Here is a 57671-nt window from a genome sequence, read left to right as displayed (position 1 = left end):
GCATCCAGCAGCACCTCGTCCCGGCGAGAGGCGAACAGATCGTCCTGGATCGCGAGCGCCGTCCACGTGACGGCGATGAGGATCGCGAGAGTCGACAGGACGAGCGTGACCGCGATCGTGCGGAAGCGCAACGAGCGTCGCCACAGATGCACGACGTTGTCCGGCCAGGCGCGCACGTTGCGGCGCCAGATCAGCGGCCGGTACGCCGCGTCGTCGCCTCGCACGGACGACATCCCGCTCACTCCACGGTGCCGGCGCGGTATCCGACCCCGCGGACGGTGGTCACGATGCGAGGGTTGTCAGGGTCCTGCTCGACCTTGGCCCGCAGCCGCTGGACGTGGACGTTCACGAGACGGGTGTCGGCCTTGTAGTGATAGCCCCACACCTGCTCGAGCAGCATCTCGCGTGAGAAGACCTGTTGCGGCGCGGAGGCCAGAGCGACCAGCAGCTCGAATTCGAGCGGAGTCAGCGCGATGGCCTCGTCACCGCGGCGCACCTCGTGGGCGGCGATGTCCACGACGAGGTCGCCGATCCGCAGCGTGTCGTGGGCCGCGGGGCTGGCCGGCCGCAAGCGGGTGCGGATGCGCGCGACGAGTTCCTTGGGGTTGAAGGGCTTGACGATGTAGTCATCCGCGCCGGATTCGAGTCCGCGCACGACATCGGCCGTGTCGGTGCGGGCCGTCAGCATGATGATGGGGATACCGGACTCGGAGCGGATCGACGTGCAGATCTCGATCCCGTCGACGCCCGGCAGCATGAGGTCCAGCAGGACCAGATCGGGCTTGAGCGTGCGCCACGCGTCCACGGCGGCAGCCCCGTCGGCGCAGAACACCGTGTCGAACCCTTCGGTGCGCAACACGATGCCGATCATCTCGGCCAGAGCCGTGTCGTCATCGACCACCAGGATGCGTGATGTCATCGCGCGTCTACAGTCCCTTGCGTCCCCACGTGCACGAGGATCCCAGATGCCGGGAGGTGCACTCCAGACGACCCTAGTGGACTCCGCCTGGAAGCACACCGAACATCGGCCGGGCGTGCCCGGCACGAGGCGGGGTCGGCACGCGTCGCGGGGGCACGGCGTTGTGACACGATGGGACTGCCCCGACCCGCTCGGACGAGGAGGACCTGTGACCGCGTACCCCGCGTGGACCCCCGCTCCGCGCCCGGGCATCGTGCCCCTCCACCCGCTGACCTTCGGCACGATTCTCGGCCGATCATTCTCTGCGCTCCGGCACAATCCGCGCGTTCTGCTCGGATTCGCGGTGGTCCTCCAGACACTCGCGTACCTCGCGGTCACGGTGGGTCTGGCCGGCATCGCGTTCGCGAGTTTCTCTCGGCTGGATACCGTTGCCGTCGGCTCCGACGACTGGGATGCGGTCCTGGCCGGGTCGATCACCCTCACGGCACTCGCAGGTCTCGGCCTCACGTTGGCCGCCGGAGCGATCGGGGTGCTCGTACAGGCCGTCGTGATCTCCGATGTTCTCTCGGCCGTGCTCGCCGAGAAGATGACGCTCGCCGGGCTCTGGAAGCGCGTGCGTCCGGTGGCATGGCGCCTCATCGGGTATGCGGTGCTCCTCGCGGGCGCGGTCGGGGCCGGGATCGCGGTCGCGGCCGGCCTCGCCGTCACCCTGGCGCTGATCAATCCCGCGCTGGCCATCGTGATCACTCTCGTCGTGATCCTCGGCGCCGTCCCGCTCACGCTCTGGCTCACGGTCAAGCTCCTGCTGGTGCCCGCCGCGATCATCGTCGAGCATGCGAGCATCGGCCGGGCGATCACACGCTCATGGCGCCTGAGCCGAGGAAGGTTCTGGGTGATCCTCGGTGTCGTCATCCTGGTTTCGCTGGTCTTCGGCGTGGTGGCACAGATCGTCAGCGTGCCGTTCTCGCTGCTCGCCGGCGGCCTGTCGGCGGTTTTGGCTCCCACCGGGAACGCAACGGTGGGCGACATCCTGAGCGTGGTCGTGGTGCTCGGCCTCAGCCAGGTCGTCATCCTGCTGATCCAGTCGGTCGCCGTCATCGTGCAGTCCACCGCGACCGGCCTGATCTACATCGATTGCCGCATGCGGCATGAGGGCCTGGACCTCGACCTGCTCGACTACGTGGACCGTCGTGACGCGGGCAACTCCGACCTCGGGGATCCGTACCGCGCGCACATCGGGCGCCCCGCGCCCGTCCGACACCAGACGCCGTGGACACCGCCGACGACACCGGGAACCGCTCCGCCGCCCCCGCCGGCGGCAACGCCCCCGTCGAACCCCGAGAACGGGACAGCACCCTGGGCCACACCACGGTGAGGCAGCTCCTGCCGCTCATCCCCGATGGCGACCAGGCTCGCGCGTGGCTGGAGAGCGAGCTGTCCGCACCCGCATATGCGGTCACCGAGCCGACATGGTTCGATCGCACTGCGCAGGCGGTGCGTGACACGATCATCGGGCTGTTCTCGGCCACCGCGCCGCCGGAGTGGATTGTCGTGCTGGCAGCGGTCGCGGGCCTGGCCGCCATCGGCGTGATCATCGCGGTGATCGTCTTCTGGCGCGTCCCTCATCGGCGGCGACGTCGGCCCGCGCGCACGGCCGTGCTGTTCGGACGCGTCGATCACCGCCCCGCATCGTCGCTGCGCGCAGCGGCGGAGGCAGCCGCTTCGCGCGGCGACTGGCGCCAGGCCATCACGCTGCGTTTCCGCGCTGCAGCGCGCGGTGTCGATGAACGGGGCCTGCTGGCGCTGCACCCGGGAACGACGACGGGACAGTTCGCCAGCGACACGGCGCCGATGCTGCGCACGCCCGAGGCCGTCGCGCGCGCAGCGGCCGCGTTCGACAGCGTGAGGTACGCGCAGTCGCCCGGAACAGCGGCGGCCTACGCGATCGTCCGCCGCGCCGACGAGGCGCTCCAGGGCGTGGCCGACCCGTCCCCCGCGACCGCTGACGCTGTGGCCGGAGTGCCGTGAGCATCGTCGCACCGATCCGTGCATCGCGTCGCGTCGGCACATGGGGCGGGATCGCACTCGTCCTGCTGCTGGTCGGGGCTCTGGGCGCGGTCGTCGCGGGCGGCGCGAACACGAGCTCCTCGACCGCCCTGGATCCCCGCTCTGCGGCGCCCGAGGGGACGAGGGCGCTCGCGCAGGTCCTGGCCGACCGCGGCGTCGAGGTGCAGATCGTCGACTCCTATGCCGAAGCGATCGGCATCCTGTCGACCACGCCCGCGACGCTGGTGCTCCCCGACGCCCCCGCGCTCTCGGACGACACGCTCGCGCAGATGACGGGGGCTGCCCACGATGTGGTCCTGATCGAGCCTCGCTCGCGATCCTTGCGACTTGTCAGTCCCGACGCCCAGGCGGTCGGCGTCGGCGATGGAGCCACCAGCCTGCCGGAGTGTGCGTTCGTCGTCGCCGAACGCGCCGGCGCCGTGGGCCCGACCACGGCGTTGAGCGCGCCCTCCGCACAGTCCTGCTACCCGGTCGGGGAAGGCTACGGGCTGCTGGTGGCATCGCACGGAGACGGGCGCATCGTCGCCGTCGACGCGACGGAGCTGTTCACGAACGAGACCATCACCGCGAACGGCAACGCCGCGCTTGCCCTGGGGCTGATGGGAGCCGAACCCACACTCGTCTGGTACGTCCCGTCCCTCGCCGATTCCGACCTCGAGCCGCTCGTGCCGTCGCTCGGCGATCTCACACCCCCCTGGGTGACGCCGGTGCTGGCGCTGCTGGCCGCAGCGGCGGTGGCGGCGGCGCTGTGGCGCGGCATCCGCTTCGGCCCGCTCGTGAGCGAACGACTTCCCGTCACGGTGCGCGGGAGCGAGACCGGCGAGGGCCGCGCGCACCTCTATGAGCGCTCGCGCGACCTCGGCCACGTCGCGCACCTGCTGCGCCGCGGCACCCGGGGACGACTCGCGCGGATGATGGGGCTGGGCTCGGCGAGCTCCCCGCAGACGATCGCCGCTGCCGTCGCCGACACCCTGTCACGGGATGCGGCGGCGATCCGTGCCACGCTGGACGGTGAGACCCCGCACACCCGCGGTGAGCTCGACCGCCTGCACGAGGATCTGCTGACCCTGGAAGCCGACACCCACGCAGCTTTGCACCCCGAGAGGATCGAGCCATGACAGCGACGGACCCGGAACAGATGCCCCCCGACGCCGCAGACACGGCGCGGGAGGCGATGAATCGCGTGCGTGGTGAGATCTCCAAAGCCGTGGTCGGGCAGGATGGCGCGATCACCGGACTGCTGATCGCGTTGCTCGCCCAGGGGCACGTCTTGGTCGAGGGTGTCCCCGGCGTCGCCAAGACGCTGCTGGTGCGCGCCTTCTCCCTCGCGCTCGGGCTCGACACCAAGCGGGTGCAGTTCACCCCGGACCTGATGCCCGGTGACGTCTCCGGGTCGCTGATCTACGATGCGCGCTCGGGTGAGTTCGAGTTCCGCGAGGGTCCGGTTTTCACCCAGATCCTGCTGGCCGACGAGATCAACCGCACGCCCCCGAAGACGCAGGCGGCGCTCCTGGAGGCGATGGCCGAGCGCCAGGTGTCGACCGACGGCGTGACCCGGGCTCTGCCCGACCCGTTCCTTGTCGCGGCGACGCAGAACCCGATCGAGCACGAGGGCACGTACACGCTGCCCGAGGCACAGTTGGACAGGTTCCTTCTCAAACTGATCGTCGATGTGCCCGCCCGGGACGCCGAGATCGAGGTGCTGCGCCGTCACGCCGACGGGTTCTCTCCCTCCGATCTGGCCACCGGCGGCGTGCAGACCGTCGTCACCCCGCAGGAACTCAGCGCCGCGCAGGCCGCCGCCGCCGCAGTGCCCGCAACCGATGAGGTGCTCGGCTACATCGTGGACCTCGCGCAGGCCACCCGCCGTAGCCCGTCCGTCCAGCTGGGTGCGAGCCCCCGTGCCGCGACGGCACTGCTGGCCACGGCGCGCGCCTGGGCGTGGCTGGGTGGCGCCTCGGCGGTGACCCCCGACCACGTCCAGACGATGCTGCTGCCGACGTGGCGCCACCGCCTGCGTCTGCGATCGGATGCCGAGTTGGAGGGTGTCTCCGTCGAAGCGCTGCTGCAGAGCATCCTGCAACAGACGCGCGTTCCCCTGTAGCCCACGTGTACGTCACCGGTCGCCTGCCGCTGCTCGTCGCCCTCGGCGCCGTGCCCACTGTGCTGCTGTCCATCGCGGGCATCGAGCCCTGGGCGACGGTGCTCGGCTGGATCGCCCTGTGCACGCTACTGACCGCCGGCGATGTGCTGGTCGCCCCGGGCCCGGATGCTCTGACGATACGTCGCTCCGGTCCGGGAAAGTCCCTCACCGCCCGACGTGTGGACGTGGCACTCACCGTCGTCAACCCCACCCGACGCACCGTGCGGGCGAGGGTTCGCGACCTGTGGCAGCCCACAGCCGGCGCCGACCCCGATCGCGCCGAGGTGTACCTGGCGGCAGGCGAAGCGGCAGAGGTTCCCGTCTCACTTCTCCCCCGCCGCCGCGGCGCGCTGCGAAGCGCCGGCATCGCGGTGCGCACGAGCGGTCCGCTGGGTCTGGCGGGGCGATCTGCCGTACTTGCCGTGCCGGGGACGCTGCGGGTGCTGCCTCCCTTCGACTCGCGTCGTCACCTCCCGGCGCGTCTCAGCCGCCTCCGGGAGCTCGACGGCAACACGAGCGTGCAGGTGCGCGGGCAGGGGACAGAGTTCGACTCGCTCCGCGAGTACGTGCGCGGCGACGACGTCCGCTCGATCGACTGGCGCGCCACCGCGCGGGCGAGCGCCACGATGCTACGCACCTGGCGACCCGAGCGCGACCGCCACATCATCGTCGTCATCGACACAGGTCGCACCGCGGCGGTGCGCATCGGCGACGGCACCCGGCTGGATGCCGCCATCGAGGCGGCCCTCCTCCTCAGCGCACTCGCGTCCGCGGCCGGCGATCACGTTCACGTGCTGATGTTCGATCGCGCCGTCCGCGCCCGGGTGACCGGTCGCGAGGGCTCCGCGCTCATGCCGACCCTCGTGGATGCCATGGTCGGCGTGGAAGCCCAGCTGATCGACACCGATTGGGACGCCGCGTTCGGACAGGCCCGCCGCCTGAGCACGCGGGCGGCGATGGTGGTCGTGCTCACCACGCAGGATTCCCCCGAGACCGCGCGCGGATTTCTCGGCGCCCTTCCCCTGCTGCCATCCAGCGCCCAGATCGTGGTCGCCTCCGCCGGCACCGACCTCGACGTGGGGACCACGGCCGATCCCTTCCGCGCCGCGGCGAACGAACGCACGCACCTGGACGGCGAGCGTATCGCCTCCGCGCTCGCGCGGGCGGGCGTCGACGTGATCTCGGCGACAGCGGACGACCTCGCCCCCCGGCTGGCCGACCGTTACCTCGCGCTGAAGTCCCTCGGGCGCCTCTGAGCACCGTGAACACACACCGATGGCCCGCCCCAGAAGGAGCGGGCCAACGGTGTGTGTCGATGGTGTCCGGACTCAGACCAGGTCGAACCGGTCGAGCTCGGTGACCTTGCCCCAGGCCGCGACGAAGTCGCGCACGAACTTCTCGGTCGCGTCGTCCGAGGCGTAGACCTCGGCGAGGGCACGCAGTTCAGAGTTGGAGCCGAACAGCAGGTCGGCACGGGTGCCGACACCAACGCGTTCGCCCGAGCCGTCCTTCGTACCGATGAATGCGTGCTGGCCGGGGTCCAACGACTTCCACGTGGTGCCGAGATCCAGCAGGTTCACGAAGAAATCGTTCGTGAGAACGCCCGGACGATCCGTGAACACCCCGTACTCGGAGCCGTCGTAGTTGGCACCCAGCACGCGCAGGCCACCTACCAGGACGGTCATCTCCGGGGCGCTCAGTGTCAGCAGGTTGGCCTTGTCGATCAGCAGGTACTCCACGGGCAACTCCGCGAGCGGGCCCGCGTAGTTGCGGAAGCCGTCGGCGATCGGCTCGAGGAAGGCGAACGACTCGACATCCGTCTGCTCTTCGCTGGCATCGGTGCGCCCGGGGTGGAAAGGCACCTCTACAGAGACACCCGCGGCCGCCGCCGCGTTCTCGACGGCCGCGTTGCCGGCCAACACGATGAGGTCGGCCAGCGACACCTGCTTGCCATCGGTGCGGTCCGCGTTGAACGCCGCCTGCACACCCTCGAGTGTCTCGAGGACCTTGGCGAGCTGGGCGGGGTTGTTGACGGCCCAGTCCTTCTGCGGGGCAAGACGGATGCGAGCCCCGTTCACGCCACCGCGCTTGTCGCTGCCGCGGAAGCTCGATGCGGCAGCCCACGTGGTCGAAACCAGCTCGGCCACCGTGAGGCCGGTACCCAGGATCTGCGCCTTCAGCGTCGCCGCATCGGCGGCGTCGATCAGTTCGTGATCGACGGCGGGCACCGGGTCCTGCCAGATCAGCACCTCATCCGGAACCTCCGCACCCAGGTACCGAGCGACCGGACCCATGTCGCGGTGGGTGAGCTTGAACCATGCCCGAGCGAAGGCGTCGGTGAACGCCTCGGGGTCCTCGGCGAAGCGGCGCGAGATCTTCTCGTACTCGGGGTCGAAGCGCAGCGCCAGATCAGTCGTGAGCATGCGGGGCTCGCGACGGCCCTCAGAGTGGGCGAGAGGCACCATGTCGGCGCCCGCACCGTTCTTCGGACGCCACTGCTGGGCACCGGCGGGGCTGTGGAAGAGCTCCCAGTCATACGCAAAGAGGATGTGGAAGAACTCGTTGTCCCAGCGGGTCGGGTGATACGTCCAGGTGACCTCGAGTCCGGAGGTGATCTGGTCGTCACCCTTACCGGTGCCGTAGTTGTTCTTCCAACCCAGGCCCTGCTGCTCCAGCCCCGCAGCCTCGGGGTTCTCCTCAAGGTTCGAGTCGGGAGCGGCGCCATGAGTCTTGCCGAAGGTGTGGCCGCCGGCGATCAGCGCGACGGTCTCCTCATCGTTCATCGCCATGCGCGCGAAGGTCTCGCGAATGTCGTGCGCGGCCAGCAGCGGGTCGGGGTTGGCGTTCGGACCCTCGGGGTTCACGTAGATGAGACCCATCTGCACGGCGGCGAGCGGGCCCTGCAGTTCGCGGTTGCCCTTGTAGCGCTCATCGCCGAGCCAGGTGGTCTCGGGACCCCAGTACACGTCGTCGTCCGGCTCCCACACATCCTTGCGTCCACCGGCATAACCGAAGGTGGGGAATCCCATGTTCTCGAGCGCGACGTTGCCCGCGAGGATCATGAGGTCGGCCCACGAGATCGCCTGGCCGTACTTCTTCTTGACGGGCCACAGCAGGCGACGGGCCTTGTCGAGACCGACGTTGTCAGGCCAGCTGTTCAGCGGCGCGAACCGCTGCTGACCGGCCCCGCCACCGCCGCGACCATCGGTGATGCGGTAGGTGCCGGCCGAGTGCCAGGCCATGCGGATCATCAGCGGGCCGTAGTTTCCGAAATCGGCGGGCCACCAATCCTGCGAGGTCGTCAGCAACTCGTTGATGTCGGCCTTGACTGCGGCGAGGTCCAGGGCCTCGAACGCGGCCTTGTAGTCGAAGTCCTCACCCAGCGGGTTCGCCACGGCCGGGTTCTTCGCGAGGATCTTGAGGTTCAGCTGGTTGGGCCACCACACGCGGTTGGCCGATCCCGCCGTGGGGTGCGGCTGCGCGGTGTGGACGACGGGGCAACCGCCTACCTGCTCGGGCGTGTCGGTGACGGTGACGGACTGGTCGGGGGCGATCTCGCCGCCGACGTTCTCGGTGTCAGTCATGGTGTTCCTTCCTTGTGGATGGTGGAGAGAAGAGTCAGGAGACGGCAGGATTCCGGCAACTCGCGCACATGCCCCAGAAAGTCACTTCGGCTTCGGCAATGGCGAAGCCCCGGCTGTCCGCCGGGTGAAGGCACGGCGCCTCACCGGTCACGCAGTCGACGTCTTCGACGTGACCACATGAGGTACATACGAGGTGGTGGTGGTTGTCGGCCACGCGCGCTTCGAACCGCATCGGCTGGCCGGCGGGCTGGATGCGGCGGACCAGTCCGGCATCCACGAAGTCGCTCAACGCGTTGTAGACCGACTGGAGCGCAGTACCCGGAGCGCGGGCTTCGACGTCGGCGTAAATCGTGTCGGCGCTGGTGTGCGGGTGGGACTGCAGCGCGGTGAGGACAGCGAGCCGCGGGGCCGTCACGCGGAGCCCGGCGGCGCGGATGGACTTCTCCAGATCCGCGTCGATGGGGAGCGTGTCGGTCACAGCTTCAGCTTAGCCTACTTTTGATCGCTTCAAAATAGTTGGGCAGAAGTTCACCCGACCGACAGCTGCGGGGTCCCGGTGTCGGCTTCATCCAGGTCGCCTGTCTCCCCCTCGCGGAAGGCATGACGTCCCAGCACGAGCATGTACACCAGAAAAGCGGCGAGTGCGGCACTGCCGATCCCGATCTTCACCGGCCACGGCCACGGCTGGGCGGTGACGAATCCCTCGATGAGTCCAGCGACGGCCAGGACGAAGACAAGTCCGATGGCGATCGTCGCCACCGCCCGGCCCTCACTCGCCAGGGCCGCGGTGCGCGTACGCGGGCCCGGCGCGACCCACGACCAGAAGAGGTGGAGACCTGCCGCAACGGCCACGAACACACTCGTCAACTCGAGCTGTCCGTGCGGGAGGATGAACAGCGCGAAGGTGTCGGCGTGACCGAAGGAGATCAGCACGGCCGCGGCGGTGCCGGTGGTCACGGCGTTCTGGATGAGCACCATGACGGGCCAGAACCCCGTGATGCCGAAGAGCACCGACTGCGCGGCGATCCACGCGTTGTTCGTCCACACGGTCCCGGCGAACACCGCAGCGGGGTTCTCGCTGTAGTAGTCGGCGAACTGGTTCTCGGCGTAGTACCGAAGATCTGCGTCGGATCCCAGGGCTGCCAGCAGGACGGGGTCGGTTGAGATCCAGGCCGCCACCGTACCGCCGATGAGCAGGAACGCCACGGCCACGACCAGAGTCGTCCAGCGTAGCCGGTAGAGCGCCGCGGGAAGCTGACGCGCGGCGAAAGCGGGGATACGTGCGAGCGGAGCACCTGCCGGTGAGGTCAGTCGCCGCCGGGCACGCGCCAGGAGCAGTGAAAGATGGTCGCCGTGGGCAGTGCGACCGACCGAGGTCTTGATGTCACCGAGATCGGCGGATGCGGCGCGGTAACGAGTGATCAGCTCGTCGACGTCCTCGCCGCTTAGACGCCGCGCGCGGCCGAGCGCGTTCAGGCGCTCCCACTCCGCGCGCCGAGCCGTCGTCAGGGCGTCGAGGTCCATTTGCTTTACTGTACCCATGGCCCCCCGCGCCCTCACGGTCGACATTCACCAGGACGAGGTGCTCACCGGTGAGGCGATCGCGCTCGACGTCCAGCCGCTGAGCTATTTCCAGAGAGCACTGGGCGCCGCGATCGATGCCGTCGCGATCATCGCGCTGCTCCTGTCGGCGAGCGCGGTATCGGCGTGGCTCACCACCGGAAGCATCATCGATCCGGCGGCCTCGCCGATCCTCGCGATCACGGTGACCGTGGTCGTCCTCGTCGCCATTCCCACCACGGTCGAAACCCTCAGCGGTGGCCGCAGTCTCGGAAAGCTCGTCGTCGGTGGCCGTGTCGTCCGCTCAGACGGCGGCGCCTCGCGGTTTCGTCAGGCCTTCATCCGGGCCTTCGTCGGCATCCTGGAGATCTGGATGACCCTCGGCGCCGTCGCCGCCCTCGTCGGCGCGTTCACGCCCCGCTCCCAGCGTCTGGGCGACCTTCTCGCGGGAACCTACTGCGAGCGCACCCGCGCCCGCCCGGTCCGCGACGTCCTGCCGGAATTCCCCGCCGCGCTGGCATCCTGGCGCCAGGTCGCGGATGTCGCGCGCATGCCCGACCGCCTTGCACGCCGGGTGTCGCAGTTCGTCCATCAGGCGGAGCGGCTCGATCCCGGCGCCCGTCGGCGTCTGGCGCACGAGCTCGGAACCGAGGTCTCTGCGTACGTGTCGCCGGTTCCCCCCGTCGACGGAGAGACGCTCCTGCGCGCGGTCGCCGTCCTGCGCCGCGAGCGCGAAGTGCGCGCGCTGCAGATCCAGAACGACCGTCTCGAGGTGCTCACCGCCGGTGACCACGAGGGCGTGCCCCAGCCTCCCGCATCCTGACCACGACAGCGTCGGAGGACGCGCCGCACCTCAGTAGCGGTAGTGGTCCCGCTTGTAGGGGCCTTCGACGGGGACGCCGATGTAGTCCGCCTGTTCCTGCGTCAGTGTGGTCAGCTCGACACCGAGGGCACGCAGGTGCAGTCGCGCGACCTTCTCGTCCAGGGCCTTGGGGAGCGTGTAGACGCCGATCGGATAGTCCTCACCGTTGACCCACAGTTCGATCTGGGCGAGCACCTGGTTGGTGAAGGATGCGCTCATGACGAAGGAGGGGTGCCCGGTCGCGTTGCCGAGGTTCATGAGTCGTCCCTCGCTCATCACGAGGATGCTCCGCCCGTTCGGCAGGCGCCACTCGTGCACCTGCGGTTTGATCTCGACCCGTTCGACCCCTGCCAGCCCCTCAAGACCGGCGATGTCGATCTCGTCGTCGAAGTGGCCGACGTTGCCGACGATCGCGAGGTGCTTGAGCGCGAGCATGTTCTCCACGGTCACGACGCGCGTGTTGCCGGTGCCGGTGATGAGGATGTCGATCTGGTCGGCGACATCCTCCAGCCGCGCCACCTGGTACCCGTCCATCGCAGCCTGCAGTGCGCAGATCGGGTCCACCTCACCGACGATGACACGCGCACCCTGGCCGCGGAGCGCCTCGGACGCGCCCTTGCCGACATCGCCGTAGCCGACGACGAAGGCGACCTTGCCGCCGATGAGCACATCCGTGCCGCGGTTCAATCCGTCCACGAGCGAGTGACGGATGCCGTACTTGTTGTCGAACTTGGACTTGGTGACCGAGTCGTTGACGTTGATGCCCGGGAACAGCAGCTCGCCGTCGCGCGCCAGCTCGTACAGGCGATGGACGCCCGTGGTCGTCTCCTCGGTGACTCCCGCAAGCCCTGCGGACATGCGGGTGAAGCGCTGCGGGTCCCGGGCGAGGGAGCGGCGCAGCGCCTCGAGGATCACGCGGTACTCGGCGGAGTCGCCGGGGGCGGCATCCGGAACCGCGCCCGAGCGCTCGTACTCGACACCCTTGTGGACCAGGAGCGTGGCGTCTCCCCCGTCATCGAGGATGAGATTCGGGCCGTCGAAGCCCTCCGCCGACCAGTCGAAGATCCGGTCGGTGCACTCCCAGTACTCCTCGAGGGTCTCGCCCTTCCACGCGAACACGGGCACACCCTGCGGGTCCGCGACGGTCCCGTTCGGGCCGACGGCGACGGCAGCTGCCGCCTCGTCCTGGGTGGAGAAGATGTTGCAGCTGGCCCAGCGCACCTGGGCACCCAGGGCTACCAGGGTCTCGATGAGGACGGCGGTCTGCACGGTCATGTGCAGGGAACCCGCGATACGAGCCCCCCGCAGCGGCTGGTGGGGGCCGTACTCCTCGCGCAGGGCCATGAGCCCGGGCATCTCGTTCTCGGCGAGACGGATCTGGTGACGGCCGGCGGGCGCGAGCGCGATGTCGGCGACGGCGTACCGGGGTGCGAGGACGGTGTCAGACATGAGGGACATCATCCCACGAGAACTCAGGTTCGGAGCGTCTCGTGCCGCACGACGAGCCACCCGCGCGGGACCGCGAGTCTGTCGGCATGCGCGGCGCACAGGTCGTGCGCGTGTGGAGCACCGGCCAGGCCGAGCGGACCGAGCACCGCCATCTGGTCCCCATAGTCGTAGGTGAGTGTGGCGACGGCTTCGCGCGCGCACGCGACTTTGGAGCACAGACGTTCTTGCATCGCCGTCACGCTACTGCGCGAGCACTGCCGTACCCGCCAGGCGCGCCTAGGATGACGGCATGGCATGGCGACGCGCGCGGACCGCTCCGACCGAATCTTCACGGCCGTCACGCCATGGCCGCCACGGACGTGAAGGGCGCAGCGCCGTGGTGCGGCCGCCGCTGCCCCCGTTGGACACCCGCATCGACCGGTTCGATCTGACGGTGGGCACCGCCGCGGAATTCCTTCGCTCGGCCTGGGAGGAGCTGCGCGAGGTCAGCTTCGAGATCGGCGACATGCCGCCCGCCGCCGACCGTGACGGTATCCCGCGCTGGGCTGTGCTGGCCGACCAGAAGCGGATCATCTTGTACCGGGTGCCGATCGAACGCCTGAGCCGTCTGCATCGCAACGATGACCTTCACCGGCGGATGATGATCGAGGGCGCCGTCTTCCGCGCGGCCGCACAGTACCTCGGCAAAGACCCCTGGGACCTCGGCCCCGAGCGCTTCCGCTACTTCTGACGCCGCCCGGGGCAGCTCAGGGATAGACCACGATCGGCTCAGCTCCGGCATCGGTCGCCCACACCGGGAACGAGCCGAGAGACGAGTCCCCCGCGAAGCCGACAGCCGCCGCGACGCTGTCGCCGGACAGGTGATACACGGTCGAGGCCGACACCGACAGCTGCGCACTGGATCCGGCGGGGATCGTCACCGAGACCGGGCCGGTGAGCTCGGACGTCAGTTCGACCGAGGCATCCGTCTGCCCCGGGTTCATGAGCGTGAGCCGGGGCGAGGGGCCGGCGGGAACCGAGATGACACTCTCCGCTCCCAGAAGTGGAGAGGGCAGGTACCAGGCGAAGTCCGCGCCCGCCCCGAAACCGGTGGTCTGCCAGACCGAGGCCGCGATCACGACGGGCGCGGTCACCTCGATCACGTAGCTGCCGACGGGCAGGTCGGGCACTTCGACGACGGCGGGAATGCCGGCGGCCAACTCCACGGTGATCGGATCGCGCGCCGGAGTCGTCTCCCCGACGGCGTACGCGGTGATCGTCGCCGCACCCGCGGTGGTCGGAGCGAGGATCCGCACCTGCGTGGGCGCCTCTCCCGCACTCGCGGTGAGCCCGTCGACGGTGACGGCGACACCGCCGATCGTCAGCTGCCCGTCCGGCGAGGCCAGCATGCCGGACTGGTCGATACCGCCGGGCTCGAGCGTGCGCGTGATGCTGGACTGCAAGGATGCCGCCACCGGCGCGCCGGTGGCCTGCACGTGCACGACCGGGCTCTCCTCGCCCAGGGCGATACCCGCGAGGGCGATCACGCGCTGCGCGCCGGGCGCGACGATGATGTCGGTGCCGCCGGGGGGCGCCGTGGCACCTCCCGCGCCGTACACGGTCAGATCGACGGTGGCCGCGACCTCACCAGGGTTGGAGATGATCACGAGGTCGGAGGCACCGGTAGCACCAGACCCCGCGACCAGCCAGGAATCCATGAGCGGTGTCTGACAGGCTGAAGACGCGTAGCCGACGAGGTCGGCATCGGAGATGCTGACCGCTCCGGCGGCGGCGAACGCCGAGGCCGACCCGGTTGCTCCGGCGATACTCGTCCACACCGTCGGTGCGCTCGTCGTCGCATCCGAGCGCAGGACGGAATCCGATGGCGCGGAATCGCCCCCGACCGTGACGGCCTGGGGCGCGGCCACCGACAGCCCATCGGCATCGGTCGAGTCGCGCCCGACCGCCAACAGTGCCCCGGTGCACACCGCGACGCGTTCAGGCGTGTCGACCGCCACCTCGGTGTGCGCCGGTGTCGCCGTGATCTGCGGCCACGGGAGGAGCGGGGATACGGCCACCGCGGCGGCGATCAGCAGCGCGAGCGCGCCGCCGATGACGGGGCGAAGTGAGGCGAGGGTCGGATACCGCGCGGGACTCATTCGCTCTCCTCCGCCTCGGGCTCCGGCACCGCCGGCGCCGCCTGCTCACGCGCGGGAAGCGAGAGCACCTCATCGCGCTCCGCTCGCGTGAGACCGACGACTCGCGGCCACCGGCGCGCGCGCGAACGGGTCCGGCGTGTCGGGATCGCAAGGAGCAGTGCGACGGCGAACACAACGAGCTGGATACCCGTTACAGCCGCTCCCCAGAGCGGCGCCGCCGTCTGCGGCCGTGCGGCCACATCCACGGTGATCCGCCAGAGCGCCCCCTTCTCGGTCTCCCCGACCGCATCGAGTTCATCACGCTGGTCGAGGGATGTCGCCGCTTCCAGCCGCAGCCCCGCAGCCTCCAGCGAGTCTCCGGACGCCCCCGGGGACAGCAGGACGAATCCGATCCCCTGCGCGGCCGCGGTGGTCACGGCATCCGGGGTGGACTCACTTACGAAGGATGCCGCGACCTCGGCGAGCTGCTGCGAGGGGACGTCCATGGACGTGCGGGTCTCGAGGATCGTCGACTCGGCGCCGATGGTGTCGCTTTCCCCCCACACAACCCGCACGGCCAGCGATCCATCGGCCTGCGGCGTGAGCACGAGCGTGCCCACCTGGGCTCCCTGAGTCCCCTCGGCGGCGACGTAGGCGGGAAGCGTGGAGACCGGGCCGTTGGTCAGTGCCGAGGTGCCCCGCGCGACGGCGCTGAGAGCGGGGACCGCCAACACGACGAGAGCGGCGAGGGAGACGACAGCGAGCGCGGTGACGGCGGTCGGGGAGGTTCCCGGCGCACGCTGACGCAACGCGCGCGCAAGTTGGTCCAGCGTGAGGGTGGCCGCGCCGACCACACCCCACCACGCGAGGCTCAGACCCCCACCGGGCCAGATCGCGAGCCCCTCCGCCCCCGTGAAACGCACGACGATGTGGGCCGCGGCGATGCCGGTTCCCACCCCCAGAATGATGATGCCGAGGTGTGCCGCACCCACCGGCCATCGCGGTGTCGTCGCGGCGGCGAGCGCGAGCAACGCCAGCGGAACCAGCAGGATCGGGAGCCAGGGAAGGATGAGATCGGGCACCAACCCACTCCACCCGGCGGTCGATCCGGCGGGGAAGCCGAGCAGGATGCCCCAGCGGTCGGCGGCGTCAGTGGCGGGTGTTGCTCGGGGGATGGATGCTCCGGGATCGGCGAGCAGACCCCACCAGTTGCCGGCGAGCCCCTGCACGATCGCGAGGGGGAAGAACAGCGCGGCGGCGGGAACGGCGAGCCACAGCATCCGCAGTACCGCGCCGCCCGAGCGGCGTATGATCGCGCCGATCAGGGAGATCAGAAGCACGATGGCCAGTGCCGGCGCCAGCGCGGGGGCCGCGGCCACGACGCACGCAGCGACGATGGAGGCGACGGCGGCGGGCACCCACGAGCGTTGGGCCGCGGCCCCCGCGAAGACAAGCCACGGCAAGAGGAGATGCACGATCACCGCGGTCGGAATGCCCTCGACGAGGGCGACGAGGAACGTGGGCGCGAGTGCCCAGGCGATGCCCCCGACGATCCGCAGCATCGGGCGCTCGGTGATCCGAGTCGCGGCGAACCAGCCCCCGAGCGCCGCGAGCGGCAGGGCCGCGAGCCAGAGAAGCACGAGCGCGCGCGAGGGTGAGAACGGCCACAGAGAGCCGATGATCGCGATCAGGGCCGAGAACGGATCGGCAGGATCCGTGACGTTCCATCCCGTTGGTCTCAGCCCGTAGGCGGCATCGATCCACAGCTGGCTCACGGTGCTGCGCAGCGGCTCCAGTGCGCCGCCACCGAGGGCCGGCCAGGCGAGGAGAGCCGGGAAAGCGGCCAACGAGACGACGGCCATCGCGAGCACGAGCCAGGCGCCACCGCCGCTGAAGAAGCGCAGCTCGCCGCGCATGATCGCCCGCGGGTCCTCTGTCTCCTGGTTGCGCTCTCGGGCTGTGGCCGCCGACACCCGCAGGGAGTCGAGCCGGGACCAGGGCACCCGCTTTCCCCTCCGCATCCGTCGACGGGCCCGCGCGATCGCGCGGAGTCTGGCCATCGCGACGATCGTGGCGACCCACTCGGGGATGATGCGCTCGGGATCCTTCGTGACCAGCTGCGCCGCGGATCGGACAAGCGCCAGCAGCGGCAGCAGGATCCAGAGCGGGACAAGCAGCAGGGGATTGCTCATCACGAGCAACCGGTGCAAGTGCGCCGTGCGCTGCAGCCGCAAGGCGCGTCGGCGCTCGCCTCCCGACTCGATGAAGGGAAGGCCCGCGACACCGTCGCCGTCGACTCCGACCCTGACGCCCGGGACCAGTGCCACGCGGTCGCCGCGCAGGCGCAGGGCGATCGCGAGATCCAACCCCTCATCCGCGCCGCGCAGCGCGGGGTCGATGCCGCCGAGCGCCCGGAACGCAGCCGTATCGACGAGGACACCGCGGATGTCGAATCCGAGGACGTCGGTGGTCATGTCCAGCTGCCCCTGATCAAGGTCGCCCGCGGCGAGCTCCACCGCACGGTTCGATCGGGTCAGGCTCGCCCCGAGGGACACAATGCGCCGATCGTCATCGATGCGCACCAATTTGGGCGCGACCGCCGTCAGGGACGCGGACAGTTCGAGCTGCCCACCCAGGCGCTCCAGCGCGCTGGGCTCTGGCGTCGTGTCCTGGGCGAGCAGCCACAGTGTGTCGGCATCGGTCTCTCGGGCCACCGCGATCGTCGCGGCCGCGAAGCGCGTGCGGGCGGGCGCGCGCACGGCGCGGGTGGGACGCCCCGATGCGGTGCAGATCGGCAGTTCGCCGCCGGTGATCGCATCCTCGACGGCCGGATCGCTGCCGCAGACGACGATCGTGACCTCATCGGGTCTGCGGGTCTGCGCGGCGAGCGCGGTGACGGTTCGCCGAAGGTGGTACGCCGACGGAGTGTGACCGTCCGGACGCACGACGACGATCGCGTGAACTCTGCCGGGCATGACGCGGTCAGCCTACGTGGCGTGGGAGGGTGCGTCGGCGTGACGCGCGGGGAATCGGACAGTCGCGCGGGAGGCGAGCTCGGATGTCAGCTCGCGCGGCGCTTCAGCTTGCGACGCTCGCGTTCGCTCAGACCGCCCCAGATGCCGAAGCGCTCATCGTTCTCGAGCGCGTAGTCCAGGCATTCGCCGCGGACGTCGCACGAGGTGCAGATGCGCTTGGCGTCGCGGGTGGAGCCACCCTTTTCGGGGAAGAAGGCCTCGGGATCGGTCTGCGAGCACAGCGCGTCGGTCTGCCACGCGAGCGCTTCGTCTTCGACCGCGGGGCGCCGAACGCCCGGCACACCGAGGTTGACCGGGTCGACGTGCCAGTTGTCGGGAACACCCGAGCGGTACTGCGAACCCGTCATCTCGTTCTCCCCACCTAAAGAACTGCCCCCACGCGATTGCGCGTTAGAGGTAATTACACCGGTGTGATTCGCATCGGTCAAGTCGCGAATCGTAAACCCTCAACAACCGCGTGAACCTTCAGGCTCGGAATACGGCGTGTCGCGCCGGGCGTGTCGCGAACTGGACGGACCGCGATTCTCAGTCAGGCGCCGGGGAAGGCGAGGAACACCTCTCCCCCGAGAACCGCGATCTCGCGCTCGTCGGGGGTGATCAGCACCGCTGTCCCCGGGGCAAGGTCAACGGCACCGCCGGATGAGGCGCCGATGATCCGCGGCGCACCGGTGGTGGCGACAGCGATCGCCACCCCGTTCACGGCGTGGGAGACCTCGGCTTCAGCTGCGATCTGGACCAGGGCGAAGTCGGGTACACCCGCGACGAAGTGCCGGATGGCGGCAGCCGCGGGATCCAGAACGGGGGCCGGGCCCGGACGCGAATCGAGAATCTCGAGCAGTTCTGCGACATCGATGTGCTTCGGCGTGAGCCCGCCGCGCAGGACATTGTCGCTGGCGGCCATGATCTCCACGCCGAGCCCGGCCACGTACGCGTGCAGCACACCGGCCGGCACGAACACGCCCTGCCCGCGCTGGAGCTCGACCAGGTTCAGCAGCATCGCCACCACGATGCCCGGGTCGCCCGGGTAGTGCGCGGACAGGTGGTGCACGAGACGCAGCTCGGCGGCGAACTCTTCGGATGCCGCGTCCAGCGCCGCGTCGATGATCGCCGTCACGTCGGTCGAGGCGTCCCCGGAGAGGATCCAGGAGAGTGCCTCTCGCAGCACCGCGTCGTCGGCGTCGGCGTCCAGGATCTCGAGCAGGGGCGCCGAGGCCGGTCCGATCTCTCGCAGCAGGCGGCGAGTGGCGTCGAGCTCTCGGAGACCGGCGAGCGCGGTGAACCGCTCGCTGAGGGCGACGATGATCTCGGGCTTGTGGTTGTCGTCGCGGTAGGTGCGGTGGCCGGCATCACGGGCGATTCCGGCGGCCTCTTCGCGAGCGAAGCCGATCTCAGCCTGAGCCTTGGACGGGTGCGCCTGGATCGACAGTGGGGACCCGGCCGCGAGGATCTTCAGCAGATACGGGAGGGCAGTCGGCGTACCGGCAGGGGCATGCGCGGAGGACAGCCAGTCACCGAGCGGCGTGCCGTCCGGCAGGAGCGCGGGCGAGCCGGGGTGGTCGCCGAACCAGATCTCGGCCTCGGGCTCCCCCGTGGGCGTGCGCCCCTCGAGGTCGGCGATGAGCGTCGTAGAGCCCCAGGCGTAGTCGCGGGGGCTGTTGTGAAGCGGCACCAGCACACCGCCAGCGTACTCGGCGGCATCCTGGGTGAATCGCGCGAGCGCTAGCCTGAGAAGACCATGGCCGTGTACAGCAGACACCCCGCGTCGGCACCACCGGTCGCGCCCGAGCGCGAACGGATGCGACACATCCTGCTGCGGGCGTGGTTCACCTTCGTGCTCGTGTACGCGTTCACCCTCCCTGGCTGGGTGCTCGCGTTCGGGTCCGTCATCACGACGCTGGTCGGCGGTGTCGTCGTCGTGCTCTCGGGGGCACTCGTGGCCTCCATCCGCCCGCCGTTCCAGTGGCGTCGACTGCCGTGGATCGCGGGCGGGTTCATTCTGTGGGCAGGCGTGTCGGTGATGTGGTCGCTGTGGCCACTCACGTCTGTGCTGACCTGGTTCATCCTGGTTGCGACGACCATCGTCGGCATCGCGTTGGCGAGCGTTCTCACCTGGCGGGAGATCGTCCGCGCGATCGGCGCGGCGCTCGCGTGGGTGATCGGCATCTCGATCGTGTTCGAGGTGCTCGTCGCCTGGATCGTCGGCGGTCCGCTCTATGCCGGGTTCGCGACGACCGGCGGCGAGGGCGCCGTGGTGTGGACCACCGGGGAATTGTTCTCGGGTGGTCGCATGGACGGCATCATGGGCGACCCGAACCTCTTCGGCGTCATCGCACTGATGGCCGTCATCGTCTTCTCCCTCGAGTTTGCCGCGGGCGAGGCCCGGCGCGCGATGCTCGGGGTGTGGATCGCCGTCTCGGTACTGTGCCTCGGGCTCGCGGCATCCGTCACCGCCTGGGTCGCCGCGCTGGGCGTGGTGCTGGTTCTGGCGACCGTCCTGCTGATGCGCACCGCACGCAGGCCCGGCGAGCGCACGCGGTACTACGTCGGGTACGCGATCATCGGGGTCGGCGGCGGACTGCTGCTGTGGCTGAACCGTGACGCCGTGTTTCTCGCGCTCGACCGCGCGACCGACCTCATCGACCGGGAGACGGTGTGGGCGGCAGTGCTCGCGCAGGTGACCAATCCCGCTCTGGGCAGCGGCTTCGCCACCCCGTGGACGGTGGGCGACCCGAGCTTCACCGCCGGCATCATGCTCGACGGCGCGCAGGCCACCAGCGCCCACTCGGTATGGGTCGACGTCTTCTTCCAGCTGGGTGTGGTCGGGGTCATCCTGCTGGCCTGCGTGTACCTGGCGTTCGTGTGGCGGTCGTGGTTCTTCGCTGTCGACCGCCCACGCTGGGACCTCCGTGCCGACCGCCCCTACTCCCCCCTCACGCTCCTTCCGACCCTCACGGGCGCCGTGCTCCTGGTGCAGGGCGTCGCCGAGTCCGCCCCGCTCATGGGCTGGGGCTGGATGCTGCTGATCGTGCTGGGGTCGAAGATCAAGCAGTCGCCCCACATCGGCGAGGGCGCCGCCGAGCAGCGCGTCGCGATCGAACTCGGAGAGCCCCTCCCCGCCCGCTGAGGTTCGCAGGACAGTCGCGGCAGACCGTGACCGATTCGAGACATCCGCTGGATAGCGTCGGAGGCGATGACAGCCGGAGCCGCCACCGCCGCCCTGCCCGTCGTCCTTCCGCTGCGCCGACGCACGGCACACACGCTCGCACCAGCATGGGCGGCTGTCGTGATGTTCCTCGCGATCTCGGCGCCCGGGTGGGCCGCGGCCTGGGGTACTCGCCCGACCGCGCTCGCGGGAGCCGGCGCAACGGTGGTCACCGGCATCCTTGTTGGCACCATGGGACGACGCGCCTGGTGGAGCGCCGCACCGTGGATGACCGTCGCGCTCGTGGCGTGGGGGGCGGCATCTGTCTTCTGGTCACGATGGCCTGACACGAGCGTGCTGACGTGGATCCTCTTCGCCGCCACGACAGCCCAGGGAATCGCGCTCGCGTCGCTGTTGTCGTGGCGACGTCTGCTGGATGCCGTGAGCGTGGCCATATCGGCGGTGCTGTGGCTCTCCCTGGCCTTCGAGCTCTGGGTGGCGCTCGCGGTCGGCGGCCCCCTCGGCACGCGCTTCACCCCGGCTGACGCCGAAACCGCCCGCACAGACCTTTGGTCGACGGCTCAGTTGTTCACCAGCGGACGCATCGAGGGTTTCGTCGGCAACGCCAATCTGCTCGCGATGATCGCGCTACTGGCGGTCGTCGTACTCGGCATCCGTCTCGCCGTGGATGCCAGCCACCGACGCACCTACGCCGCCACCCTCATCCTGGCCGCATTTGTGCTGGTGCGCACCGGGTCGGCGACGGCCTTCGTGGCCACCGTCGCGGTCGCAGGTGCTGTTCTGGTCACACTGACCTTCCGCCTCGCGCAGACCCGCACCGCACGTACCCTCCTCTACACGGGGTATGCGGTGGCCGGGATCGGCGTACTCGCCAGCGTATGGGTGATGCGTCGCAGCCTCCTGTCGTTCCTCGGCCGCGAGAGCGACTTCACGGATCGAACGCTGATCTGGCAGACCGTCGGCGAACGCATCACCGCGAGCCCCATTGTGGGAAACGGCTTCGCGACCCCGTGGGCGCCCTGGGATCCTGCGTTCACGGATTGGATCGTGATGCCCGCAGGATTGCAGATCATCCAGGCGCACAGCGCGTGGGTGGACATCACGCTTCAACTAGGGCTCGTCGGCACAGTACTGCTGGTGGGCGTGTACGTCACGTTCTTCGCCCGAGCATGGCGCACCGCCGTCGGTCGCGGCCGCTGGAATCTCGGAACCGACCGATTCACCTCGGTCGTGAGCCTGCTGCCGCTGGCTGTGCTCACGGTACTGATCGTGCAGGGGATCACCGAGTCGAACCCGCTGCTGCTGTGGGGGTGGATGCTGACGGTGATGCTGCACGCGAAGCTGAAGTCCGACGAGTCCATAGCAACCCCCGGCTAGGATGTCGCGGACATGCACGACGTATCCCCCGCCTCGGAGCTCCCGTCGGCAACCGACTTCGATCCCTCTTCTGTCGCGATCGTCGTTGTGACTCACGATCGATCGGTCCTGCTCTCCCGCTTGCTCAAGAGCATCACCTCGATGGACCCCCATCCTGGGCACCTGATCATCGTCGACAATGCCTCCTCGGATGACACGCCAGAGGTCGTCGATTCCTTCCGCCCACGCCTCGGCACGGAGGTCGTGTACCGCCGTCTGGAGTCGAACACCGGCGGCGCAGGGGGGTTCAGTGCGGGAGTGGCCATCGCGTACGAGCTCGGCGCGACGTGGCTCTGGCTGATGGACGATGACGTCGAGATCATCTCTGACGGGCTCGGCAAGATGGGCAAGTGGACACCTCGCTTCAAGTCCATTCAGGGCCGCCGATATGACTTCGACGGCAGCGAGTTCTACTGGCAGTACCGCATCGCGGAGCAGATGGGCATTCCGATCCCCTTCGCCCCGGCCGACTTCGACGAGTCGGGATACCGACCGATGAACTCGGGCTGCTTCGAGGGAATGTTCATCCACCGGGACATCGTGCAGCAGATCGGGTTGCCAGACCCCCGCTTCTTTATCTACTGGGATGACCAGGTCTACGGGTGGTTGGCTTCTCGCGCGACACCGTCGGTCATCGTGAACGAATTCGTCCTGCACCGCACGCGCGAGATCAAACAGTGGGACATGGGTGTTCGTCACCTCAACGCGTCGAGCGACAGCTATCGGTACTACATCATGCGCAACCGCGCCATGATCAAGCAGTACTACCGCGCAGCGGATGTGTACCGGGCGCTTCCGTTCGCGCTCGGCACGGCAGCCACCTTTGCAAAGGAGATCGTCCGTCTCGCCGCGGTCGAGCGGACGATTCGGGGCACCAGCCACCTGTGGCGCGGGCTGCGCGATGGCCGAAACATCGCACGGGATCGCACGTGGATGCCAATGCCGCCGCTGGATCCGAACGAACGCTCGCGCCGCTGACGTTCGTGCCGGACCCGCGACTCGAGACTCCCCAGCTAGGATTGCGACGCCACTCGACCTACCGACTCGCGGAGTTCTGATCTCTTCCCCCACCACGCGCCCAAAAGTCCTCATCGTCACGAGCGATCCGATTCGCGAGCAGATGGCGGGACCGGCGATCCGCGTCTGGAATATGGCGGATCAGCTGATCGAGCGCTGCGATGTCCGAATCGTGTCGTGGCGTCGGATCGAGCGCACGAGCGCGCGGTGGGAACTGGCTTATGTGCACGAATCCGACGACCGGGCGATGTCTCTGCACGAGCGTTGGGCCGACGTCATCATCGTCCAGGGCATGGCGCTCAGGGTTTTCCCCTCGATCGCGTGCACCGACAAGATCGTCGTCGTCGACCTGTATGACCCGTTCCAGCTGGAGCAGCTCGAGCAGAACAAGTTTGAAGAACGCGCGCTGTGGACCGACGAGATCCGCAAGGCGGTCTCGGTGCTGAACGAACAGCTCGTGCGCGGCGACTTCTTCATCTGCGCCTCCGAACGCCAGCGCGATCTGTGGCTCGGATCATTGTCGTCGGTCGGTCGGCTCAACCCCGCCACATATACGGATGATCCCACGTTCTCGTCTCTCATCGGGATCGTGCCCTTCGGGCTGCCGCCCGAACGTCCCACCCAAACCCGCCACGCGATCAAGGGGACCGTCAACGGGATCGGCCCCGACGACACCGTGCTGCTGTGGGGCGGCGGGATCTACAACTGGTTCGATCCGGTCACCCTCGTCGAGGCAATGGGCGTCCTGCAGGACACACGTCCGGACATCAAGCTCTTCTTCCTCAGCGCCCGTCACTTCGATCCCCAGGTGCCCGAGATGGAGGTTCTGGCCGACACCGTGGGCGCCGCCGAACGTCTCGGGCTTCTGGACAAGACGGTCTTCTTCAACGACTCCTGGGTCGACTACGACGACCGGGTCAACTACCTTCTGGACGCCGACCTCGGCGTTTCGACCCACCCCGTGCACGCAGAGACGCGATTCTCGTTTCGTACCCGCATCCTCGATTACCTCTGGGCAGGTCTTCCCGTCGTGACCTCCGACGGCGACTCGTTCGCGGATATCGTCGGAGCCTCGGGTGCGGGGGCCGTCGTCGCCCCCAATGACGCTGGTGCGCTGGCCGAGGCGATCCGCGACCTGCTCGAGACGCCGGGCCGCCTCGATGACGCGCGCGATGCCGTCGCGCGGACGCGCGAGCAATTCGAGTGGCCGACGACGCTTCGGCCGCTTGTGGACTTCTGCGCAGCGCCGCATCACGCTGCCGACTATGCGGATCGCCGGGATAAGCGCAGCAGCGAGCGGTTCGATCGGATTCTCGGCATGCCGAGCGGACGTCGCCGCGACCTCGCGCTGTTGCTTTACTACCTCCGCCGCGGCGGACCGGCGCTTGCCCGTCGAAAGCTCACGGAACGTCGTGGGCGTCTGAGCGCCGACGACTGACACTCGGCGTCTGGAGCGCTCAGCCCGCGCAGGTCACTCGGTAGAGCTCCCACAGTGATTCATCGCCGGCCACCGGAACGAGCGCGCCGGTTTCCACGTAGGTCGTGAGGGCGCCCAGGTCGTGGAACGGCGCATAGACACCCCGGTACTGGTAGGCGATGACCTCGGGGGATTGCGGACCCATCTCCAAGAAGTAGACATCTCCCTGCGGATTCAACGCACACAGCGCGGTCTCCATGACTGCCGGATCGTGGCTGGCGAACGCGCCGACGATGTCGGTGTAGATCTGGCCCGCGCCGACAAACGGGGGGTTGATGATGGGGTAGAACGTCTCGATCCCCTCGATGGGGTACAGCAGCGGTGATCCATTCATCGGGTCAGAGACGACGAGACCGTCCTCCCCGACCGCCGTCGCGATCGCTTCGAACGCCTCAAGCTTCTGCTCACTGAGCAGCGAGTCGGCAGTCTTCTGCGCCAGGCTCGCGTTCTGCGCCACACGCTCGCGTACGTCCGACGACGCGGACGATGAGAGAAGCAGAACCGCGCCGCACAGGAGGAGTATGCCGATGCCCACGCCGCGCCAGGCGCCGCTCAACCACCGCATCACGAGCACGCATCCGGTCACGAGGGCGGGGATGGCAACGATCGGGACCATCATCATCACGCGGTTCTCGTCGCGGTACCACGGAGAGGTCGCGATGTTCGCGAACGCACCGTCCGCGGCGACCGTCAGCGTGTAGAGAACGAGCACCCCGAGAAAAGCGATGGCCAAGCCGTATCGTTCACGCCACAGCGCGCCGGGTATAGCGATGAGCGCGACGACGCCCGCCGCCGCGGGCAGGGCGAACGCCCACGAACCGGTTCCTCCGGAGAGGACGAAGAAAGCCGCTTCCCCGAGAGTCTGCGTGGCCGGATGCTGTGCGAACCAGGTTTCGGGGTGCAAGAACTTGTCGCTGCGAATGACGAGCAACGAGTAGGCAGAGAAGGCGAGCCCCCCAAGGACGATGAGCCCACCGACGAGCAGCAGCCCCCTCGACCGGAGCTGGAACAGCAAGAAGGCGCTGAGCAGCAGCGCGTAGGGAATCAGCGCCCGGGGATGGGCGAGCAGCAAGACAAGGATCAGCGAAACCGAAAGCGCAAGCCACCATGCCGCCTCGCTGTGGGTCTTCTCGCGAAGTGCGCGCACAGCGGACAGCGAGACCCACAACAGCAATGGCACGAGCGACATGCCGAATCCGAAGGTGAGGAGCGGACCGGCAACAAGCTGCTGATACGGATGCGCAACCGAAAGAACCGCGAGCATCGGCACGAGGAGCCCGAGAGCGGCATCCTCGGTGGGTGCGCGCGGGGCAACCAGCAGCCGGGTGAACAGGAGCACACCCAGCGGGAAGACCAGGCCGGCGATCAGCACCCAGACGAGTGCGAACGCGGTGAAGACGCTGATCTGCAGTCCCACGAGCTGCGCGGCGCCGATCACCCCGGCGGCAAGCAGATGGAACAGCGGTGGATAGTAGCTGCCGCCCGGCCAGAGACTCATCGCCCCCTGGCCGGCGTCGTCGAACAGTTCTCGGATGAACTGGTAGTGAGCCAGGGCGTCCGGGCCCTGAATAGGCAGGGTCCACAGCTCCGGCGGCAGCCAGCACGCGACGAAGGCGAGGCTGAGCCCAATCCCGAGGGTCGACCAGATCCAGGTGGAGTGTCGACGCGAGCGGCGCTCGGTGCGGGCACGTCCGTCTCGCGCCACCGGCCGCGCCCCTCGCATCTCGGTCATGCCAGCGGCGGCATCGGCTGCCAGGAACGATCTCGTCGAATGCGTCGTGCGTCGCGCATTCCTCGCACGAGCGCCGGCAGCCCGGTACGAAAGTTGCGATCGACTGAAAAGAGGCGGATCAGTTCCTTGATGAGCGAAAGCCACGTTCCCACGAAGAAGTTGAATGCCGAGTAGTCACCCTGAAGCATCATGTAGTGGGCCATATGGCCGCGGTTGCGCATGACGTGGTACCGCACGAGATCGCTCGTTCCCGTGAGTTTGCGCTTGCCGAGGTGCAAGCGTTTGAGGGGGCGCGTGCGACGCAGAACGTACTCGTCGACGTAGGCGCACTCGGCAACTTTCGAGGCGAGGTAACCATAGGTCATGTCGTCGCCGTAGATGAAGTATCGCGGATCTGGCAGACCGATCTTTTCGACGATCGAGCGATGCACGAGCCCACCTTCGAAGCAGATGCTGTTCATCGGCATCCAGCCGTCGCGAAAGCCCTCTGCGGCGGCAGGGTTGGCGATTCCGAGGCGGGTGTTGAAGTCGTATTGCCAGTAGAACGGCTGACCATCGAAGCTCCAGCGTCGACCTTGGATCGCCAAGAAACGCTCCGTCCAGGGCTGGAGGCGATCGATCGCCTCGGGCAGGACGGCGACGTCATCATCCATGAACCAGAGCCACTCGGCTCCCCGCTCGTAGGCGATCTTGGCCCCGGCATGGAAGCCGCCCGCTCCCCCGCCGTTGCTGTCTTGCGGTGCGTAGACCAATCGATCTGCGCCGTCCTCACGCGCGCCGAGCAGCGGCGTCCAGTGGGAGATCACCGCGTCGGAGTCAGGTCCGGGCGCGTTGTCGACGATGATCACGTGCGAGGGCTTTGTCGTCAGTTCACCGATGCTCTCGAGCAGAACGCCCAGCAACTCCGCACGCTTGTATGTGACCACGACAATCGCGACCGAAAGGCTCGACTCCACACACACTCCTGTTTCACCGTCGCGATCGTCACGCGCCTCGAAAGGTCGTCGCGCCGGTGACGACGCAGAACCCTCACATCGTACCGGGCCCGCCCGGAGAGACCTCTCAGCTACTCCGGGGCGTCGATGCCAAAGACGTCGGCCCAGGCCTCGGGCGAAGACAGCTGCGGCGCGGCTGCCCGGTACGTTCGCGACAGGGCAGGCCAGCGCCACCACAGGCGCGCGTAGAGGCCGATCGTGCGTCGAAGGGCCCGACGCGTCTCCCGCCGGCTGCGCTGGTAGCGCACGCCCTCCGACTCGCCGGGAAGCGCGATGTAGGCGGCATCCGCGTGCGCGAAGGTCCACCATCCGAGATCGGTCGGGGCAATCCGGGCGGGGCGAGCCTCGTCACTTTCCGAGACGAACAGTTGGCGAAGCACCGTGCGGGCAAGAAGTATGGCTCGCCCAATCGCGGCCTCGGGAGCCGCCGGCGGCGTCGATACCGAGCCCGCAGGAATCGGCACGAACTGCGCGTCGGGGTAGGTCTGCCAGACCTTTCGGACGTCCTCGCGGCGAGTTGCCGACCAGTCGTGCAGTCGCTCCGGGCCGGCCAGGGCATCAGCGGTCGCGAGCGCCCGCAGCCTGACCGACGAGTACTGGAGGCTCAGGAGAGGCTTCAGGTCTCCGAGGATGCAGTGCGCGATCACGCCCAGCGGGCGGCGCTTCGGAGCGTGCAGCAACTCGGTGATAAGGCGATTGCGGTGCAGGAAGTACGCCTCCCATGTGCGGTTCGGGGCCTTCCCCTCCCACCCCATGTGCCACAGGGCGATACCGGGAGGGCTCACCGTCCGCACGCCATTCTCGCGGGCACGCAACGCGAACTCGACGTCGTCACCCTTCAGGAACAGTGGCAATGAGAGACCGACGCGCCGAATGAGATCGAGCGGGATGAGGCACATCCACCATCCGTTAAAGTCCGCCCGCTGGAGCGCGTGGAAATACGGCGTCTCCCGAAAGGGGACCCTCGAGAAGTCGTTGTTGTAAGCCTCCGCACGGCCCCGCTCAACCCACCCGATGCGATCGTTCCAGTGCTCGCTCTGGGTGTAGAGGACGGAGCGGTTATCGAGGTGCAGCATCGCTCCCCCGACGAGGAGGGGATCACGGGCAGCATCGGCGAAGCGCACGGCGCGGAAGATCGCCTCGGGCTCGCTCACCGCGTCGTCGTCGAGCAGGAGCACGTAGGTACTGTCACCGTGGCGAAGTGCTTCGAGCATTCCGCGCGAGAAGCCGCCTGACCCGCCGAGGTTGGCCTGGCGAACTACCTCAAGCCGCTCGCCAAGCGCGCCCGCGACCTCGTCGAAGCGGGGAGCGTCGCTGATGTGGTCAGTCCCCTGATCGACGACGACCACACGGTCGACGACATCGTCGAGGGCGGCATCCGACGCGAGCACCGCGAGGTGCGCCGTGCAGTCGTCAGGACGGTTGAAGGTCGCCATCGCGACGGATACCGTTCCGGCGAGCTCACGGTCGACGGACCAATGCGCGTCGACAAGTTCGAACTCACTCTCGCCCGCGATGAGGTCGAGCCATAGTGCGCCGCCATCGCGGGACGGGGCGAGTGGGATGTCGAACACCGTCGTCTTCGTGCCTTGGACGGCGCGCTCGGAGTGCAGCGTTGCCCGCGCTGCGCCGTCTGACTTCCACACGCGCAGCATCCCAGGGCCCTGACTCGAGACCGTGAGGCGTACCGCATCGATATCGGTCTCCGCTGCCCATACCGCCGCCGGGAAGGCGTTGAAGTACGACCCCAGGCTGACGGTTGCCGTCGCCGTCACGGCGACAGTGTGGCGACCTCTGATTGTCGCAGCGCTGGCATCTTCGTCGATGTACAGCGGGAGCGTCTGCGCGAAGTCGGTTCCGGGGAACACCACCCGCGCCACGACCGTGCGCACCTCCACCGTCATGCGAGGACGTTGTTCCACATGTTCAGGGCTGACGCGATCGCCATGTGCATGTCCAGATACTGGTACGTGCCGAGCCGCCCACCGAAGTGCACGTCTTTCTCCACCCGCTGCATCTCGCGGTAAGAGAGGAGCTTGGCTCGATCATCCGGTGTGTTCACGGGGTAGTAGGGCTCGTCCTCCCGAGACGCGAAGCGCGAATACTCACGTGCGATAACGGTACGGTCCGTCGGATACCGGTCGGCACGCTCAGGGTGGAAATGCTTGAACTCGTGCACGCGGGTATACGGAACCGAGGCATCCGCATAGTTCATAACGCTCGTTCCCTGATGGTCGCCAACAGACAAGACGTCCTGTTCGAAGTCGAGTGTTCGCCAGCTGAGCTCTCCGCCCTCGTAGTCGAAGTAGCGATCGACCGCGCCCGTATAGACGACGGGGAGCTGCCCGATGGCGGCGCGCTTGTTCCATGGCTGCGTCTCATCGAAGAAGTCGGTGGACAGCCGCACGTCGATGAGGGGGTGATCAACCATCCGCTCCATCCATGCGGTGTAGCCGTCGACCGGGAGCCCCTCCCAGGTGTCGTTGAAGTAGCGATTGTCATAGGTGTAACGCACGGGGAGACGCGAGATCACCTCGGCGGGCAGCTCACGAGGATGGGTCTGCCACTGCTTGGCTGTGTAGTCGCGGATGAACGCCTCATACAGCGGTCGCCCGATGAGTCCGATCGCACGCTCTTCCAGCGATGCCGCCGTCTTGGGGTCATACTCGCTCGCCTGCGATGCGATGAGACGACGTGCCTGTTCAGGACTGTAGGCGGCAGCGAAGAACTGGTTAATCGTGCCGAGATTGATCGGCAGGGGGTAAACGACGCCGGCGTGGTTCGTATAGACGCGGTGCACGTAGGACGTGAACTCGGTGAAGCGGTTGACGTACTCCCACACCGTCGCATTGGACGTGTGGAAGAGGTGCGCGCCATACCGGTGCACCTCGATCCCCGTCTCAGGTTCTGCCTCGGAGTAAGCGTTCCCGCCGATGTGGTCCCGGCGATCGATCACGGTCACGCGACGCCCCGCGGCGGCGGCGCGTTCAGCCACCGTGAGACCGAACAGCCCCGATCCGACGATGAGGAGATCCATGTGTTGCCTTCCGAAAGTGTGGACTCTGGTGCGGGCTCAGACTGGGCTATCCGCGGTCAGCGCGAGCGCATGGACAATGAGCGAGCTCGCCGTGTCCGCCGCGCGCTGCGCGCTAGCCCAGCCGTTCCCGCGTACCTCGTCATGCACGTCATCCCGGGTGAGCGCGTCGGTCAGCGAACGAGCCATCGCGTCTAGATCGCCCCGCGCGAACAGGAGCGCGTTGTATCCGTCGAGAACCTCGTGGGACAGTGCAGGGTCGATAGGAGAGAGATATGTCGCGCCGATCGACATGAGCGCATAGGGTCGCAGCGAATTGTGCTCGGCGAGAAAAGAGACGACCACTCGCGGTGAATGCGCGCGAATGCGGGCGATATCGTCGTAGCTTTCCACGGACTCGACAGCTTTCACGTTGGCACCGACTTCGCCGGCGACTTGTCTGATCCGCGCGGCTTCGGCTGCCGATGCACCCACGGTCACGATGGTTCTCGCGGAAGACGACGGCAGCGCTTCCGGGGCAATCGCCGGAGCGATTCTCGAGCGACACTCCCACGCCGTCTCAGCCTGGAGCTGACGTTGGACCGCGCGGTTCGGTGCGATGTAGTCGAACTCCGGGCGGTAGCCGGCAACGATGCGGCTCTGCAGCGCGGGGTCGGTGGGGTGAGCGATGCTCTCGACGCTCGGGAGGAGGTAGAGCGGAACAGCGTCGCCCTCGGCCGCGCATAGCCACGCCTCCTCGGCAACGGTCCAGTCGCAGGCGACCACGATGCCCGAGCGGCCTCGTGTCGAGGCCCCGGGAGACAGGACGCGCACCTCTCGGCCAGTCGACGCGAGACGTGCTGCCAGCTCCCGGACATACGTTCGCCAGAGCCCGTTCGACCCTTCGCCGACCAGAAACTCGACAGCGGCGTCTTGAGCCACCTTGCGCGCAAGCAGGCGGTCTTCCCAGCGCCGCCAGAAACGTCGCATAGACGCGAGTTCCCGGTGCCCCTGACTGTACCCCCGAGAGGCAGACTCATGGTGGACGAGCATTGCCGCGGGCTGGTAATAGCACCGAACCCCGGCACGCCACGCGCGCAATCCGTAGTCGACGTCCTCGAAACCGAGCCAGAACTCGTCGTCGAGCAGACCGACCGAATCGTAGGCGGCTCTCGTGATGTACACGCACGCCCCCGATATTGAACCGTTGTATCCGGGAACATTGGCCGTCGGTCGCGTTGCCGGGGACCCCACGTGCAGATGCCCGAACCACTGTGGTGCGAGCAGACGCGCGTAATACGTTCCGGCGTACTGGATCCTTCCATCGGGGTACACGAGCTTGGGGCTCACCATCCCGATCCCGGCGTCGACGGCGTATGCGCTGTACTGCAGTGCCTCCAGCCATCCAGGCTGGGCGACGACATCACTGTTGAGCAGGATGATGTCGTGGCGCGCGAGCTGCATCCCGACATTGACTGTCCCGGCGAAACCTCGCCGTTCATCCTTCAATACGACTCTCACGCGATCAGACTCGAACCCGCGCAACGCCTGCTGCACATCGGAGTCTATGTAGTCGTCGACGATGATGACTTCATAGTCCATCCCGGCGCAGGTGCGCTCGATACTCGACATGGCCTCGGAGAGGAGCGGAATGTCGTTGTAGCTGGGGATGACGATACTGAAAGGGCGCCCGTTCGCGAGATACCACTCGCGCATCGCCGCATTAGGGAACAACCCGCGTGTATTGAGAGGATAGGAGCGTCTGGCGCGCAGTGAACGCGCGCGTTGCTTCCACGGCTCGGGCATGGCGGTGAAGACGCGCCGTGCGAGGCGCCGAGGGAGATCAGACATAGGCACGATTCACTCAAGGAACAGACCGTCCCATGCTACCCACCGACGCCGTTCCCTCTCGGCGCCCCCGACTTGTCCTCGTCGCGGGCGACGTGATCGCCAACACGATGGCGGGTCCCGGCCTACGCTTCGTGAAGATCGCCGAACAGCTCTCCGCGGTCGCCGACGTTACGATCGCCCTCGGCCACGAAGGGAGCAACGCGGCGGCGCTCGCTGACATGCCCTTCGACGCCCGCGAGTACGCAAGCCACGAGGAGCTGGTCGCTCTGATGGTCGGCGCCGATATCGTCTATGGCCAGATGGTCGACGAGAACGCGGTCCGCCAGGCCGTGCAATCCGGCACAAGGTTCATCTTCGACCTGTATAACGCCGTGCCGGCTGAGGCGATTGGCTCGGAGAAAATCGGCGGGTTCGACACCCAGCCGGAGATGGACAACGTCTACTCCCAGGTACTCTCCTTCTTCCGCCTCTGCATGCGCGCCGGAAGCTACTTCGTCACCTCCAACGAACGCCAGCGCGACTTCTGGATCGGTTTCATGCTCGCCGCGAAGGGCGTGATGCCAAGCAGCCTGGACGGCCGGGCAGCGACCGATATCGTCGGCCTTCTGCCTTTCGGACTCGAAGACGAAGACCCCGTCCAGGCGTCGCACGGCATCCGGGGCAAGCGCGGAATCGGTGACGACGATTTCGTTGTGCTGTGGGCTGGCGGCATCTGGGACTGGTTCGATGCTGAGACTCCGATCCGCGCGGTAGCGGCACTGCGGGAGCGACGGCCGAACGTCCACCTCGTGTTCTACGGCACGACCCATCCGAACGCGCTGATCGGGCGTCCCGCATCGGTTGGTCGCGCCGCAGCGCTTGCACGCGACCTGGGCGTCCTCGACGTCGGCGTGCACTTCATCGAAGGCTGGGTTCCTGCATCCGAACGCGCCGACTACCTCCGTGACGCCGATATCGCGGTGTGCGCCCATAAGGACTCACTCGAGACGCGATATGCCTTTCGCACCCGCATCCTCGATCACTTCTGGAGCTCGCTACCAAGCGTCGTGACCGAAGGTGACTGGTTCGCCGAGTACATCGCTGAGAACGAACTCGGCGAGGTCGTTCGATACGGTGACGTCGAGCAGACCGCGACTGCAATCGAACGGCTGATGAGCTCCGACGTCCGGGATCAAACGATCGGGCACGTCCAGGCAATCCGAGACTCGTGGAAGTGGTCCGCCACGACGCGCGAGCTCGTCGAAATCGTCGCGAACTGGGAAGAGCGGTTGCCGGTTCGAGACCTCCGGCCGATCGAAGAGGCGATCACCGCGTCACATCGCAGAATTGGTCCCCTCCTGCGGCTCCGTTACCGTCTCTCGCACACATGGGTGGGGAAGATCTATCGGCGGGCGCGCGGCCGCTGAGTCTCCGATCGGGCCGACGTGCACACTATTCGGTGTGCACTCGGACGCCGACGCGCGGGCTCACTCACTCCGAAGGTAAGAGGCGAGCGCTGCCCGCCAGTCCTCAGTCTCGATGCCGAGTTCCGACAGGCGATCCAGGGCCAGCACGCTGTTGCTCGGTCGCGGCGCGATAGGTCCATCAGCCTTCGAGAAGTACACCTCGGTGGTGACCGGCGTGACTCGCTCCGCATCATGACCAGTCAGCTCGTAGACCGTTCGCGCCACTTCGAACCAGGTCGTCGGCTCACCCGAATTGGTCACGTTGTACGTTCCGTAGGGAACCGTCGATGCCGTGACATGATCGATGACCTCGGCGATCGTCGAAGCGAACGTGAGCCTGCCGGTCTGATCAGCGATGACGGTGGGATCGACGCCGCGTTCGGCGAGACGCGCCATGGTTCGGACGAAGTTATGGCCGTCACCGATCACCCAGCTCGTCCGGAGCACGTAGTGGCGCGGGCACGTCGCAGCGGCGACATCTCCGGCTGCCTTCGAAGCACCGTAGACCGACAACGGAGCCATGGCGGCGTCCTCGACGTACGCACCCGGGGTGGTCCCATCGAAGACGTAGTCCGTCGAGATGTGGACGAGGGTCAGACCGAACTCCGCGCAGACCCCAGCGATTGCGGCAACGCCGGCCGCATTCACTGCCCACGCCAGAGGGCGGCCCTCTGAGGTTTCTGCCTTGTCGACCGCCGTATAGGCGGCGGCGTTGACAACCGTCGAGTAGTCACGCCATCGTCGCGCGGCAGCGAGGTCCGTGCGAGTGAGGTCGAGGTCTGCCCGCGATGCATATTCGATGTGCGGGCGGTCACCCCAGATCGCGCGCAACGCCCGACCCACCTGTCCCTCAGCCCCGAGAACCAGGATTCTCTTCGGCGGAATCGGCACGACATCAGCCAGACGCGGGTGACCCTTGTCTTTCTCGCTGACTTCCACCTCCGCCAGCGGTATCGGCCAGTCGACCGCGACGGTCTCGTCCGCCAGGTTCAAGAATGAGTACTGGGCGGATGCGGACCAGTGGTCGTTCACGAGGTACGTGTACGCCGTGTCAGGATCAAGCGTCTGATACGAGTTTCCGACACCGCGCGGGACGAAGATCGCTCGCGACGGATCGAGCTCGGTCGTGAAGACTTCACCGAAAGTGGGCCCTTCGCGCAGGTCGACCCACGCGCCAAAGATGCGTCCCGTCGCCACAGAAACGTACTTGTCCCACGGCTCTGCGTGGATCCCTCTGGTCGTGCCGACGGCATCGTTGAACGAGATGTTGTTCTGCACCGGACCGAAGTCGGGAAGACCGAGCGCGAGCATCTTCTCGCGCTGCCAGTTCTCCTTGAACCACCCGCGCGAGTCGCCGTGGACGGGCAGGTCATAGACCACGAGCCCCGGGATCGACGTGGGCGTCGCCGTGAGCGGCTTGCTGTACTCGGTCATGCGTTCCTTTTCACCGGTCAGAGCGCGGCGCCGCGCCAGGCACCGTCCGCGTGGGGAGAGGAGCTATTGCCCCTTGGCGGCGTAGAAAGCTTCGACGCCATCCTTGGTGGGGGCCCACCAAGACTCGTTCTCGCGGTACCAGTCGATCGTCGCCGCGAGCCCCGCCTCGAAGTCCTGGAACTGCGGCATCCACCCCAGCTCGGTTCGGAGCTTTGTCGAATCAATCGCGTATCGCAGGTCGTGTCCTGCCCGATCGGTGACGTGATCGTACGCGTCGGGCTCTTGCCCCAAGAGCGTCAGGATCAGTTCGACGACCGTCTTGTTGTCCTTCTCCCCGTCGGCACCGATGAGATAGGTCTCACCGATCTCACCCTTGTCGAGAATGGTCATGACCGCACTCGAGTGATCGTCAGCATGGATCCAGTCGCGAACGTTCTCACCCTTGCCGTACAGCTTGGGTCGGATGCCACGGAGGACATTTGTGATCTGCCGCGGGATGAATTTCTCGACGTGCTGATATGGGCCGTAGTTGTTCGAGCAGTTGGAGATCGTTGCGCGAACGCCGAAGGAGCGCACCCAGGCGCGGACGAGCAAATCTGACCCGGCCTTCGTCGATGAGTAGGGAGACGAAGGGTTGTAGGGCGTGGATTCGGTAAATCGGGCCGGATCGTCGAGCTCGAGATCCCCATAGACCTCGTCGGTCGAGATGTGGTGGAAACGAGTGTCCTGGCGTCGCACCGCCTCTAGCAGCGTGTACGTCCCGATGATGTTCGTGTCCAGGAACGGTCGCGGGTCATTGAGACTGTTGTCATTGTGTGACTCGGCGGCGTAGTGCACGACAGCGTCGACGCGCGGGACGAGTTCGCCGACCAGTGCGTCGTCCGCAATGTCTCCGACGACCAACTCCACCCTGTCGTCGGGGAGCCCCTCAAGGGACTTCTGGTTGCCCGCGTAGGTCAGCTTGTCGAGGACAATCACGCGGTCATCGGTGTTTTCGACGACATGGTGCACAAAATTCGAACCAATGAACCCGGCACCGCCGGTCACCAGAAGACGACGACTCATGACACCAGGCTACTGGGCGAAGCCTGAGCGAGCACCCACGTTTGGCACGCACTCCCAGATCGGGGAGACTGTGACCATGCGTGGAATCATCCTTGCCGGCGGGACCGGCTCGCGTCTGCACCCGATCACTCTCGGGGTCTCGAAGCAGCTTGTGCCGGTCTATGACAAGCCCATGATCTACTACCCGCTCAGCACCCTGATCCTGGCGGGCATCCGGGACATCCTGATCATCACGACTCCCTTCGACGCCCCGCAGTTCACCCGGCTCCTGGGCGACGGCAGCCAGTTCGGCGTGAACATCACCTACGCACAGCAGCCCTCTCCCGACGGCCTCGCGCAGGCATTCATCCTCGGCGAGGAGCACATCGGGTCGGACTCCGTCGCCCTGGTTCTGGGCGACAACATCTTCTACGGTCAGGGCTTGGGAACGCAGCTGCGGCGCTACGCCAACCTCGATGGGGCCACGGTGTTCGGTTACTGGGTGTCCGACCCGACCGCGTATGGCGTCGTCGAATTCGATGCGGAGGGCCGCGCGATCTCGCTCGAAGAGAAGCCTGCCGAACCGAAGAGCAACTTCGCTGTGCCCGGCCTCTACTTCTATGACAACGATGTCATCGACATCGCCAAAGCTCTTCGCCCGTCACCGCGCGGGGAGCTCGAGATCACCGACGTGAACCGCACCTACCTCGACCGCAGAAAGCTCAGCGTGGAGATCCTGACCCGCGGAACAGCCTGGCTCGATACCGGCACATTCGATTCGCTCAACGAGGCGAGCGAGTTCATCGCCACCGTACAGAAGCGCCAGGGACTGTCCATCGGATGTCCGGAGGAAGTCGCGTGGCGAATGGGCTATCTCACCGACGAGGAGCTTCAGGAGCGCGCCGCGCCATTGGTGAAGAGCGGCTATGGGAAGTATCTCCTCGATCTGATCGCGTCCGGTCGCTAGAGTCGGGGACCGCATTCCGAACAGTCGCTGGGAACTCAGTATGGGTACACCCGAGCGCCGGAGACGAGTGAATCGCGGCGCGTAGGCTTCTCGCGTGCCCTCTCTCCCCCACCGTCGACGAGTATCGTTCGTCTACGCTGAGGAGTACCGCGGCGCCGGCACGACGGTCATGCGCGGCGAGCAGCTTGCCGCGATCGCGCGTCAGTCGGTGCCACACAGCACCATCGACTTCGCGCCGCTGTCCCGATCCTTCCGCGGGCGCCACCTGTTCCTCACGAAGGGTGTTCTGAAGACGGCGACGGCTGAGGACTTCACGCAATGGCGCGCGCGCGGGAACCGCATCCTCATCGACCCGGTCGACGAGGATATCCCCGAAGTCGCACTCCACTTCGCCGATGTCATCGTTGCCGCTTCTCGCTCAGCCGCGGCCGACTATCGCGATCGCTTTCCGGGAACGCAGGTCGCAGTTCTCGACCATCACGTCGACCCTCGTGTCGCCCCGATCGTTTCCGGCGCGGCGCGTCCGTCTCTGGGACGGGTCGGGTACTTCGGCGAGCCTGAGAATGCCTTTCGCTCCGGCAGGATCGACCGACGCGTCGAGTTCATTCCGGTCGACACCTCACGTCAGAGTCCAGAGTGGCTCGAGCGACTCCCCCACTACTCGGCCCATTACGCCGTGCGACAGAGCAGAGACCTCGACGATCACAAGCCGTTCCTGAAGGGTTTCACGGCGGCCGCCTGCGAAGCCGTCATCATCGTGGACCGGGCGCAGCAGGAGCCCCACCATTGGCTGCCCGCGGACTATCCCTACTGGGTCGACAGCAGCGTCGACGATGGGAGTGTGACCGAGACTCTGGACCGCGTACGCCGCGACTTCGGGTCTCGGACGTGGAAGCGGGCGGCGGAGTCGATGCGGCTCATGGCATCGCAGACCTCACGGCAGCAGATCGGCAACCAGCTGCGCGCGCTCTTCTCCTAGCGTCGGCGCGCGCGCCGCACTACTGCGTCGCCGAGGCTCTTCGCGAGGTGACGGCTCGCGGCACGAACGCCTTGAAGCGCCCAGAACTGCTGCTGGACCTCGCGCAGCATTCTGTCGGTCTCGGCTGCTCGTGCATCCGAACCTTCACGGTCCTCGTTGGCCCTCGTGAGCTGCGCGAGAAGTTCCTCGCGCTCCCTGGCGCGCTCGTCGAGCTCCTTGGCGAGTTCATCCGCATGACGCTGTGCACGGCGAACCTCCGCGAGCAGAGGACCGCTCGCGAGTGCCTGCGCTTTTCCCTTGTCTACCTTGCGGTTCTCGATCACGGGCCACGTGTGCAGTTCTGAATCGAAGTTGTCGATTTCGATCGATCGATAGTTCACTCCGCCATGGCAGAGTGCGAGCATGAGGGAGAGCTGATCTCGGCGCGAGTAGCGCAGGACGTGATCGAACCACAGTCGCATCGCGCCCGCGACAGCGGGAGACGAACGACGCGCGAGCATGCCGCCCCAGTGGGGTTTGGCTTCGAGGACGTCCGGATAGGCATCGGCGTAGTCGAGCAGCTGTTCGTAGACGCGTCCGCGGTCGTCGTAGTTCAAACGGACAACTTCATCGAACTCGTCGACGACCTGTTCGCGATAGCTGTGCTCGACGAGAGCCATGTCATGGCCAAGGCTCAGCCAGTCTTCAACGATGGCGACCGGATCGCGCTTGAGCAGCACGGACGCATCGACGTAGAGCGTCGCGTCGTACGCATCAAGACGCTCATGGCCGAGGATCTTGTACACACGAGAGCTGCGGTGAAGGTCCTGCGGGTAGCGCGGCTCGACGAGAACGATCTGCCACGTGTCACTCGTGAGGTTCGGATCGTCGGTGAAGCACAAAAAATCGGCATCGCTGGATTCCGCCGTGGGTTGCGGCAATAGTGCGTCGTATCCACCAAGAAGCACGGTGTACACGCAAGTCTTCATCACAGGGGCCTTCCGAGATGTCCCGTCGGGCATGGGACGTCTCTCCCACCCTAGTCACTCGGTCAGAACGCGTTCGTCCGATGACCGATATGTAGACTGAAGGGTCGAAGTGAGGTGTGATGAAAGCGCTCGTAACAGGCGCCGCTGGGTTCATCGGGAGCACGCTGATGGAGCGTCTGTCGGCAGAGGGTGACTCCCCAGTAGGCATCGACAACTTCTCGGATTACTACGATCCCGAGATCAAGCGAAGCAACGCGGCGTTCGTCGAAGCTTGCGGTGGCGCAATCATCGATGGCGACGTGAATGAGATTGACCTCGACGCCCTGCTCGAAGACGTCGACGTGGTCTACCACCTCGCCGGCCAGCCCGGCGTCCGCAAGTCCTGGGGCTCGGCCTTCGACGTCTATGTGACCGCGAATGTGAGCGCGACGCAACGGCTCCTCGAGGCCGCGCGGCGCGTCCCCACTCGGCCGCGTGTGGTCTACGCGTCCTCGTCGTCGGTGTACGGCAACGCGGAAAGCTACCCAACGTCCGAAGTTGCCCTGCCTCAGCCCAGAAGCCCCTACGGTGTCACGAAGCTGGCCGGCGAACACCTGTGTCGACTGTATGCGGCAAACCACGGTGTCTCCACGGTGTCGCTCCGGTTCTTCACGGTCTATGGCCCTCGTCAGCGACCCGATATGGCGTTCACCCGGTTCTTGAGCGCAGCCCTGCGCGACGAACCGATCCATGTCTTCGGCACTGGTGATCAGATTCGCGACTTCACCTACGTCGCCGACATCGTTGAGTCCATCATCCGCGCTGGTACGGCGGACGTCGCGAAAGGCTCCGTCTACAACGTCTCGGGCGGGGGGAGCCACTCGGTCAACGAAGTCCTCGCTGTCATAGAAGACCTCACCGGCCGAGCTGTGCAAGTCCAGCGAGAGGATGCGGCACTCGGCGATGTCAGCCGGACGACCGCAGAGATAACGGCGATCACTAGCGCGCTCGCGTGGAACCCGTCCACGGACCTGCGGACGGGCCTCGCGGCGCAACTGGAGTGGCTCCGCTCGATGGGAACAGCCACGAGCGATTGGTCGTGAGCCTGGCCGGGTAAGGTCGCCCGATCAGTCGACGGACACGTCGGTAATCGACACCTCTGCGTTGACCGTTCCCGTCTGACGGAACTCGATCGGGACGAAGAATGTCGCTCCCTGCCATAGGACATCCTGAGGTGTTCCCTCACCGTCGGCAATCTCTACGTTGATGAAGTACTGGCCCCCAGCGAAATTGATGTGCGGGAACTGGTAACGCACCTCTGAAAGCCCACGGTCAGTCGGCCCATGGGAGGTGAGCTGTCTGCGCGTACCGCTGCCGAACACCTGCTGTCCGTGCGGGGTATCAATGCTGAGACTCGAATGCCAGGTGTCCACGTCGGAGTCGTGGTCTACGGTGATGCGCACTTCGATGGCACTCCCGGTGAGCACCTCAGTCGCGGGCTCTCCCTGGGAGAACACGGTGACACCCGTAATGCGCGATGAAGGACGCGCCGCACCCTCGTCTTCGTTGTGCTCGTGCGCCTCGACGTTCTCCTTGCGGCGGCCCTCGAGGATCTCGCGGTGGGCCTTGGTCGCCTCGGCGGCGGAGCCGATGTATGCCACGTGCCCACGGTCGAGCACCACGCCGGTGTCACACACTTCCATCACTTGGCTCGCCGAATGCGACACCAGAATGATCGTGCGCCCTTCTTTCTGGAACTGCCGAATCTTGTCCATGCACTTGCGCTGGAAGGCCTCGTCGCCCACAGCCAGGACCTCGTCGACGAGGAGCACGTCAGGGTCGGTGTGCACCGCGACGGCGAAGGCGAGCCGCACGTACATTCCGGATGAGTAGAACTTCACCTGCGTATCGATGAAGTCACCGATCTCCGAGAAGTCGACGATGCTGTCGAATCGCGCATCCGTCTCCTCTTTGGTCAGACCGAGGATCGACGCATTGAGGTAGACGTTGTCGCGGCCCGACAGATCGGGGTGGAAGCCCGCACCGAGTTCGAGGAGCGCCGCAAGCCGACCGCGCCGACGGACGCTTCCGCCCGACGGATCGATGATGCCCCCGATGATCTTCAGCAAGGTCGACTTGCCGGATCCGTTCGGTCCAAGGAGGCCGATCGAGGAGCCAGCGGGAATCGCGAAGGACACGCCCTTGAGAGCATCGAAGCGTTCCTGATGAGCCTTCCCACGCCCCATCGTCACGAGACGCTCCTTGATCGAATTGTCCTTGCGGATCACGAAGGACTTCGATACGTCATCGATGACGACAACGTCCGGTGAGGCGCTTACTGCAGCGGCTTCTTCAGCACTCATCAGAGCTCCTGCGCGAAGTTGCCCTGGAGCCGCGCGAAGACACGCTGGCATATCCATAGCAGGACGAGTCCGATGAGGATTGCAATCAGCATCCGCAGGCCGAGTCCCTCCGGGTAATCGGAGGCGGAGCCGGATATCCAGAACGCCTTGTGAAATCCGAGTACCGCAAGTGTGAGCGGGTTGTTGGTATATGCCTCGAGCAGCCAATTCGGCCACCCGAACCGCGTGAAGACCTCGTGGACCATCGTCCATCCGTAGACGATCGGCGAGGCCCACAGCGCCAGCATGAGCACAATGCCGGTCAAGTACTGGACATCCCGGAGATACACGTTGAGCGCAGCCAAGAGGAGGCCGAATGCCGTGCCGTAGATCAGGACAACCAGCACCGCGGGGAAGAAGTACAGGATGTCGACCGTGATCGGGGGACGCGCCAGCACGAGAGTCGCTCCGATGAGGACTCCAACCTGGACTAGGAAGGTGAAAGTGCCCGCACCGACGGCAGACAGCGGATAGACCTCACGTGGGACATAGATCTTCTTCACCAGCCCAGCGTTCGACACGATCGCTCCGGTGCTGCCGGAGAGGACTTCTGAAAAGAGCGCGTAGATCGTGAGGCCCGAGAACACGTAGATCGCAAAGTCGTCGATACCCCGGGCTGCGCCCAGGATCTGCCCCATGACCGTGTAGTACACGATGAGTTGGACGAGAGGGTTGATGAGCGTCCACACCAAGCCCAGTGCGCTGTCCTTGTAGCGGGCCTTGATGTCGCGGCGCACCAACAGACCTAAAAGGTGGCGCTCGGCCACGATGTCGCGCACAGCGCGCCAGAAGCCACCCTGAGACCGTGCGACGTGCTCGAGCGGCTCGGCCGCGAGCCGCTCGTATCGAGCGGCCGCACTGTCTGTCACGTAGACCACGTTCCTCTCTGCGGCGCACCGCTCGACATCGACGGATCACTATAACCCGCCGACATCTGCTCCCGCCGGAGCACGCCGATCACCCCTGCTCCAGCGCAATCTCCTTGCCGTGGCCGCTCTCATCAGGGAAGACCCAGCGGTCGTAGGTGAAGAAGCGGAAGAGCGTGGCGAGCGCCTGGCCGATCAATGTCCCCGCGATATTGTCCGCGACGACACTGTCCAGGCCGAGGACGTAGCGGGAGAAGGCCAGACAGCCGAGCTGGAGGCCAATCGCGATCAGATTCAGCACGACGAAAAGGACGTAGCGCGAAATCTTGCGACTGATCGTTCGCTTGCCGAAGGTCCAGAAGCGGTTGCCGACATAGGTGACGAAGGTTGCGACAACGATGGCGATGATCTTGGCCAAAATCGGCTGGTCGAACATCGGGCCGTGTCCGGTCACCCAGAACACGAGCACGTTGTAGGCCAAGGCATCCACAACAAACGCGACGCCGCCGACCACCAGGAAGGCGCCTGCACGGGCCCAGAGTCCGCTAGCGATACCCACTGAAGCCCCTCACACGCCGCGTCTCGAGTCCCAGGTCTGCGGCCGCCGCCATGGTACCGTGGATCCCGCCTATCGCCGCCGCCGCGCGTATTGGCGGGTTCTTTTCAGGAGTGTGCTGTGTCGACGACCAAGGCGCCGACGATTGCCGCGATCGTCCCGTGCTACAACGAAGCTCTGTCCGTTGCCAAGGTCGTAAATGATCTCCGCAACGCCGTCCCTGGTATCCAGGTGTACGTCTACGACAACAACAGTTCGGACGGTACGGCGGACATCGCCCGCGAAGCCGGCGCGATCGTGCGCCACGAGTACATGCGCGGCAAAGGCAACGTCGTCCGGCGCGCATTCGCGGACGTCGATGCGGATATCTACGTCCTGATCGATGGCGACGACACCTACGACGCCGACAGCCTGCCCGCCATGATCGAGGCGCTGCAGTCAGGGCCCTTCGACCATGTCCTCGGGGTACGTCGCGAACAGACCACGAGCGCCTATCGCCCCGGCCACGAGCTCGGCAACCGCGGATTCAACTGGTTCGTCAGCCGGGTGTTCGGTTCCGAAGTCAGCGACATGCTCAGCGGCTACCGCGTGTTCTCCCGCAGGTTTGTGAAGAGCTTCCCGGCTCTGTCCCGAGAGTTCGAAATCGAGACGGAGCTCACGGTCCATGCGATGAGTCTGCGTGTGCCGCAGGTCGAGGTTCCCGTGAAGTTCCGCGATCGCCCGGCGGGGAGTGAGAGCAAGCTGCGGACGTATCACGATGGATTCCGCATCCTCGGTCTGATCATGGGGTTGATCAGACACGAACTCCCACTCATGTTCTATGGCGTCATCGGGTTCGCACTGGCGTTGCTGGGAGTCGGGATCGGGATCCCGGTCATCATCGAGTTCTTCGGGACTGGACTCGTAGAACGGTTCCCGACGGCGCTCCTTTCGGTCGGAATCGTCCTTCTCGCCGTCCTCGCGTGGGCGATCGGGCTGATCCTGGACGGGGTGTTGAAGTCCCGGCGAGAGATCAGCCGCCTCAACTATCTGTCCCACACACCGCCCCCGACGCAGGCATGACAGACAACGAAGCAACCGTGGTCGCCGACGGCGGCAGCCGCGTTCGCGAGGTCTTCGATCGGCTCCGCACGAAGCCTCTCACGTGGGTGGTCATCGGCCCGGCGCTCGTCTACCTGATCCTCGTGGCGGCCGGAATCACCAACGCGAATATCGGCGTCGATACGTTGCGTGTCGACGCCGATGCGGCCCACGGCGACCAACTAGGCATCTCTCAGGCGATCCGCAGCGACGAGTACGGGACCGAGTCGCCGATCTGGCTCGGTGAGCTCGCACGCGCCGGCGCGGACGCTGTCACGCCCCTCAGCGTGTCGAATGACTTCTTCGCTCAGCTGCCCGACGGACCCGTCTCGGCAATCGTGTTCTTCGATGGTTCGGCGCTATCTCTGAGCCCGTGGATAGCGGAGGCCAGCCTGTTCGCGGCCAAGTGGTGGCTGCCGACGCTGCTGTTGTTTATCGGTATGCCCATCTGGTTCCGGCAGCTCACGGGAACCTACCGCTGGGGGTATTTGGCTGCATTTCTGGTGTTCCTCGCGCCGGCGAACATGTGGTGGTCCGGGCGCCCTGTCAACACCATCGGCTTCGTCGTCGCAGGGTGCGCACTCGCGATATGGGGAGCGGACCTCCTCGCGCGCCGCAGGACAGCCCCGATCGTCGGCGGTCTGGCTGCAATCCTGATCGCGGGGATCCTGCTGGCACGCACACCGACCTACTATCAGCCACTCGCGATCATCGTGGGCATACCGATCGTGGCCGCCACCGCCGGATATCTGATCATGCGCCCGGGGAGGCTCAGAGATCACCTGATCGCGCTCGGTGCGATCATCGTCTCTGGCGGGCTATGGACGGGGCTGCTCTTCGCCGAAAACATTGAGGCGGTGACCGCGGGGCTCAGCACCGTCTACCCGGGCGACCGCGCAAGCTCCGGCGGGTTTGTCAATCTCGGGCAGGTCTTTGGGTCAACCAATCTCGGGTGGCTGGCAACGGTCGGCGGAACTGCCAGCGTGAACCAGACCGAGGTGGTCAGTTCCTTCACGGTCTTCATCCCGGTCCTCGCCATCCTGTTCGCGAGCCAGCGGTGGATGGGCGCCCGTGCCCTGACCGGGGCTTTCGTTCCCCTCCTCGGTCTTGCAATCTTCTGGCTGAGTTGGGCCACCGTCAGCTGGGGCGGCCTCGGCGCCTACTTGCCGCTGATCAACCGCGTTCCTCCCGCGCGAGCGGCTGAGGCCGTCGGTTTCATCGCCACTATCGCGTTCGCGCTTTTCATGAGCCAGTGGAAGCCGCCGACCCGGCAGGCGCCGGCGATCATGGCTGCGGCGATGACCGCGCTTCTGTCCGGATACGCCGGATCCGCCCTTCAGGCGGAGATCATGCCGGATCTGCGCACCTGGATGATCTGGCTGAGCGCGGCAGGCGCTGCCGCCGCCGTGTACGTGGTTGTCCGATGGCCGGGCCGGCTGTGGTCGATGAGTGTCATGACAGGGTTGGCCCTTCTGTTGACCATCCATTCGACCCCGATATTGATCGGACTCGGCGACCTGCGCGGCAACGCTACCGCCGATGCCTTCATGGAGTGGGGGCAGGAGGCGCGAGAATCGGGCACGGTCTGGGCCAGTGATACAGGATCTCTCGACTCCCTCATGCTGGCAACCGGCGTGCCTTCTCTCAGCACCCGTCAACAAATCGGTCCCGATCGAGAGGCCTGGCTCGCATTGGATCCGGGAGGCGTCCACGAAGACATGTGGAACCGCGGGGGTCTCCACATCCAGTTCGACTGGACCGATGACCCCGACCTCGTCTTCAGCCAGCCGTACCCAGACACGGTCGTGATCACAGGCTCACCGTGCACGGTCGCCGAACGCGTGCCGACTCTGTCGCACATCGCATCCTCCACGCCACTCGATCTGTCATGCACCGCCGAGATCGCAGAGGTGCGATGGTCGAGCACCGACTTCTTCGTCTACGAAATCGTGCCGACGCCCTAGCAGTTCGTACGTGCCCGTGCGGTGCGTGCTCCTCCCCGCGCGAGCTAGGTCTGCGGATCACCCCCCGCGGCAAATACCGCAGCCAGCGTTGCGCCGGCCGCATCCAGACGCGCGGATGTCCATTCCAGAGGCAGGACCTGCGCTTCGCCCGGGAGGAGCGGCGTCCCAAATTCCGCGGCGCTGTAGCCATCGGTCGCGCAGGACTCCTGTGATTGAGAGATCCACGGGCCCACCGCAGCAGAAAGTACCGCGGGCATTTCCAGAGCCGACCATTCGGTCTGGTTCTCACATACCTCATAGGCGGCGATGCTTCCCGGATAGAGCGTGAAGCCGAAGAACGAGGAGGCATTCAGCGTATCGGCCGGATCCTGCCCATGGCACTTCGTTGCTCCGGACAGTTCCCACGCGACCGGGGTGATCTGATTCCACGGTGCGGATTCATAGGGCTCCGCTGAGGTGAACGCCGAGAAGCCCCATCGGGACTCTTGCAGATCAATCGCCGCAGACAGAGCCGAGCACTCGAGCGCGGTCTTCTGGACGACCGGCGGCGCACTCACGCCATCGAGAATATCCTCGACGATCAGCGAGAACCGCTCCGCGAGCTGTCGCTGACCTGCAGCATCGGTCAGCCCCACTACGCTGACGTCCAGTTCGTACCACCACTCTGCCGACACGGTCTCATAGCTGCAGCGTGAGTTTGAACAGTCCCAGTCAGCTGGCGGGGCGGCGTCAGTCGGGTAGGCACTCGCCGAGAGAGCACGCAAATCGAACGATGCCCACTCTGTCCAGAACTCGTCGCTGACCAGCATCCAGCTGCAGCCGATGCCATCCGCGGCAACGATGGTCATCGATCCGTACTGGTATGCCATCGTCAGGTCAGAGATGGCCTCAAGCTGGCTGAAGCCGTCCGCAGCCACGAGATCGCACACTTCGCCAAGTGACGTCGTGGCTTCCATTGTTGCGGACGGTTCCGGTGTGGTCGTCTCAGGTGCAGTAGCCGTGGAGAGAGGCGAAGTAGCGGCGGGACCTGCGCACCCTACGAGCAAGACCGCGAGTGCGAGCACGGCGACGAGGGCGGTTCTTTTCGGAGTCATATCGACATGGTGCCGAACGTTGAATACCGACCGGAAACAGATCGCTATCGGTTGAATACCGATCTCGGGGAGCGTCTACGGAAGCGTGCCGTACTCGAAGTCCTGCGTGCACGTCCCGTCGACGCACACGGGGTTCGCCGTCGGGTAGCCGAGACTTCCGTCGGGCCCGCCCGCATCGATGTAGGCGGTGAGGAGATCGCCGTAGACGGCGCGGGCATCTGTCGCCGCCGTCCAGTAGATGACGCCGTTCTCAAACTCCTGCGAGCAACCGTCATCGACAAGCCCGCATTCCTCGCTTCCGACGGGATAGCCCAGCACCCCTCGCTCGGAGCCGAGCTTCGCCCACGCGGTACCGATGCCTCCCCAGGTGGCGTAGGCGCCGGTGTCGGGTTGCCAGTGCATGAGGCCACCCTGGAACACCTGGTAGCAGCCGCCGTTCGGAAGACCGCACCCTTCTTCCAGCGTCGGATAGCCCAGATTCGACGAGGGGCCCCCGATCACCTCATACCCATCCGCCATGCCGCTCATCAGGTAGTGCGCATCCGTCGGAGCGGACCAATACATCGTGCCGTTCTGGAACTGCTGCGAACAGCCCAACGATGCCAGTCCGCACTCCTCCTCCGCGATCGGATAGCCGAGGGGTCCTCGCTCCCAGCCGCTTCGAGCCCACGCAGTTTGAATGCCACCCCATGTCGCGTGCGCACCGCTCGCGGCAGACCAGTGGATCTTGCCTCCCTTGAACTCCTGGTAACACCCTCCGTCAGGCAGCCCGCAGCCGGCGCCGGCTGAGATCGCGCCCAACTTTCCGCTGTCTCCCCCGAGGTTCTGCCAAGCGTCGACGATGTCTGCGGTACTGGCACGAGCGCCAGATCCGGGAGTCCACACCATCACACCGTTCTGGAAGGTCTGCTCACAGAGTTGCTCATCGCCCGTGCACACCTGCTCACCAGTCGGATAGCCGAGCCAGCTCTTCTCGTAGCCGATGCTTCCCCACCCGGCCAAGAGGGGAGAACTAACCGGGTGCGCACCGGTTGGCCCCGTCCAGTATATTTTCCCTCCCTCGAAATCCTGGTAGCACCCAGAATTGATGAGGCTGCAATGCTCGTCGCTCGTCGGGTAGCCGAGGTACCCGTTCTCCCAATCGGCAAGACCCCAGGCCGCCTGGATTCCGCCGTTTGTCGCATAGGCGCCAGTCGACGGTGACCAATGGATCTTGCCGTTCTCGAAGTCTTGATAGCACCCTGCGTCGACGAGCCCACAGTGGACCTCACTGGTCGCGCTACCGAGCCATCCGCTGTCGCCACCAAGAGCCTCGTGCTTGGCAGTGATGTAGGTCACCCCTCCGGTCGACTGCGTCGACCCGAACCAGTCGGTGAAGTAGTTGAAGAAGTTGCGGTTGCCGTAACTCGAGCAGGAGTCACCGAGACCGTAGCCGGCGGCGAGCGCAGCCGCGTTGGGCTGGTAGGGCGTGTAGTAGTACAGGTTTGCCGTTGCCTGGTTCTCGACGTACACCGCCCCTCGCCCGCAGGCTGAGTTCGGGTTGTAGAGAATGTTCCAGGTGTGGCCGGGCGCGTACCAGGTGAAGTAGTTGCTCGTCCCCGGCGGGTTCGCGTAGCGCTTGAGCTGCCACGCGCCGCCGTAGACCTGATTGAACAGCCCGTAGTACTGCGAGTCGCAGGCCGCCGTATCGGGACACCCCTGCCCCATCGCCGCCTGGTAATTCCATGCGCTGGGCCGCGACGTGGTGACCAGACCCTGCTCTTTCTGCAGCATCACGAGGATCACCTGCGGGTTGATTCCGCAGGCCTGCGACACCTTGTAGATGACTCGTGACGCACGCTCGCGGCCACCGCCCGAGTAGGCATTGCACATCGCGTCCGCCGAGATCGAGCGCGTGTCGACGTAGTAGTCCTTGAGGCAGGTGTAGCCCGAAGCACACGACGAGACCTTCGACTCGAGGAAGGTCTGGATCTGCGCCTCGGTCATCGTCCCCGAATTGAAGAACACTGTGTCACTGATGATGTTGCCAGCATCGAACTGACTGAGATCGGCCGTCTTCACAACGGACGAGGCAGCAGACAGGTCCAGAGCTGTCGTCGATTCCGACGTCGATGTCTCGGCCGCAGTCGCGACACTCGGTGCCACCAGGACCGCAAGCGCGAGGAACACGGAACTCAGCACACTGAGGATGCCGAGAACAGCCCGACGATCAGAACGTCGAGCCGAGGTCAGAGAACGCGCCATGGTAGACAGTCTCACCCACACCCGCGTGGGAAGTCACCGAGACACCCCGATGCGGAAACGTTAACGTTACAGATCAGCGTGAAGCTGCCACACTCGCTCGCCCGCTTCGCGCCACGAGAACCCGCGTCCGCGATCGGCCGCGAGCGTCGCGGCTCGGGTTCGCGCGTCGCCTGAGCTCAGGACCGTCTGCACCGCGGTCGCGAGCGCACTGGGGTCGGCATCGACAACAATCCCACCGTCCGCCAGCACTTCGCGCATCACGGCTGACTCGGACGCGACGACCGGAACTCCCAGGACGAGCGCCTCGACGACGCGCCACGGGTACAACGGCCGCACACCGGGATGGACCACAACGGATGCCGCCCCAACGACCGCGGCGCGGCCAGCGTCGTCGAGCTGGCCGAGGACAACCGCACTATCGCCCAAAGCCGCGGCGGTCTCGTCATCCCCACCCAGCACCAGGACTGGACCACTTCCCTCGCCGAGTCGCGCAACAAGCTGCGTCACACCCTCCGAGTCGGCGCCCGAGGCATCCACCACGACAGCCCCCTCGGGCACGCCCAGTTCACGCCGGCGCCCCACCTCATCCCGCGGCACGGCGAACCCTTCGGGTGCCGCCCCCGCGATCACACGAATCCGCCCGCCGAGCTTCGACCGCTCCGCCAGTTCTTCGGCCATCGAGTGCAGCGGCACGATGACGGCGTCCGCGTAGCGCTCGGCGCGCTTGAGCATGGCGCGATGCCAGGCCACCGAGGCCTTCGACACCGATCCCGGGTCTGTCCAGGGCGAGAGGTCCCAGATCGTGACGACGGTCTGCTCGCTCTTGTGTGCGCGATCGTGGCGCACAAGCGGCGCGAACAGGGTCGGCGAGTGCAGCATCCCTCCCCCCAGGCCGCTCGGCAGGCCGAGGGTCAACGCGGTCGAAAGTTCGCGCCGCGGAATGGCCGATGCCGTCACCCCTGCCAACCCCTTGACGCCCAGCGCTTCGAGCGCGTCCGCCGATGCCGCAGGCACAACTCCGGCCACCTCGCAGCCGCGAGGTGATGCCGCCAGCAGGGCCCGCGCGAGCTCCCGCGAGGCCATGGCAAGGTCGGGATCAGTCGGCGCGACCAACTGGTCGAGCACGACACGCAACGTCGTCGTCACAGAGCCACCTTCGTCGTCACAGAGCCACCTTCGCAGTCATCAATTCCGGCTCTCACGAGGTCGGGGTCGGGGTGGGAGTCGGCGGGTGCAACACGTTCTGGATGTAGTCCTGGATGAACGCGAAGTCGCTCGCTGTCATCTCCTCGGGGATGACCCCGATGCCGCCGACGGACGAGGGGGTCAGTTCGATCGTTGTCACCGGCTGCTCGCGGGACTTCACGGCAAGGTCGGCGAAGTACCCGATGAGCGACTGCGGGATGTCTGTCGCGATCAGCGCCGTTCCCGCCGCCGCGATGTCCTGGAACCTCGCGAGCACGTTCTCAGGGGTGAACTGCGCGAGGATCGCCTCCTGCAGCTGGCGCTGGCGCAGCATCCGGTCCCAGTCGCTGGTCGTGTAGCGGGAGCGTGCGTACCACTGGGCGGTGTCACCGTCCATGTGCTGCTCGCCGACCTCGATCCAGCCGATCGCCCATTCCTCGGCCGGCTGGCCGTCGTAGGCGGGGCCGCCACCCTTCGGAAGCCGCTCGGTGACGGTGATGTCGACCCCGCCGAGCGCGTCGATGAGGTTGGCGAAGCCCGCCATGTCGATGAAGACGTAGTACGGGATCTCGATGCCCAGGATGCCTTCCGCAGCGTCCTTGGTCGCTTCGATGCCCGGCTCCGAACCATTGGCGACGGCATCCGGGTACAGGGCGCTGCCGTCGCGGCACACCTCGACCTCGGTGCGCAGTTGGTTCAGTCCACTCGACCACCCGCAGGTGGCGTCGACGTGACCCGTGTGCCCGTCCGGGTAGAGGTCGGCCATGGGTCCTTCCGCGAACGGGAAATTCACCATGTCGCGCGGCAGGCCGGTGATCGTGACAGCCCCGGTGTCGGCGTTGACCGAGACGACCGAGATGCTGTCGTAGCGCATCGAGTCGCGGCCCTCGCCGCTGTCGGCGCCGAGCAGCAGGATGTTGTAGTAACCGTCCGACGGCGGAACTGGCGGTCCGGACTCGGCGAAGACGATGCCGATCGTCTCCCGCACGATGCCGACGCGTTCCGCAGCCCACACCGACCCACCGCCGGTGAGGACGAGAGCCACGATCGCGGCGACCGCGATGCCGAAGCGGGCGAGCGATCCGGTCTTCACGAGCTTCACCAGCCGCAGGGTGTCGATCGTCAGGATGAGCCACAGCACCGCGTAGGCGATCAGCAGTCCCTGCAGGAGCAAGAGTACGAACCAGTTCGTCGCAAAGCCGAAGAACACCTCGCGCCACATGACGAAGGTGAGCACCGTCAGGACGACGAGCACCCACGACACGAGCGTCGCGGCAAGCCCGAAGCGGCCGAGGCGACGATTGCCCGCAAGCACCTGCGCGGATCCGGGAATCAGGACGTTGAGGACGACGAGCCACCAGGCGCGCTTCGTCATCATCGACCGCGATCTGGTGTCGGGAAAGCGGATCGGCCGGTTCTCGATGACCGGTCGCAGGGCCCCCTGGCGAGGTGGGCTGGTGACGCTCACAGAGACTCCTTGAGCCGCCGGTTCTTCTCCTCGACGACCTCCACCAGCTTTGCGGCGTATACCTCGACGCGATCGCCGAGCGCGGCATCCGAGGTGCCGAGGATGCGCGCGGCGAGCAGTCCCGCGTTCTTCGCACCGGCGATCGAGACCGTGGCGACGGGAATGCCGGCTGGCATCTGCACGATGCTCAGCAGCGAGTCCATGCCGTCGAGGGTGGCCAGTGGCACGGGCACGCCGATGACGGGAAGGGCGGTGACAGAGGCGAGCATGCCCGGCAGGTGCGCTGCTCCGCCGGCTCCGGCGATGATCACACGGATGCCGCGCCCGCGCGCCTCACGCCCATAGCTGATGAGCTTGTCGGGCGTGCGGTGGGCCGAGACGACCTCGACCTCGTGGGGGATGCCGAAGTCGGTCAGCGCCTGGGAGGCGTCGCTCATGACGCGCCAGTCGGAGTCGGAGCCCATCACGACACCGACCAGGGGCGCCGCGGACGCGTGCAGGGGCTGCGGTTCCTCAGGCGAAGTCACCCGCTCAGGCTACGGTCGGCGCCTGGAGATTCCCCGGAACCGAGCCGGTGCGCCTTCGATCCCCTGCGGGCCGTCAGTCGAGGAACAGCGACGCGGCGGCACGCGCCTCGTACGCGACATCCTCGAGCTCGACGCCCGTGACGTTCACGTGTCCGACCTTGCGCCCCGGACGCGGGTCCTTGCCGTAGGTGTGGATCTTCGCGGCCGGATGCTGCGCCATGGCGTTCTCGAAGCGCTCGGTGATCCCGCCCTCAGCGGGTCCGCCGAGGATGTTGACCATCACCGTCCAGGGCTGCAGGGGCGTCGCCTGTCCCAGGGGCAGGTCGAGCACGGCACGCAGGTGCTGCTCGAACTGGCTCGTCACGGCGCCGTCCTGCGTCCAGTGGCCGGAGTTGTGCGGACGCATCGCGAGTTCGTTGATGAGGATGCGTTCGTCGGACGTCTCGAACAGCTCCACCGCGAGCATCCCGGTGACGCCGAGACCCTCGGCGACGGCAGCGCCGACAGAGGCTGCGACGTCGGTCAGTCGAGCGCTGGCGCTGGGTGCCGGAGCGAGGACCTCGGCGCAGACGCCGTCGCGCTGCTCGGTTTCGACGACGGGGTAGGTCGCGATCTGTCCGGAGGGGGTGCGAGCGACCTGCTGCGCCAACTCGCGGGTGAAGTCCACGAGCTCTTCGACCAGGAGTGCGCCGCCGTTCGCGTCCTCGGCGAGCGCAGCGAACCAATCGTCGGCGCCGTGCGCATCCGAGACGACCCGCACACCCTTGCCGTCGTAGCCGCCGCGCGGGGTCTTCACGACCGCTCGCCCACCGTTCTCGGCGAGGAACGCCGCAAGCTCATCGGGTCCGGTCACGGCAGCCCATTCCGGCTGCGGCATGCCGAGCTCGGCCATCCGCTGACGCATCACCAGCTTGTCCTGGGCGACGGCGAGCGCGGCAGGTCCGGGATGCACGGTGACGCCCGCCTCGACGAGGGCGGCGAGCACGTCCTGCGGCACGTGCTCGTGGTCGAAGGTGATGACATCCACGTCGCGGGCGAAGGCGAGCACCGTCTCGGCGTCGCGATAGTCACCCACAGATGTCGCCGCCAGCGTGGCCGACATTCCCTCCTGCTCGGCGAGGACGCGGATCTCGACCCCGAGCTCGACCGCGGGGGCGATCATCATCCTGGCCAGCTGCCCGCCACCGATCACTCCAACGCGATATGCCACTGTGGTCCCTTCGACGACACCCATTCTTGTCGGTGCACGACAGTTGTGCACCGACACTCACACGTCTGTCGGCGTCTGCCCATCGCGGTGCGCCAAGATCTGGTTGACCTCGACCTGGTCGATGAGGACCTCGTGCACCAGGGATGCCCGGGGAATCCCCGCGATGCGCAGCGGCGCATCCACACCATTGGTGAGGATCAGCGTGCCGCTGCCGAAGACCCGCTGGAGGGGCCCGCGGCGCAGGCGCACCGCATAGCCGCGCACGTGCGCCAGCTCGGCGCGACGCACCCGGAACAGGCCCCGGCGTTCGATGACCCGACGTGTCGTGATCGTGTAGGTGTGGGCGCGCCATGCCAGGAACGGCAAGAAGACCAGGAGCAGGATGAGCGCGGCCGCCACGGTCAACAGCATCCAGTTCTCGTACGGTGCGGGCAGGTTGTCATAGAAGTACCCTGCGGCACCGGCGACGACGATCAGGAGCACGGCCGGCAACAGCATCAGCAGAGGACGCCTCGTGCGCAGCTTGGCGATCAGCATCTCGGGCGCCTCGACGCCGAAGGCCGGCGTCATGGGCCGCCCTCCGTAGGTCGTCGGCTGCGTCATGACCCCATTCTGGCGCCCCTCAGCGCAGGTGGATGACATCCCCCGCCGCGACGGCGGTGGTCTGACCGTCTGCCGTGTCGACGAGCAGCAACCCATCGTCATCCAGATCGCGCGCCGTGCCGCGCAGGTCGTCCCCTCCCGGAAGGCTGACCGTGACCTGCCGGCCGATCGTCGCGCACATCCGGGCGATCTCTGCGCGGATCCCCGCGTGCTCGGCGTCTCCACTCGACGCGGTGAGCCTGCGCAGCATCCGGTCGAGGTTCTCGAGGTACGCCGCGACGAGGGCGTCCTCGTCTATCCCCCACCCCGCAATCGCGAGTGAGGTCGCCGTCGGCACCGGGAGCTGGGCGCGCGTCATCCGGGTGTTGACCCCCGCGCCGATCACGATCACGCCCGGTCTCGCGGTGACGACTTCGGCGAGGATGCCGCACACCTTGTATCCGTCGATCAGGACGTCGTTGGGCCACTTGAGGGCGACATCCACCGCCTCGGCTCGCGCCCCGGCACCCGCGCGCACGGCGAGGGTCATGGCGGCGCCGGCGATGAGAGGGATCCATCCCCGCGCGGCGATCGGGACCCCGGCCACGTCCACCAGCACCGACACCGCCAGCGATGCGCCCGGCGGTGCTTCCCAGACCCGGTCCAAGCGCCCGCGCCCGGCCCGTTGGTCGTCGGTCATGAGCACGGAGAGGTGCGGGTAGGCATCCGGCTGCGCGGTGGCCGCGGCGACGAGATCGGCATTCGTCGATCCGGTCGAGTCGACGACATCCATCCGGCCCGCAACCGCTGCCGTACGCGGAAAGTCTCGTGCATCCACCCGCTCACCCTATTGCCGGGACGCGACCTCGCCCACGAACAGCCACAGCGGATGCCGCGACGCGTTGTGCCCTCCCTCCAAGATCGGGGGCATGCGCGCCGATAGTGTGGAGGACGTGACCGACGACATCGATCTCTCGACCACTGCCGGCAAAATCGCCGACCTGCGTGAGCGCTATCAGCACGCGGTCGTCTCGGCCGAGGAGACCGCCCGCGAGAAGCAGCACGCGAAGGGCAAGCTCACCGCGCGCGAGCGCATCGAGCTGCTCGTCGACCCGGGAAGCTTCGTCGAGCTCGATGAGTACGTGCGTCACCGCACCACCGCGTTCGGCATGGACCGCTCCCGCCCCTACGGTGACTCGGTCGTCACCGGCACCGGCACGATCCGCGGCCGCACGGTCGCCGTCTACGCGCAGGACTTCTCCACCTTCGGCGGGTCCCTCGGCGAAGTCGCCGGTGAGAAGATCATCAAGGTCATGGAGCTGGCCCTCCGCTGCGGGGCACCGATCATCGGCATCCTGGACTCGGGCGGCGCGCGCATCCAGGAAGGTGTCGTCGCGCTCGGCAAGTACGGCGAGATCTTCCGTCTCAACACGCGCGCCTCGGGCGTCATCCCGCAGATCTCGATCGTCATGGGCCCCGCGGCCGGCGGCGCGGTCTACTCCCCCGCTCTCACCGATTTCGTGATCATGGTCGACAAGACCAGCCAGATGTTCGTCACCGGCCCCGACGTCATCAAGACCGTCACCGGCGAGGACGTCGGGATGGAAGAGCTCGGCGGCGCACACACGCACAACACGCGCTCGGGGGTCGCCCACTACCTCGCCGAGGACGAGGATGACGCGATCGACTACGCGCGGACGCTCCTCGGGTTCCTCCCCGACAACAACCTCGCAGAGTTGCCGACCTACGAGTCGCCGTTCGAGTTCGAGACGACGGATGCCGACCGCTTCCTGAACACGGTCATTCCCGACTCCACGAACCAGCCCTACGACATCCACACGGTCATCGAGCACGTGGTCGACGAGGGTGACTTCCTCGAGGTGCAGCCGCTGTTCGCGTCGAACATCGTGATCGGTTTCGGCCGCGTCGAGGGACGCACGGTCGGGATCATCGCCAACCAGCCCTCCCAGATGGCCGGCACGCTCAACATCGAGGCGGGCGAGAAGGCGAGCCGCTTCGTGCGGTTCTGCGACGCGTTCTCGGTGCCGATCGTGACGCTCGTCGACGTCCCGGGCTACCTCCCCGGCACCGACCAGGAGTGGACCGGCGTCATCCGCCGTGGCGCGAAGCTCCTCTACGCCTACGCCGAGGCGACGGTGCCGCTGGTGACCGTGATTCTCCGCAAGGCCTATGGCGGCGCCTACATCGTCATGGGTTCCAAGCAGCTGGGGGCCGACGTCAACCTCGCCTGGCCGACCGCCGAGATCGCCGTCATGGGCGGCCAGGGCGCGGTCAACATCCTCTACCGCGGTGAGCTGAAGAAGGCCGCCGAGGGTGGTGAGGATGTCGCCGCCGTGCGCACACGCCTGGCCAACGAGTACACCTACAACGTGGCATCCCCCTTCCTCGCCGCCGAACGCGGCGAGCTCGACGGCATCATCGAGCCGGCGCAGACGCGCGTGGCGATCGCCAAGGCGCTGCGATCGCTGCGCGGCAAGCGCGCGAGCCTGCCGCCCAAGAAGCACGGGAACATCCCGCTGTAGGCCATGAGCATCGATTCCCCCACCGGAGAAGACCTGCCGATCTCGATCGTGCAGGGCGCTGCCACGCCCGAAGAGATCGCCGCCGTGGTGGCTGTGGTCAGCGAGCACTACGCCGCCGAACACGACCAGGCTGTCGCGGAGGACAAGACACGATCGGCGTGGTCGGTGTCACAGCGCGGCCTGCGCCAGCCGCTACAGCGCGAGCTCGGCTGGCGCCACACCGCCTGCTGAGGTGGCACTCGCTCCTGGGGGAGGCAACTCGCACTCGGGAAGTGCAACTCGGCCCTGGCTAGTGCAACTCGGCGGGCCGGGGTGGGGGTGGTGGGGCCGGGAAATTTGTCCCCCAAAATACCTACAGACGAATTCTTGACGGTTCGAAATACTTAAGGAGCTGGAGCGCAGTTGCGTTCGGCTGAACCGCCGTCACTTCGGGTGTGACGCGGCCCAGGTTCGGCCACGCGATCAGTTTTCGGGTAGCTGATCGCACAGGCGAGGGGCGGACACTCTGTCCCCCCTCGCCTTCTCCATGTCTGCGGGCGGTTTCACCTCGCCTGGGTAGGAGGAATCGCGAGGGTAGGACCGTTCGCCGGTGTGTCGTCCTACCTCGGTGATTTCTCCTACGCTCGCGAGGCGCGATAGGGACAACAGGGCAGGATGTCAGGGCGTGGGCTCGTCGACGACCGCCGGATGCCGGACGATCTCCCGCCAGAGATCCACGGTGTCCTCGTCAGACA

50 protein-coding genes (2 of these 50 only partly in view) are annotated in these 57671 nt (G+C 66.8%); 19 read left to right on the top strand and 31 right to left on the bottom strand.

Annotation, left to right across the window (positions count from 1 at the left end):
- Both mtrB and mtrA read right to left on the bottom strand, forming a co-directional pair.
- A protein-coding gene (gene mtrB, locus ABD206_RS01455) for an MtrAB system histidine kinase MtrB (protein WP_344068221.1) crosses the window boundary here: on the bottom strand, nucleotides 1–233 show its 5' portion. Its footprint begins 1456 nt before the window's first position; the window shows 233 of its 1689 coding nt (coding positions 1–233); its start codon is at nucleotides 231–233; its stop codon lies off the left edge, out of view.
- A gap of 5 nt (nucleotides 234–238) precedes the next feature.
- Complete coding sequence (mtrA, locus tag ABD206_RS01450; protein ID WP_344068218.1) at nucleotides 239–919, bottom strand: MtrAB system response regulator MtrA; 681 nt, start codon at nucleotides 917–919, stop codon at nucleotides 239–241.
- Nucleotides 920–1127: 208 nt separating this feature from the next.
- Here mtrA and ABD206_RS01445 point away from each other — a divergent pair, with 208 nt between their 5' ends.
- From ABD206_RS01445 to ABD206_RS01425, 5 genes are read left to right on the top strand one after another with little or no spacing between them, the layout of a single operon-like run.
- A complete protein-coding gene (locus ABD206_RS01445) occupies nucleotides 1128–2294 on the top strand; it encodes a DUF7847 domain-containing protein (RefSeq protein WP_344068215.1) in 1167 nt (388 codons plus the stop codon).
- The gene (locus ABD206_RS01440; RefSeq protein ID WP_344068212.1) at nucleotides 2291–2947 is read left to right on the top strand and encodes a DUF4129 domain-containing protein; all 657 of its coding nucleotides are present in this window, start codon (nucleotides 2291–2293) and stop codon (nucleotides 2945–2947) included. The genes ABD206_RS01445 and ABD206_RS01440 overlap by 4 nt, the downstream gene beginning before the upstream one ends.
- Complete coding sequence (locus ABD206_RS01435; protein ID WP_344068209.1) at nucleotides 2944–4104, top strand: DUF4350 domain-containing protein; 1161 nt, start codon at nucleotides 2944–2946, stop codon at nucleotides 4102–4104. The genes ABD206_RS01440 and ABD206_RS01435 overlap by 4 nt, the downstream gene beginning before the upstream one ends.
- Complete coding sequence (locus tag ABD206_RS01430; RefSeq protein WP_425561150.1) at nucleotides 4101–5090, top strand: AAA family ATPase; 990 nt, start codon at nucleotides 4101–4103, stop codon at nucleotides 5088–5090. Before ABD206_RS01435 ends, ABD206_RS01430 begins: the two co-directional genes overlap by 4 nt.
- Nucleotides 5091–5095: 5 nt before the next feature.
- Nucleotides 5096–6385 carry a DUF58 domain-containing protein gene (locus ABD206_RS01425; RefSeq protein WP_344068206.1) on the top strand — a complete coding sequence of 430 codons (1290 nt, stop codon included), beginning with the start codon at nucleotides 5096–5098 and terminating at the stop codon, nucleotides 6383–6385.
- Between the two features lie 72 nt (nucleotides 6386–6457).
- Here the strand turns inward: ABD206_RS01425 and katG are convergent, their stop codons facing one another.
- The 3 genes from katG to ABD206_RS01410 are packed head-to-tail and all read right to left on the bottom strand — an operon-like array spanning nucleotide 6458 to nucleotide 10237.
- Nucleotides 6458–8713, bottom strand: coding sequence for a catalase/peroxidase HPI (gene katG, locus ABD206_RS01420; protein WP_344068203.1), 2256 nt, complete (start codon nucleotides 8711–8713; stop codon nucleotides 6458–6460).
- A gap of 34 nt (nucleotides 8714–8747) precedes the next feature.
- Complete coding sequence (locus ABD206_RS01415; protein ID WP_344068200.1) at nucleotides 8748–9191, bottom strand: Fur family transcriptional regulator; 444 nt, start codon at nucleotides 9189–9191, stop codon at nucleotides 8748–8750.
- A 50-nt stretch (nucleotides 9192–9241) separates the two neighbouring features.
- Nucleotides 9242–10237: a stage II sporulation protein M gene (locus tag ABD206_RS01410; RefSeq protein WP_344068197.1), complete on the bottom strand. Its 996-nt coding sequence runs from the start codon at nucleotides 10235–10237 to the stop codon at nucleotides 9242–9244.
- A gap of 16 nt (nucleotides 10238–10253) precedes the next feature.
- Between ABD206_RS01410 and ABD206_RS01405 the strand changes: the two genes are divergently transcribed.
- A complete protein-coding gene (locus ABD206_RS01405) occupies nucleotides 10254–11096 on the top strand; it encodes an RDD family protein (RefSeq protein WP_344068194.1) in 843 nt (280 codons plus the stop codon).
- 30 nt (nucleotides 11097–11126) lie between these two features.
- On the opposite strand, the gene ahcY is transcribed toward ABD206_RS01405, so the two are convergent.
- Together ahcY and ABD206_RS01395 are read right to left on the bottom strand one after the other, a co-directional pair.
- A complete protein-coding gene (gene ahcY / locus ABD206_RS01400) occupies nucleotides 11127–12584 on the bottom strand; it encodes an adenosylhomocysteinase (RefSeq protein WP_425561149.1) in 1458 nt (485 codons plus the stop codon).
- Between the two features lie 23 nt (nucleotides 12585–12607).
- Nucleotides 12608–12814, bottom strand: a complete 207-nt coding sequence (locus tag ABD206_RS01395) for a DUF3499 family protein (RefSeq protein WP_344068189.1) — start codon at nucleotides 12812–12814, stop codon at nucleotides 12608–12610.
- A gap of 59 nt (nucleotides 12815–12873) precedes the next feature.
- Here ABD206_RS01395 and ABD206_RS01390 point away from each other — a divergent pair, with 59 nt between their 5' ends.
- Nucleotides 12874–13314 (top strand): metallopeptidase family protein, encoded by a 441-nt coding sequence (locus ABD206_RS01390; protein WP_344068186.1) that lies wholly within the window; start codon nucleotides 12874–12876, stop codon nucleotides 13312–13314.
- 16 nt (nucleotides 13315–13330) lie between these two features.
- Here the strand turns inward: ABD206_RS01390 and ABD206_RS01385 are convergent, their stop codons facing one another.
- The 4 genes from ABD206_RS01385 to manA all read right to left on the bottom strand — a co-directional run bounded on the left by ABD206_RS01385 (nucleotide 13331) and on the right by manA (nucleotide 19411).
- On the bottom strand, nucleotides 13331–14722 hold the full coding sequence (locus ABD206_RS01385; protein ID WP_344068184.1) for a DUF5719 family protein: 1392 nt from the start codon (nucleotides 14720–14722) through the stop codon (nucleotides 13331–13333).
- Nucleotides 14719–17676, bottom strand: a complete 2958-nt coding sequence (locus ABD206_RS01380) for a glycosyltransferase family 2 protein (RefSeq protein ID WP_344068182.1) — start codon at nucleotides 17674–17676, stop codon at nucleotides 14719–14721. The genes ABD206_RS01385 and ABD206_RS01380 overlap by 4 nt, the downstream gene beginning before the upstream one ends.
- An 86-nt stretch (nucleotides 17677–17762) precedes the next feature.
- Nucleotides 17763–18083 carry a WhiB family transcriptional regulator gene (locus tag ABD206_RS01375; protein WP_344068180.1) on the bottom strand — a complete coding sequence of 107 codons (321 nt, stop codon included), beginning with the start codon at nucleotides 18081–18083 and terminating at the stop codon, nucleotides 17763–17765.
- 182 nt (nucleotides 18084–18265) lie between these two features.
- Nucleotides 18266–19411: a mannose-6-phosphate isomerase, class I gene (manA, locus tag ABD206_RS01370; RefSeq protein WP_344068177.1), complete on the bottom strand. Its 1146-nt coding sequence runs from the start codon at nucleotides 19409–19411 to the stop codon at nucleotides 18266–18268.
- 60 nt (nucleotides 19412–19471) lie between these two features.
- Here manA and ABD206_RS01365 point away from each other — a divergent pair, with 60 nt between their 5' ends.
- The 4 genes from ABD206_RS01365 to ABD206_RS01350 all read left to right on the top strand — a co-directional run bounded on the left by ABD206_RS01365 (nucleotide 19472) and on the right by ABD206_RS01350 (nucleotide 24770).
- A complete protein-coding gene (locus tag ABD206_RS01365; protein ID WP_344068174.1) occupies nucleotides 19472–20860 on the top strand; it encodes an O-antigen ligase family protein in 1389 nt (462 codons plus the stop codon).
- Between the two features lie 66 nt (nucleotides 20861–20926).
- Nucleotides 20927–22276: an O-antigen ligase family protein gene (locus ABD206_RS01360; protein ID WP_344068171.1), complete on the top strand. Its 1350-nt coding sequence runs from the start codon at nucleotides 20927–20929 to the stop codon at nucleotides 22274–22276.
- Nucleotides 22277–22288: 12 nt separating this feature from the next.
- Nucleotides 22289–23293: a glycosyltransferase gene (locus ABD206_RS01355; RefSeq protein ID WP_344068167.1), complete on the top strand. Its 1005-nt coding sequence runs from the start codon at nucleotides 22289–22291 to the stop codon at nucleotides 23291–23293.
- A 142-nt stretch (nucleotides 23294–23435) separates the two neighbouring features.
- On the top strand, nucleotides 23436–24770 hold the full coding sequence (locus ABD206_RS01350) for a glycosyltransferase family 4 protein (RefSeq protein ID WP_344068164.1): 1335 nt from the start codon (nucleotides 23436–23438) through the stop codon (nucleotides 24768–24770).
- Between the two features lie 19 nt (nucleotides 24771–24789).
- Here the strand turns inward: ABD206_RS01350 and ABD206_RS01345 are convergent, their stop codons facing one another.
- The 5 genes from ABD206_RS01345 to ABD206_RS01325 all read right to left on the bottom strand — a co-directional run bounded on the left by ABD206_RS01345 (nucleotide 24790) and on the right by ABD206_RS01325 (nucleotide 32265).
- On the bottom strand, nucleotides 24790–26541 hold the full coding sequence (locus ABD206_RS01345; protein WP_344068161.1) for a DUF6541 family protein: 1752 nt from the start codon (nucleotides 26539–26541) through the stop codon (nucleotides 24790–24792).
- Nucleotides 26538–27497 carry a glycosyltransferase gene (locus ABD206_RS01340; RefSeq protein WP_344068158.1) on the bottom strand — a complete coding sequence of 320 codons (960 nt, stop codon included), beginning with the start codon at nucleotides 27495–27497 and terminating at the stop codon, nucleotides 26538–26540. The genes ABD206_RS01345 and ABD206_RS01340 overlap by 4 nt, the downstream gene beginning before the upstream one ends.
- Nucleotides 27498–27607: 110 nt before the next feature.
- The gene (locus ABD206_RS01335; RefSeq protein ID WP_344068155.1) at nucleotides 27608–29440 is read right to left on the bottom strand and encodes a glycosyltransferase; all 1833 of its coding nucleotides are present in this window, start codon (nucleotides 29438–29440) and stop codon (nucleotides 27608–27610) included.
- Complete coding sequence (gene glf, locus ABD206_RS01330) at nucleotides 29437–30573, bottom strand: UDP-galactopyranose mutase (protein WP_344068152.1); 1137 nt, start codon at nucleotides 30571–30573, stop codon at nucleotides 29437–29439. The genes ABD206_RS01335 and glf overlap by 4 nt, the downstream gene beginning before the upstream one ends.
- A 36-nt stretch (nucleotides 30574–30609) precedes the next feature.
- On the bottom strand, nucleotides 30610–32265 hold the full coding sequence (locus tag ABD206_RS01325; RefSeq protein ID WP_344068149.1) for a glycosyltransferase family 2 protein: 1656 nt from the start codon (nucleotides 32263–32265) through the stop codon (nucleotides 30610–30612).
- Nucleotides 32266–32432: 167 nt separating this feature from the next.
- On the opposite strand from ABD206_RS01325, the gene ABD206_RS01320 reads away from it, so the two are divergent.
- Nucleotides 32433–33806, top strand: coding sequence for a glycosyltransferase (locus ABD206_RS01320; protein WP_344068146.1), 1374 nt, complete (start codon nucleotides 32433–32435; stop codon nucleotides 33804–33806).
- 60 nt (nucleotides 33807–33866) lie between these two features.
- On the opposite strand, the gene ABD206_RS01315 is transcribed toward ABD206_RS01320, so the two are convergent.
- Together ABD206_RS01315 and rfbB are read right to left on the bottom strand one after the other, a co-directional pair.
- Nucleotides 33867–35279, bottom strand: a complete 1413-nt coding sequence (locus ABD206_RS01315; RefSeq protein ID WP_344068144.1) for a sugar nucleotide-binding protein — start codon at nucleotides 35277–35279, stop codon at nucleotides 33867–33869.
- A 63-nt stretch (nucleotides 35280–35342) separates the two neighbouring features.
- A complete protein-coding gene (gene rfbB / locus ABD206_RS01310) occupies nucleotides 35343–36344 on the bottom strand; it encodes a dTDP-glucose 4,6-dehydratase (protein ID WP_344068142.1) in 1002 nt (333 codons plus the stop codon).
- A 76-nt stretch (nucleotides 36345–36420) separates the two neighbouring features.
- On the opposite strand from rfbB, the gene rfbA reads away from it, so the two are divergent.
- Entirely contained in the window at nucleotides 36421–37290 is an 870-nt protein-coding gene (gene rfbA, locus ABD206_RS01305; RefSeq protein WP_344068139.1) for a glucose-1-phosphate thymidylyltransferase RfbA, read from the top strand.
- A 94-nt stretch (nucleotides 37291–37384) separates the two neighbouring features.
- Entirely contained in the window at nucleotides 37385–38269 is an 885-nt protein-coding gene (locus tag ABD206_RS01300) for a hypothetical protein (protein ID WP_344068136.1), read from the top strand.
- Here the strand turns inward: ABD206_RS01300 and ABD206_RS01295 are convergent.
- Nucleotides 38266–39237 carry a glycosyltransferase domain-containing protein gene (locus ABD206_RS01295; protein ID WP_344068115.1) on the bottom strand — a complete coding sequence of 324 codons (972 nt, stop codon included), beginning with the start codon at nucleotides 39235–39237 and terminating at the stop codon, nucleotides 38266–38268. The genes ABD206_RS01300 and ABD206_RS01295 overlap by 4 nt on opposite strands.
- A gap of 119 nt (nucleotides 39238–39356) precedes the next feature.
- Here ABD206_RS01295 and ABD206_RS01290 point away from each other — a divergent pair, with 119 nt between their 5' ends.
- The gene (locus ABD206_RS01290) at nucleotides 39357–40319 is read left to right on the top strand and encodes an NAD-dependent epimerase/dehydratase family protein (protein ID WP_344068111.1); all 963 of its coding nucleotides are present in this window, start codon (nucleotides 39357–39359) and stop codon (nucleotides 40317–40319) included.
- Between the two features lie 24 nt (nucleotides 40320–40343).
- Here ABD206_RS01290 and ABD206_RS01285 read toward each other — a convergent pair whose 3' ends face one another.
- The 3 genes from ABD206_RS01285 to ABD206_RS01275 all read right to left on the bottom strand — a co-directional run bounded on the left by ABD206_RS01285 (nucleotide 40344) and on the right by ABD206_RS01275 (nucleotide 43043).
- Nucleotides 40344–41579: an ABC transporter ATP-binding protein gene (locus ABD206_RS01285; RefSeq protein ID WP_344068109.1), complete on the bottom strand. Its 1236-nt coding sequence runs from the start codon at nucleotides 41577–41579 to the stop codon at nucleotides 40344–40346.
- Nucleotides 41579–42487, bottom strand: a complete 909-nt coding sequence (locus ABD206_RS01280; protein ID WP_344068107.1) for an ABC transporter permease — start codon at nucleotides 42485–42487, stop codon at nucleotides 41579–41581. The genes ABD206_RS01285 and ABD206_RS01280 overlap by 1 nt, the downstream gene beginning before the upstream one ends.
- 88 nt (nucleotides 42488–42575) lie before the next feature.
- On the bottom strand, nucleotides 42576–43043 hold the full coding sequence (locus ABD206_RS01275) for a GtrA family protein (RefSeq protein WP_344068104.1): 468 nt from the start codon (nucleotides 43041–43043) through the stop codon (nucleotides 42576–42578).
- Nucleotides 43044–43160: 117 nt separating this feature from the next.
- Here ABD206_RS01275 and ABD206_RS01270 point away from each other — a divergent pair, with 117 nt between their 5' ends.
- The gene (locus ABD206_RS01270) at nucleotides 43161–44102 is read left to right on the top strand and encodes a glycosyltransferase (protein ID WP_344068102.1); all 942 of its coding nucleotides are present in this window, start codon (nucleotides 43161–43163) and stop codon (nucleotides 44100–44102) included.
- The gene (locus ABD206_RS01265; protein ID WP_344068099.1) at nucleotides 44099–46084 is read left to right on the top strand and encodes a DUF7657 domain-containing protein; all 1986 of its coding nucleotides are present in this window, start codon (nucleotides 44099–44101) and stop codon (nucleotides 46082–46084) included. The genes ABD206_RS01270 and ABD206_RS01265 overlap by 4 nt, the downstream gene beginning before the upstream one ends.
- Nucleotides 46085–46128: 44 nt before the next feature.
- On the opposite strand, the gene ABD206_RS01260 is transcribed toward ABD206_RS01265, so the two are convergent.
- From ABD206_RS01260 to ABD206_RS01225, 8 genes are all read right to left on the bottom strand, one after another.
- Nucleotides 46129–47040, bottom strand: a complete 912-nt coding sequence (locus ABD206_RS01260; RefSeq protein ID WP_344068096.1) for a hypothetical protein — start codon at nucleotides 47038–47040, stop codon at nucleotides 46129–46131.
- Nucleotides 47041–47253: 213 nt separating this feature from the next.
- Nucleotides 47254–49422: an LGFP repeat-containing protein gene (locus tag ABD206_RS01255; protein ID WP_344068093.1), complete on the bottom strand. Its 2169-nt coding sequence runs from the start codon at nucleotides 49420–49422 to the stop codon at nucleotides 47254–47256.
- 66 nt (nucleotides 49423–49488) lie between these two features.
- On the bottom strand, nucleotides 49489–50568 hold the full coding sequence (locus ABD206_RS01250) for a glycosyltransferase (RefSeq protein WP_344068090.1): 1080 nt from the start codon (nucleotides 50566–50568) through the stop codon (nucleotides 49489–49491).
- Between the two features lie 52 nt (nucleotides 50569–50620).
- Nucleotides 50621–52075 carry an LCP family protein gene (locus tag ABD206_RS01245; RefSeq protein ID WP_344068087.1) on the bottom strand — a complete coding sequence of 485 codons (1455 nt, stop codon included), beginning with the start codon at nucleotides 52073–52075 and terminating at the stop codon, nucleotides 50621–50623.
- Complete coding sequence (purE, locus tag ABD206_RS01240) at nucleotides 52072–52539, bottom strand: 5-(carboxyamino)imidazole ribonucleotide mutase (protein WP_344071374.1); 468 nt, start codon at nucleotides 52537–52539, stop codon at nucleotides 52072–52074. The genes ABD206_RS01245 and purE overlap by 4 nt, the downstream gene beginning before the upstream one ends.
- 136 nt (nucleotides 52540–52675) lie before the next feature.
- A complete protein-coding gene (locus ABD206_RS01235; RefSeq protein WP_344068084.1) occupies nucleotides 52676–53812 on the bottom strand; it encodes a 5-(carboxyamino)imidazole ribonucleotide synthase in 1137 nt (378 codons plus the stop codon).
- A 57-nt stretch (nucleotides 53813–53869) separates the two neighbouring features.
- Nucleotides 53870–54415, bottom strand: a complete 546-nt coding sequence (locus tag ABD206_RS01230; RefSeq protein ID WP_344068081.1) for a PH domain-containing protein — start codon at nucleotides 54413–54415, stop codon at nucleotides 53870–53872.
- A gap of 19 nt (nucleotides 54416–54434) precedes the next feature.
- The gene (locus ABD206_RS01225) at nucleotides 54435–55232 is read right to left on the bottom strand and encodes a biotin--[acetyl-CoA-carboxylase] ligase (RefSeq protein ID WP_344068078.1); all 798 of its coding nucleotides are present in this window, start codon (nucleotides 55230–55232) and stop codon (nucleotides 54435–54437) included.
- A 91-nt stretch (nucleotides 55233–55323) separates the two neighbouring features.
- Between ABD206_RS01225 and ABD206_RS01220 the strand changes: the two genes are divergently transcribed.
- Together ABD206_RS01220 and ABD206_RS01215 are read left to right on the top strand one after the other, a co-directional pair.
- Nucleotides 55324–56937, top strand: coding sequence for an acyl-CoA carboxylase subunit beta (locus ABD206_RS01220; RefSeq protein ID WP_344068075.1), 1614 nt, complete (start codon nucleotides 55324–55326; stop codon nucleotides 56935–56937).
- A gap of 3 nt (nucleotides 56938–56940) precedes the next feature.
- Nucleotides 56941–57168 (top strand): acyl-CoA carboxylase subunit epsilon, encoded by a 228-nt coding sequence (locus tag ABD206_RS01215; RefSeq protein WP_344068072.1) that lies wholly within the window; start codon nucleotides 56941–56943, stop codon nucleotides 57166–57168.
- 426 nt (nucleotides 57169–57594) lie between these two features.
- Here the strand turns inward: ABD206_RS01215 and ABD206_RS01210 are convergent, their stop codons facing one another.
- Nucleotides 57595–57671, bottom strand: the 3' portion of a protein-coding gene (locus tag ABD206_RS01210) for a hypothetical protein (RefSeq protein WP_344068070.1). 1030 nt of this gene lie beyond the right edge of the window; 77 of the gene's 1107 nt are visible here — the last part of the coding sequence; its start codon lies off the right edge, out of view; the stop codon is at nucleotides 57595–57597.

It is taken from the genome of Microbacterium sediminicola (assembly GCF_039531125.1).
Lineage (GTDB): Bacteria > Actinomycetota > Actinomycetes > Actinomycetales > Microbacteriaceae > Microbacterium > Microbacterium sediminicola.
Note: the sequence above shows the minus strand (reverse complement) of the source record. Positions and strands in the feature narration are given on the sequence as shown.

Excerpts from the sequence above, each read along its gene's own strand:
- ABD206_RS01380 (WP_344068182.1), bottom strand. The coding sequence starts at position 17,676 with ATGCCCGGCAGAGTTCACGCGATCGTCGTCGTGCGTCCGGACGGTCAC.
- rfbA (WP_344068139.1), top strand. The coding sequence starts at position 36,421 with ATGCGTGGAATCATCCTTGCCGGCGGGACCGGCTCGCGTCTGCACCCG.
- ABD206_RS01345 (WP_344068161.1), bottom strand. The coding sequence starts at position 26,541 with ATGACCGAGATGCGAGGGGCGCGGCCGGTGGCGCGAGACGGACGTGCC.
- ABD206_RS01410 (WP_344068197.1), bottom strand. The coding sequence starts at position 10,237 with ATGGACCTCGACGCCCTGACGACGGCTCGGCGCGCGGAGTGGGAGCGC.
- ABD206_RS01315 (WP_344068144.1), bottom strand. The coding sequence starts at position 35,279 with ATGACCGAGTACAGCAAGCCGCTCACGGCGACGCCCACGTCGATCCCG.
- rfbB (WP_344068142.1), bottom strand. The coding sequence starts at position 36,344 with ATGAGTCGTCGTCTTCTGGTGACCGGCGGTGCCGGGTTCATTGGTTCG.
- ABD206_RS01295 (WP_344068115.1), bottom strand. The coding sequence starts at position 39,237 with ATGAAGACTTGCGTGTACACCGTGCTTCTTGGTGGATACGACGCACTA.
- ahcY (WP_425561149.1), bottom strand. The coding sequence starts at position 12,584 with ATGTCTGACACCGTCCTCGCACCCCGGTACGCCGTCGCCGACATCGCG.
- ABD206_RS01375 (WP_344068180.1), bottom strand. The coding sequence starts at position 18,083 with ATGACGGGTTCGCAGTACCGCTCGGGTGTTCCCGACAACTGGCACGTC.
- ABD206_RS01360 (WP_344068171.1), top strand. The coding sequence starts at position 20,927 with ATGACAGCCGGAGCCGCCACCGCCGCCCTGCCCGTCGTCCTTCCGCTG.
- ABD206_RS01220 (WP_344068075.1), top strand. The coding sequence starts at position 55,324 with ATGCGCGCCGATAGTGTGGAGGACGTGACCGACGACATCGATCTCTCG.
- ABD206_RS01405 (WP_344068194.1), top strand. The coding sequence starts at position 10,254 with ATGGCCCCCCGCGCCCTCACGGTCGACATTCACCAGGACGAGGTGCTC.
- ABD206_RS01395 (WP_344068189.1), bottom strand. The coding sequence starts at position 12,814 with ATGCAAGAACGTCTGTGCTCCAAAGTCGCGTGCGCGCGCGAAGCCGTC.
- ABD206_RS01320 (WP_344068146.1), top strand. The coding sequence starts at position 32,433 with ATGCTACCCACCGACGCCGTTCCCTCTCGGCGCCCCCGACTTGTCCTC.
- ABD206_RS01285 (WP_344068109.1), bottom strand. The coding sequence starts at position 41,579 with ATGAGTGCTGAAGAAGCCGCTGCAGTAAGCGCCTCACCGGACGTTGTC.
- ABD206_RS01325 (WP_344068149.1), bottom strand. The coding sequence starts at position 32,265 with ATGCGCGAGTGGTATCTCGCGAACGGGCGCCCTTTCAGTATCGTCATC.
- ABD206_RS01265 (WP_344068099.1), top strand. The coding sequence starts at position 44,099 with ATGACAGACAACGAAGCAACCGTGGTCGCCGACGGCGGCAGCCGCGTT.
- ABD206_RS01365 (WP_344068174.1), top strand. The coding sequence starts at position 19,472 with ATGGCCGTGTACAGCAGACACCCCGCGTCGGCACCACCGGTCGCGCCC.
- ABD206_RS01215 (WP_344068072.1), top strand. The coding sequence starts at position 56,941 with ATGAGCATCGATTCCCCCACCGGAGAAGACCTGCCGATCTCGATCGTG.
- ABD206_RS01390 (WP_344068186.1), top strand. The coding sequence starts at position 12,874 with ATGGCATGGCGACGCGCGCGGACCGCTCCGACCGAATCTTCACGGCCG.
- ABD206_RS01335 (WP_344068155.1), bottom strand. The coding sequence starts at position 29,440 with ATGACGGTGGAGGTGCGCACGGTCGTGGCGCGGGTGGTGTTCCCCGGA.
- ABD206_RS01385 (WP_344068184.1), bottom strand. The coding sequence starts at position 14,722 with ATGAGTCCCGCGCGGTATCCGACCCTCGCCTCACTTCGCCCCGTCATC.
- ABD206_RS01355 (WP_344068167.1), top strand. The coding sequence starts at position 22,289 with ATGCACGACGTATCCCCCGCCTCGGAGCTCCCGTCGGCAACCGACTTC.
- mtrA (WP_344068218.1), bottom strand. The coding sequence starts at position 919 with ATGACATCACGCATCCTGGTGGTCGATGACGACACGGCTCTGGCCGAG.
- ABD206_RS01255 (WP_344068093.1), bottom strand. The coding sequence starts at position 49,422 with ATGGCGCGTTCTCTGACCTCGGCTCGACGTTCTGATCGTCGGGCTGTT.
- ABD206_RS01230 (WP_344068081.1), bottom strand. The coding sequence starts at position 54,415 with ATGACGCAGCCGACGACCTACGGAGGGCGGCCCATGACGCCGGCCTTC.
- glf (WP_344068152.1), bottom strand. The coding sequence starts at position 30,573 with ATGGATCTCCTCATCGTCGGATCGGGGCTGTTCGGTCTCACGGTGGCT.
- ABD206_RS01430 (WP_425561150.1), top strand. The coding sequence starts at position 4,101 with ATGACAGCGACGGACCCGGAACAGATGCCCCCCGACGCCGCAGACACG.
- ABD206_RS01290 (WP_344068111.1), top strand. The coding sequence starts at position 39,357 with ATGAAAGCGCTCGTAACAGGCGCCGCTGGGTTCATCGGGAGCACGCTG.
- purE (WP_344071374.1), bottom strand. The coding sequence starts at position 52,539 with ATGGGCTCCGACTCCGACTGGCGCGTCATGAGCGACGCCTCCCAGGCG.
- ABD206_RS01350 (WP_344068164.1), top strand. The coding sequence starts at position 23,436 with ATGGCGGGACCGGCGATCCGCGTCTGGAATATGGCGGATCAGCTGATC.
- ABD206_RS01260 (WP_344068096.1), bottom strand. The coding sequence starts at position 47,040 with ATGGAAGCCACGACGTCACTTGGCGAAGTGTGCGATCTCGTGGCTGCG.
- katG (WP_344068203.1), bottom strand. The coding sequence starts at position 8,713 with ATGACTGACACCGAGAACGTCGGCGGCGAGATCGCCCCCGACCAGTCC.